33 protein-coding genes, 12 pseudogenes and 1 other annotated feature are annotated in these 51,655 nt (G+C 48.3%); of the genes and pseudogenes, 38 read left to right on the plus strand and 7 right to left on the minus strand.

Translation table 11 applies throughout. From position 1 onward, the window contains the following. Positions 1-134: 134 nt before the first annotated feature. The 21 genes and pseudogenes from ACGCCZ_RS10385 to ACGCCZ_RS10485 all read left to right on the plus strand — a co-directional run bounded on the left by ACGCCZ_RS10385 (position 135) and on the right by ACGCCZ_RS10485 (position 25,480). On the plus strand, positions 135-1,064 hold the full coding sequence (locus ACGCCZ_RS10385; protein WP_411655968.1) for a hypothetical protein: 930 nt from the start codon (positions 135-137) through the stop codon (positions 1,062-1,064). A gap of 1 nt (position 1,065) precedes the next feature. Continuing rightward, on the plus strand, positions 1,066-2,784 hold the full coding sequence (locus tag ACGCCZ_RS10390; RefSeq protein ID WP_411655969.1) for a hypothetical protein: 1,719 nt from the start codon (positions 1,066-1,068) through the stop codon (positions 2,782-2,784). Between the two features lie 535 nt (positions 2,785-3,319). Next, positions 3,320-4,946, plus strand: a pseudogene (gene ptsP / locus ACGCCZ_RS10395) (phosphoenolpyruvate--protein phosphotransferase). Positions 4,947-5,006: 60 nt separating this feature from the next. Next, positions 5,007-6,458: an N-acetylglucosamine-specific PTS transporter subunit IIBC gene (gene nagE, locus ACGCCZ_RS10400; protein ID WP_411655970.1), complete on the plus strand. Its 1,452-nt coding sequence runs from the start codon at positions 5,007-5,009 to the stop codon at positions 6,456-6,458. 247 nt (positions 6,459-6,705) lie between these two features. Next, positions 6,706-7,182 (plus strand): PTS sugar transporter subunit IIA, encoded by a 477-nt coding sequence (locus ACGCCZ_RS10405; protein ID WP_054323533.1) that lies wholly within the window; start codon positions 6,706-6,708, stop codon positions 7,180-7,182. 219 nt (positions 7,183-7,401) lie between these two features. Beyond that, positions 7,402-7,917, plus strand: coding sequence for an RNA polymerase sigma factor (locus tag ACGCCZ_RS10410; RefSeq protein ID WP_082402116.1), 516 nt, complete (start codon positions 7,402-7,404; stop codon positions 7,915-7,917). Positions 7,918-8,730: 813 nt separating this feature from the next. Beyond that, positions 8,731-9,648, plus strand: a complete 918-nt coding sequence (locus tag ACGCCZ_RS10415; RefSeq protein ID WP_054323535.1) for an ABC transporter permease — start codon at positions 8,731-8,733, stop codon at positions 9,646-9,648. Positions 9,649-9,666: 18 nt separating this feature from the next. Continuing rightward, positions 9,667-10,724: pseudogene (locus ACGCCZ_RS10420) on the plus strand (ABC transporter permease). A gap of 11 nt (positions 10,725-10,735) precedes the next feature. Beyond that, on the plus strand, positions 10,736-11,758 hold the full coding sequence (locus tag ACGCCZ_RS10425) for an ABC transporter ATP-binding protein (RefSeq protein ID WP_411655971.1): 1,023 nt from the start codon (positions 10,736-10,738) through the stop codon (positions 11,756-11,758). After that, positions 11,751-12,719 carry an ABC transporter ATP-binding protein gene (locus ACGCCZ_RS10430; protein ID WP_054323537.1) on the plus strand — a complete coding sequence of 323 codons (969 nt, stop codon included), beginning with the start codon at positions 11,751-11,753 and terminating at the stop codon, positions 12,717-12,719. The genes ACGCCZ_RS10425 and ACGCCZ_RS10430 overlap by 8 nt, the downstream gene beginning before the upstream one ends. A gap of 110 nt (positions 12,720-12,829) precedes the next feature. Beyond that, on the plus strand, positions 12,830-13,126 hold the full coding sequence (locus ACGCCZ_RS10435) for a hypothetical protein (RefSeq protein WP_411655972.1): 297 nt from the start codon (positions 12,830-12,832) through the stop codon (positions 13,124-13,126). After that, the gene (locus tag ACGCCZ_RS10440; protein WP_411655973.1) at positions 13,071-13,553 is read left to right on the plus strand and encodes an ABC transporter substrate-binding protein; all 483 of its coding nucleotides are present in this window, start codon (positions 13,071-13,073) and stop codon (positions 13,551-13,553) included. Before ACGCCZ_RS10435 ends, ACGCCZ_RS10440 begins: the two co-directional genes overlap by 56 nt. Then, positions 13,435-14,484, plus strand: coding sequence for a peptide ABC transporter substrate-binding protein (locus ACGCCZ_RS10445; RefSeq protein WP_411655974.1), 1,050 nt, complete (start codon positions 13,435-13,437; stop codon positions 14,482-14,484). The genes ACGCCZ_RS10440 and ACGCCZ_RS10445 overlap by 119 nt, the downstream gene beginning before the upstream one ends. 953 nt (positions 14,485-15,437) lie before the next feature. Then, entirely contained in the window at positions 15,438-16,616 is a 1,179-nt protein-coding gene (locus ACGCCZ_RS10450; protein ID WP_085534458.1) for an ABC transporter substrate-binding protein, read from the plus strand. A gap of 123 nt (positions 16,617-16,739) precedes the next feature. Beyond that, a pseudogene (locus ACGCCZ_RS10455) lies at positions 16,740-17,620 on the plus strand (branched-chain amino acid ABC transporter permease). A 12-nt stretch (positions 17,621-17,632) separates the two neighbouring features. Continuing rightward, positions 17,633-18,609, plus strand: a pseudogene (locus ACGCCZ_RS10460) (branched-chain amino acid ABC transporter permease). Positions 18,610-18,612: 3 nt separating this feature from the next. Further along, positions 18,613-19,375: pseudogene (locus tag ACGCCZ_RS10465) on the plus strand (ABC transporter ATP-binding protein). 2 nt (positions 19,376-19,377) lie between these two features. Further along, positions 19,378-20,089: pseudogene (locus tag ACGCCZ_RS10470) on the plus strand (ABC transporter ATP-binding protein). Positions 20,090-20,507: 418 nt separating this feature from the next. Further along, positions 20,508-21,977 carry a polysaccharide deacetylase family protein gene (locus tag ACGCCZ_RS10475; protein WP_054323542.1) on the plus strand — a complete coding sequence of 490 codons (1,470 nt, stop codon included), beginning with the start codon at positions 20,508-20,510 and terminating at the stop codon, positions 21,975-21,977. A 293-nt stretch (positions 21,978-22,270) separates the two neighbouring features. After that, positions 22,271-24,888 (plus strand): annotated as a pseudogene (locus ACGCCZ_RS10480) (cation-translocating P-type ATPase). A gap of 106 nt (positions 24,889-24,994) precedes the next feature. Beyond that, the gene (locus ACGCCZ_RS10485; protein ID WP_085531624.1) at positions 24,995-25,480 is read left to right on the plus strand and encodes a hypothetical protein; all 486 of its coding nucleotides are present in this window, start codon (positions 24,995-24,997) and stop codon (positions 25,478-25,480) included. A gap of 195 nt (positions 25,481-25,675) precedes the next feature. Here ACGCCZ_RS10485 and spoIID read toward each other — a convergent pair whose 3' ends face one another. Beyond that, positions 25,676-26,656: a stage II sporulation protein D gene (gene spoIID, locus ACGCCZ_RS10490; RefSeq protein ID WP_054323544.1), complete on the minus strand. Its 981-nt coding sequence runs from the start codon at positions 26,654-26,656 to the stop codon at positions 25,676-25,678. Between the two features lie 322 nt (positions 26,657-26,978). Here spoIID and ACGCCZ_RS10495 point away from each other — a divergent pair, with 322 nt between their 5' ends. The 10 genes and pseudogenes from ACGCCZ_RS10495 to ACGCCZ_RS10540 all read left to right on the plus strand — a co-directional run bounded on the left by ACGCCZ_RS10495 (position 26,979) and on the right by ACGCCZ_RS10540 (position 38,892). Next, positions 26,979-28,316: a citrate/2-methylcitrate synthase gene (locus ACGCCZ_RS10495; protein WP_411655975.1), complete on the plus strand. Its 1,338-nt coding sequence runs from the start codon at positions 26,979-26,981 to the stop codon at positions 28,314-28,316. Between the two features lie 160 nt (positions 28,317-28,476). Continuing rightward, complete coding sequence (locus ACGCCZ_RS10500) at positions 28,477-29,346, plus strand: hypothetical protein (protein WP_411655976.1); 870 nt, start codon at positions 28,477-28,479, stop codon at positions 29,344-29,346. A gap of 126 nt (positions 29,347-29,472) precedes the next feature. After that, positions 29,473-30,492, plus strand: a complete 1,020-nt coding sequence (gene gap / locus ACGCCZ_RS10505) for a type I glyceraldehyde-3-phosphate dehydrogenase (protein WP_054323548.1) — start codon at positions 29,473-29,475, stop codon at positions 30,490-30,492. A 620-nt stretch (positions 30,493-31,112) separates the two neighbouring features. Next, positions 31,113-33,166: pseudogene (glgB, locus tag ACGCCZ_RS10510) on the plus strand (1,4-alpha-glucan branching protein GlgB). A 72-nt stretch (positions 33,167-33,238) separates the two neighbouring features. Continuing rightward, positions 33,239-34,462: a glucose-1-phosphate adenylyltransferase gene (locus tag ACGCCZ_RS10515; protein ID WP_411655977.1), complete on the plus strand. Its 1,224-nt coding sequence runs from the start codon at positions 33,239-33,241 to the stop codon at positions 34,460-34,462. Then, positions 34,459-34,770, plus strand: coding sequence for a sugar phosphate nucleotidyltransferase (locus ACGCCZ_RS10520; protein ID WP_411655978.1), 312 nt, complete (start codon positions 34,459-34,461; stop codon positions 34,768-34,770). The genes ACGCCZ_RS10515 and ACGCCZ_RS10520 overlap by 4 nt, the downstream gene beginning before the upstream one ends. Next, on the plus strand, positions 34,721-35,578 hold the full coding sequence (glgD, locus tag ACGCCZ_RS10525) for a glucose-1-phosphate adenylyltransferase subunit GlgD (protein ID WP_411655979.1): 858 nt from the start codon (positions 34,721-34,723) through the stop codon (positions 35,576-35,578). Before ACGCCZ_RS10520 ends, glgD begins: the two co-directional genes overlap by 50 nt. 49 nt (positions 35,579-35,627) lie before the next feature. After that, positions 35,628-37,052, plus strand: coding sequence for a glycogen synthase GlgA (glgA, locus tag ACGCCZ_RS10530; protein ID WP_054323551.1), 1,425 nt, complete (start codon positions 35,628-35,630; stop codon positions 37,050-37,052). 414 nt (positions 37,053-37,466) lie between these two features. Further along, positions 37,467-38,455, plus strand: a pseudogene (locus ACGCCZ_RS10535) (glycoside hydrolase family 3 protein). Positions 38,456-38,514: 59 nt separating this feature from the next. Next, a complete protein-coding gene (locus ACGCCZ_RS10540) occupies positions 38,515-38,892 on the plus strand; it encodes a hypothetical protein (protein WP_411655980.1) in 378 nt (125 codons plus the stop codon). A 302-nt stretch (positions 38,893-39,194) separates the two neighbouring features. Here the strand turns inward: ACGCCZ_RS10540 and ACGCCZ_RS10545 are convergent. Next, positions 39,195-39,925 (minus strand): annotated as a pseudogene (locus tag ACGCCZ_RS10545) (helix-turn-helix domain-containing protein). Positions 39,926-40,258: 333 nt separating this feature from the next. On the opposite strand from ACGCCZ_RS10545, the gene ACGCCZ_RS10550 reads away from it, so the two are divergent. The 5 genes and pseudogenes from ACGCCZ_RS10550 to ACGCCZ_RS10570 all read left to right on the plus strand — a co-directional run bounded on the left by ACGCCZ_RS10550 (position 40,259) and on the right by ACGCCZ_RS10570 (position 45,543). Further along, positions 40,259-41,020, plus strand: coding sequence for a histidine phosphatase family protein (locus tag ACGCCZ_RS10550; protein WP_411655981.1), 762 nt, complete (start codon positions 40,259-40,261; stop codon positions 41,018-41,020). A gap of 37 nt (positions 41,021-41,057) precedes the next feature. Beyond that, positions 41,058-41,287: a binding site (T-box leader), on the plus strand. Between the two features lie 49 nt (positions 41,288-41,336). After that, a complete protein-coding gene (gene leuA / locus ACGCCZ_RS10555; RefSeq protein WP_054323556.1) occupies positions 41,337-43,046 on the plus strand; it encodes a 2-isopropylmalate synthase in 1,710 nt (569 codons plus the stop codon). Positions 43,047-43,358: 312 nt separating this feature from the next. Then, a pseudogene (gene leuB / locus ACGCCZ_RS10560) lies at positions 43,359-44,431 on the plus strand (3-isopropylmalate dehydrogenase). Between the two features lie 79 nt (positions 44,432-44,510). Then, positions 44,511-45,200 carry an AzlC family ABC transporter permease gene (locus ACGCCZ_RS10565; protein ID WP_085534466.1) on the plus strand — a complete coding sequence of 230 codons (690 nt, stop codon included), beginning with the start codon at positions 44,511-44,513 and terminating at the stop codon, positions 45,198-45,200. Between the two features lie 121 nt (positions 45,201-45,321). Continuing rightward, positions 45,322-45,543 carry an AzlD domain-containing protein gene (locus ACGCCZ_RS10570; RefSeq protein WP_411655982.1) on the plus strand — a complete coding sequence of 74 codons (222 nt, stop codon included), beginning with the start codon at positions 45,322-45,324 and terminating at the stop codon, positions 45,541-45,543. 56 nt (positions 45,544-45,599) lie between these two features. Here ACGCCZ_RS10570 and ACGCCZ_RS10575 read toward each other — a convergent pair whose 3' ends face one another. Beyond that, positions 45,600-46,088, minus strand: a complete 489-nt coding sequence (locus ACGCCZ_RS10575) for a deoxycytidylate deaminase (RefSeq protein WP_054323558.1) — start codon at positions 46,086-46,088, stop codon at positions 45,600-45,602. A gap of 299 nt (positions 46,089-46,387) precedes the next feature. Here ACGCCZ_RS10575 and rsmA point away from each other — a divergent pair. Together rsmA and ACGCCZ_RS10585 are read left to right on the plus strand one after the other, a co-directional pair. Then, positions 46,388-47,246 (plus strand): annotated as a pseudogene (rsmA, locus tag ACGCCZ_RS10580) (16S rRNA (adenine(1518)-N(6)/adenine(1519)-N(6))-dimethyltransferase RsmA). Positions 47,247-47,260: 14 nt separating this feature from the next. Continuing rightward, a complete protein-coding gene (locus tag ACGCCZ_RS10585) occupies positions 47,261-47,614 on the plus strand; it encodes a hypothetical protein (protein ID WP_085531638.1) in 354 nt (117 codons plus the stop codon). Positions 47,615-47,980: 366 nt separating this feature from the next. Here ACGCCZ_RS10585 and ACGCCZ_RS10590 read toward each other — a convergent pair whose 3' ends face one another. Genes ACGCCZ_RS10590 through ACGCCZ_RS10605 form a run of 4 tightly spaced genes read right to left on the minus strand, consistent with a single transcriptional unit; the run spans position 47,981 to position 51,531 of the window. Then, complete coding sequence (locus tag ACGCCZ_RS10590; protein ID WP_054323560.1) at positions 47,981-49,207, minus strand: homocysteine S-methyltransferase family protein; 1,227 nt, start codon at positions 49,205-49,207, stop codon at positions 47,981-47,983. A 38-nt stretch (positions 49,208-49,245) separates the two neighbouring features. Further along, the gene (argS, locus tag ACGCCZ_RS10595; protein WP_411655983.1) at positions 49,246-50,940 is read right to left on the minus strand and encodes an arginine--tRNA ligase; all 1,695 of its coding nucleotides are present in this window, start codon (positions 50,938-50,940) and stop codon (positions 49,246-49,248) included. Then, on the minus strand, positions 50,909-51,370 hold the full coding sequence (locus ACGCCZ_RS10600; protein ID WP_085531644.1) for a DUF1934 domain-containing protein: 462 nt from the start codon (positions 51,368-51,370) through the stop codon (positions 50,909-50,911). Before ACGCCZ_RS10600 ends, argS begins: the two co-directional genes overlap by 32 nt. 23 nt (positions 51,371-51,393) lie before the next feature. After that, complete coding sequence (locus tag ACGCCZ_RS10605; RefSeq protein ID WP_411655984.1) at positions 51,394-51,531, minus strand: hypothetical protein; 138 nt, start codon at positions 51,529-51,531, stop codon at positions 51,394-51,396. Positions 51,532-51,655: the final 124 nt, after the last annotated feature.

Consider the following 51,655-nt stretch of genomic DNA (forward strand, 5'->3'; position numbering starts at 1 on the left):
CTTATCCTGTTATTTACCCTGTTCATTATGTTCATTTCTCTTAAGGCATGCGCAAATACGCAAACCACGATTTTTAAGGAGGACAAAAAGGATGAGAAAAATTACAGGAAAAAGCTCTCGCAACAGTGCTCGCAATGGCATTGATTACGTCTAGCTTTTCGGGAACTTTTGCTTTCGCAGCATCCAAGACTGAGAAGGCTGGCAGCGTGTCGCTGGTGAACTCTGATAATGATGAGATCACTTTGGTAAAAGATACCGATGACGCAAACAATTATAAGTTTGATCTTATTAATTTTATCGGCGGCGTAGAGTTGACGACTGCGGATAAAGAAGAGTCTATTACAGTAACCGATGAAGACGATCTTTCTTTCCGTCATGCAAAGGGCGATAGCCTGATTTCTGTTAAAGATGGTAAGGCTAGAGTTAAGACCGATAAGACTGGTACTGAAACCATTATGGTTTATGCAGAAGGCGAGATTACCCGCGACGATAAAGATGTCACATTGAAGGGCCAGATCGAAATTACTGTTAATGTAGTGAAGAATGGTACTCTGTTTGTTGGCATTGTTGGCGAACCAGAAGGTGAGACCGGTAATGAAATTCCAAATTTGGAAGTTTCTTACAATGATCTCAATACCAAAGAGGTAGGTGTGTATAGGGCAACTTCGGAAGCTCAGGCAAAGGATAGCAAGACGGACGGTTTGAGAGCTACCTATGAGCTGGTAACGACTGTTGATGGCTATGATGAGAAAGGTGAGCCGACAGGTGATCCGGTTCGCATTGAGGGCAGCACCAACAATAGATTTGAGTTGGAGAAGGCTGAAGATGGCGAGTCCGTTACTACTATGACAAACAAGGGCAAGGGCCCTGGCACCTTGAAGTTTACCATTAAGAGCGGCGGTAGTAAGAACTCTGATGGTGAATGGAAATTCAATGAAACAGAGGATACAACTACTGCAACCGTTCTGAAGAGAATTGATGTTACTGCGAATACGACTATCGATAAAGATGGTAGCAGCACAGATATTACTCCTATTCCTGATGGAATGAATGCTGTACAGTAATGTGTCTGGCTATGACATTAGAGTGCTGGAAAACGGAGGCAAGTATGCAAATGTTTCCGTTACTGGCAGTGCAAGTGTTGGCGAAATCAAAAATGCTAACGAAGTAAACATCGAAGATAAGGCCAAGGTTGGTGACATTACCGACGCAAGTGGAAAGGTTGCTATTTCTGGCGGTACTGTTGGTGTCGTAGATGTTAAACAGGATGTTTCGGTAAGCGATGGCCGTGTAACTTCTATTGAAGCTGATGGCGACATTGATCTTACTGGCGGCACAGTAAGCGGAGATGTTACGACTGATAAGAGTGTAACTATTGATGCGGAAGATGATGACATCAATACAGTTGTTTCTGGCACAATTGAGGCTCAGAACATTACTGTTGATTCCAGCAGTGAAGATGGTCAGGTTCAGTTGGCAAATGTTTTGCTGAAGGATGATGGCGAAATTACTCTGAAGGGTGACAATGTCAGTATTGCAAAGTTGGATTGTGCTTATAAGGGTAATGTTACCTTTGAAGGCTTCGAAGGTAAGCTGCCGAGCCTTTTGAACGCTCAGGATGTTACAGTCGACGAAGATACAAATGTTGTAGTTGAAGGCCCGGTTGTCATTGATTCCTTGGATATTGCCGATGGCGGTTCCATTGAATTCAGAGATACTGTCGAGGTTGCAAGCATTTCTGGCGATGGTAAATTGGTTGTTGCCGCTGATAAGCTGTATGTAACTGATAGCATTTCCGGTGATGTAAAGCTCAGACTTGCTGGTTCCAATGTTAATGTTGGTGATGTAGCTTATAGAGCAGCTAAGGATGTTGGCTCTGTCGATGCTTTCGATGGTGTTGGATTTACACTCGAAAGAAAGTCTGTTGATACGAAGTCTGATTCCTTCCTCGTAAAGAGCGTTTCCTTCGCAGGTGTTGCTCTGGACAAGAGCGAAGTTACCATTGCTAAGGGCTTCTCTGACACTGTAACTGTTTCTAACTATCCGGCAAGCACTTCTCTGCCGGCGGGCGCTTCCGTTGTTTGGGATTACAGCGACGCTGACAAGGACGTGTTCGAGATTACTGCAGACGGCGCAACTCTGACCATTAAGGTTAAGGAGTATGACGACGTTTATGCAACTTCCAACAGCTTTGATCTGTATGCAACAGTTGTTGATTCCGACGGCGATGCACTCGAGGATTATGATTCCGCAGTTTGCACCGTAACTGCAATTCCGGAAGTTGTTGTTTCCAGCGACCTGTCCGGTATTGTTGAGGTTCCGCAGGGCTCCACGAAGGACTTCGTTGTGAACTCTCAGGTTGAGGCTCCTGTTACCATTGGTACTGGCAACGTTGCTGTTCACGCTCTGAAGACTCCGTTCGCGAACGGCCAGGCTACCTATACCATCAAGGCTACTGGCGAAGTTGGCACCACCGCTGGCGTTTATGCTACGGTTCCTGGCCAGAACGCTGTGAAGCTCTTCATCATCAAGGTTACTGCTCCGGTTGTGACCTCTGATACGACTGTTGACTTTGATCTGACTGCTGGCAGCCGCTATGTCTTCAAGATCACTGCTCCGTCCGCTCCGGCATTCACGGTTGGCAACGGCGCTGTTCTGAAGACCCAGGCTGGCAAGATCGTTGGCAATGACTACTATTTCGCAGTCTATGCTATCGGTTCTGCAGGCCAGAGCACTGGCGTGTATGTCAATGGCGTGAAGGTCTGCACGGTTACCGTGAAATAAGATCTTTCGAGATTGACGATTTAAGTTTATAAGTATAGCTATTTGAATCTTTCGATAGTTGTATTTGCGCGGCAGCGGTTCGGGTATTTACCCGGGCCGCTGCTTTTTTATGTAATCGTTTCAGATAGAGGTATTATCTATCAAGATGGCTTTGACGAAATTATTCCGAGAAGGCTTTATAGAGTGTTACGTTATGATATACGTTTTGTTGATGTAGCCGCATAGTTTTGTGAATTCTAACAACAATAAGTAGGATGTAATCATTCATAGAAGATGAATTTATTGTCGAACGGTAGATTTCAGTCAATCTTATTTATTTGTCCAATACTTTTTTTGGTATTTATTCTTTGATATAGAATAATTAGTCACCGGTTTTGCACAGAAGTGGACAAGATTTACAATCTTGTATGGATTTTTTTTAAATATATTGACAACTTGTTGAAAAAGCTATAATATAAATACTACATTAACAGAATGTTCACAGTTACAGTTTGTTACTATAACAAAAGAGATGGCCGAAGAAAGTGGTGATGAAATGCAGATTATAAAGGGAATCGCGGCCTCCAATGGCATTGCGATCGGTAATCTGAAGCTCTGTGTGAAGTTAGATGATAAAATCGTAAAACAGCCGATCACTGACGTGGATGCAGAGCTAAAGCGTGTTGAATCCGCGAAGGAGGAAGCAGAAGCAGCGCTAAACCAGATTTATCTCGACGCTCTAAAACGTGTGGGCGAAGAGAACTCAATGATCTTTCAGATCCACATTATGATGTTGCAAGACGATGATTTCTTTGATGCGATTCAAGATTGTATTAAAGATGAAAAAGTGAATGCGGAGTATGCTGTATGGCAAGCTGCGCAACAGTTCTCTACAATGTTTGCCCAAATGGATGACGAATATATGCGTGCACGGAGTGCAGATGTCATTGATATTTCCAAGCGGCTGCTCGGTTGTCTTAACCCGGCGCTGGAGAGCGGCTTGGACAGTTTAAAAGAGGAAGCGATTGTAGCTGCTTCAGATTTGATGCCTAGCGAAACTGTTCAGATGGACAAAACTAAGGTACTTGCATTTGTTACAGAGCAGGGTTCCAAAAGTTCACATTCTGCAATTCTTGCCCGCACGATGGGAATTCCTGCGGTGGTGGGGTTGTGTGATGCATTTACCCATCTGAAGGACGGAGTGACAACCATTGTAGATGGAACTTCTGGCGATGTGATTGTGGAACCGGATGAAAATACCCTGAAAGAGTATAAGGAAAAACGAAATGCTTTCCTACAACATCAGAAAGACTTACAACTATTAAAAGGTACAAAAGCTGTAACGAAGAGTGGAGTAGAGATAGAAATTAATGCAAACATCGGCCACCCAAGTGATGTAGAGATGGTCATCGAGAATGATGCGGATGGTATCGGCCTGTTTCGTAGTGAATTTCTATATATGGAAAGCGATGATTTTCCGACTGAGGAACAGCAGTTTGAGGCCTATAAAAGTGTGTTAGAAGGCATGGGCGGCAAGCGTGTGATTATTCGGACTTTAGATTTGGGTGCGGATAAACAGGTCCCTTATTTAAACATCCCCAAAGAGGAAAACCCTGCGATGGGTTACCGTGCAATACAGAATCAGTCTGGATCGAAAGGAACTCTTCATTACACAGCTACGGGCTTTGGTTCGGGCTTCTGCTTTTGGAAAGCTTGCAATTATGTTCCCTATGATTACTTCTGTCGAGCAGGTTCAGGAGATCAAGGATTTACTGGAAAAGGTAAAAGCCGACTTAAAGGCAGAAGGGATTGCCTTTGCGCCAGATTTTGAAATTGGCATTATGATTGAGACACCGGCTTCTGTTATTTTGAGCGATTTATTGGCGAAAGAGGTGGACTTCTTCAGCGTCGGTACAAATGATTTGACGCAGTATACCCTTGCAGTGGATCGTATGAATCCACAGATTTCTTCCATGTATGATCCACGCCATCCGGCTGTTCTTCGCATGATTCAAATTGCAGCAGAAAATGCGCAAAAGGCTGGTATTTGGATTGGTATTTGTGGTGAGTCTGCGGGAGATACCGAACTGACGAAATTCTATATGGATATTGGGATCAATGAGCTTTCTGTGACCCCAGGCATGGTCTTGGAGCTGCGCCGAACAGTGCAGCAGCTTGATTAAGGTAGAAACCGGGAAAGGGACCCGGTTTGTATGAATTAATTTTTTCGAGGAGGTAAAATTATGCAAAAGGTCCTTGCAAAGCTTCAAAAGCTTGGAAAAGCTTTGATGCTTCCAGTTGCCTGCTTGCCTGTAGCAGGTATCTTGATGGGAATCGGTTACATGATCGATTCCAATGTTATGTCCGGGCTGGGAGACCCGAATGTCATTGCTTTCTTCTTGGTTAAAGCTGGTGGAGCAATTATCGACAACATGCCCATTCTGTTTGCAATCGGTGTTGCAATCGGTTTGAGCGACGACCATGAAGGTACATCTGCACTTGCTGGCCTGGTATCTTGGTTGATGGTCCAGCAGATTTTGAACCCCAGCATCGTAGCAGTTCTGACCGGGGCGGAAGCTGACGCAGCTTTCTCCAAGGCAAACAACCAGTTTATCGGTATCATCTGCGGCGTTGTTGGCGCACTTTGCTACAATCGTTTTAAGAATACGAAGTTGCCGGAGGCGTTGTCCTTCTTTAGTGGCAAACGTTCGGTTGCAATTGTTACTGCGCTTGTCAGCGTTGTAGTCGGCTTGATCTTCTTCTTTGTCTGGCCGGTGGTTTACAATGCTCTGGTTTCTTTCGGCGAGGCTATCATCAGCTTGGGCGCAATCGGCGCTGGTATCTACGGCTTCTTCAACAGATTGTTGATTCCGGTCGGCCTGCACCACGCTCTGAACTCTGTGTTCTGGTTTGATGTTGCTGGTATCAACGATATTGCAAACTTCTGGGGCGGCACAGGTACTCCTGGTGTCACCGGTATGTACATGTCCGGTTTCTTCCCGGTAATGATGTTCGGTCTGCCTGGCGCAGCCTTGGCAATGTATCATACTTCAAAGCCCGGCAAGAAGAAGATTGCTGGTGGTATCCTGTTCTCTGCTGCACTGTGCGCATTTATCAGTGGCGTAACGGAGCCTCTGGAGTTCTCCTTCATGTTCCTTGCTCCTGCTCTTTATGTGATTCATGCAGTGTTGACTGGTATCTCCATGGCGGTTATCGCAGCACTTCCGATCCGTGCAGGCTTTAACTTCAGTGCAGGTTTTGTGGATCTGTTCTTCAGTTCTTGGGTTCCGCTCGCACAGAATCCGTGGCTGTTGATCCCAATTGGCATTGTAGTTGGCGTAATTTACTACATCGTTTTCCGTTTTGTCATTGTGAAATTCAACCTCAAGACCCCGGGCCGTGAGGATGATGATGATGATGAATCCGAAGGCTTCTCGAAGCTGGTAAAGGACCAGGGCTATGATGGCCTTGCTAAGAAATATGTTGATGTCCTGGGCGGCAAAGAGAACATTAAGGAAATCGAGTCCTGCATCACCCGCATTCGTCTGGTACTGAAGAGCAATAAAGACCTTGATGAAAAGGCAATCAAGGCTTTGGGCGCATCCGGTGTCATGAAGGCTGGCGATCAGGTCACACAGGTTATCGTCGGCACAAAGGCAGAAGCTCTTGTTGAAGCGATGAAGAAATATCTGTAATCAGGCTTTTTCGTTTCAATGACTATGTAAAAGGCAGCAGTCTCCCTCCTGGTCGTCAGGGAGACTGCTGTTTTCAGATGGATTTAAGACGATTTTTCAGGGACACTAAAGAAATAGAGCCATACTTGGAAGTGTGTGGTATCGGTCGTTTTCTTCAGAGCCACTTATAGAAATGATCGAAAGAGATCCATTTGCTTTATAAAAGCGCTATCTGAATATCCACGTTAGAATTGGAGGTATATATTCCATGGGATTGTTTGGTAAAAAGGAAAGCAAAATTGTAGCACAACAGACGGGAAAAGCCGTGCCGATTACAGAGGTGCCCGATCCAGTGTTTTCTGACAAGGTTTTGGGCGACGGCATTGCGATTATCCCGACCAGCAATACGGTGTTGGCGCCGATTTCCGGCACAATTGCCCAGGTAGCACATACTTTCCATGCGGTTGGAATTGAAGCGGACGATGGTACGGAGGTGCTGGTACACCTGGGGATCGACACCGTGAAACTCAATGGGGAAGGTTTTACCTGCCATGTAAAGGTGGGAGATCACGTAAATGCCGGTGATAAATTGATGGATATGGATATTGAGGCCATCGCAGCAAAAGGGTTTAAGACCATTTCTCCCTGTATTATTACAACAACTGATGATCTAAAAAGTATGGATTGTATTACGGGAGACGTGACGGCAGGAGAGACAACCGTTATAACGTACAAGAAAAAGTGAAAAAATTTCACTAGCCCCCGAAAACTAATTGTTTTTGGGGGCTTATTTATTATCATTTTGTGCTATAATATTTGAGGAATTTTGAACAGAACAATTTGGGCAATAATATGTTTAAGCGATATAAAAATCAAGATTATATGGCTTATGATATTGCGTATAGAAATTCCTGGTTAGGTTTGATGTTTTGTAAAAGCGAATTAGGACACTAGATTTAGGGTGATGCATAAAGTCATGGCGGCAAAGCAGGAAAAAGATCGATCAAGTTCTTCTGAAATTGTAGCGATATTGGATTTTTATCAATCCGACCTACACAAAGAGGCAAAAAGAATTTTAGAAGATCAAATTCGTACAGAGGAGGCCGTGCTCTGCGCGGAACAGCGAATCTGGCATGCAGCAGATTGGCTGCGATTACAACCTATAGAAAATTTAAAAGCATTGATTTTAATTGTAGCGCGTAATGCTGCAAAATCTTTGCAAAAGACTGGGGACTATAATTTCAATCCGTTGGGAGAAAATCAAGATGTGATCTTGCGCGAATTGGAAAAGAAGACCTTTCCCCATTTACCGAAATTGCGGTCCAATTATCAGGATGTTATTGTTTTGAAGTATTATTATGAGTTGCCAAATCAGGCGATTAGCGAACTTTTAGGGATCTCAGAAAAGAATGTTCAGATTCGAATCTTCCGGGCAAAACAACGGATTCGTGAGTTTATTGAGCATGAAGCGTATTTATAATTAATCCTTAAAGTATTTTTTTGTTTTTATATACAGTTGGTTTATAATTTGCAATTTACTCACTCTTTTCCATGATAATGCATCAATATAATAGATTTTATATAGAATTTCATATGTCTTTTCCTAAAATAACAATATGGAAAGAAAGACCAGACAAATATAATTTTTTCTTGTTATTTTTAATACATATCGTATATATTATGTAGAAATATGCAAATTGGAAAGAGATGTTTTTCTAAAAAAACTGAAAAGACATGGTTATTTGTAGGAGTTAGAACAAACGATATAGATGGGAATAATTGCTATTATGCATTTTTATGACGAAGAACTTGCAAGAGTAGAATCAACTATGAGATAAAATAGAGAGAAATATGCATACAGATTGGCATTCTTTCTGTGATTATTCCCGTATTTTCTGTTAAGGACGTTGGAGAAAAAGAGGAAAAATGAAAAAAAAAGATTGGAACTTGCATTATGTATATAAATTTGTTATAATAAATAACATTGATAGGGCACGTCCATGGGTGGAGGTGTCCTATTCATCGTTATATAGCAACAAATCCTATTGAATTATGGAAATTTGTGTGCTACAATAATAAAATATTAATATTTTATTCCATTTTTCGACAGATTTTCTGTAGAAAATGTGGAGCGCGACCGGTTGTTTTGGTGTAGAGTACTGAATCGTCGGTTTTGTTTGGGAGAGCAGACGGAAATTGGACGATTTCCGCAAAATGTGTTTTTTACATTTTGCACATCGGACGAAATGCAAAACGAAGGCAGCAAAACTTTTAGACTAAGGAGTGGCAGGCATTGGCAAAGTACGTATGTAAGCGTCTCGGTTACGCAATTTTGACTATCTTTTTAATCTCTGTCATCACATTTACACTGATGAACCTGATCCCCGGTGGACCATTTTTGAGTGAAAAAGCGGTAACCCCCGCGACCCAGGCCGCTTTGGAAGAGAAATATGGCCTGAATGTCTCGAAGCCCGAACAGTATATCAATTATATGAGCGGGCTTTTGCAGGGCGATCTCGGCGTATCTCTGAAACAAAAGGGAAGAACGGCAAACGACATTATCTTCTCAACCTTCCCAGTCTCTGCCCGTCTGGGTGGCATTTCCATTTTGGTGGCACTAGTAGTCGGCGTGAGCCTCGGCTCCGTTGCTGCGATGTGCAGAGGAAAGTGGGGTGATCAGCTGATTATGGTCGTTTCCACGCTGGGGATTGCGGTGCCAAGCTTTGTTGTAGCGACCACGCTTATGAAAGTTTTTGGTGTAGAACTAAAATGGCTGCCTACCATGGGGTTATCAACCCCCATCCACTATATTCTCCCGGTATTTACTCTTGCCTTCTATCCAATGGCTTATATTACGCGTCTGATGCGCTCCAGTATGTTGGATGCCTTGAATCAGGATTATATTCGTACAGCCCGTGCGAAAGGCGTAAGCAAGTTCAAAATGCTTTTTAAACACGCACTGCGTAATGCAATTATTCCGATTATCACTTATGCCGGCCCATTGTTGGCGTTTACGGTTTCCGGAAGCTTTGTTGTAGAAAAGATTTACAACATTCCTGGTCTCGGCCGTGAGTTTATCAACTGTATCACCGGGCGTGACTATCCCATGGTGATGAGCACCACCATTTTCTTGGCGACATTGCTTGTTTTGATGAATGTGGTTGTGGATATCCTCTATAAGATAGTGGACCCACGAATCAAACTGAAATAAGAAGGGAGAGACGTTCCAATGGAGGATATTAAGCTGAAAAAGAACCCGTTAAGTCTCCAGCTTGACCCGGACGATTTTCTCCCGGCGAGCGACGAAGAAAAGAGACAATTGGATGTTATGCGCGAGAGCACAACCTTTTGGAGGGATGCGCTGAAGCGTTTTAGCAAAAATAAAGTGGCAATGGTGGCGGCCGTGGTCATTCTATTGGTCGTTATCTGTGCGTTTATTGTGCCAAACTTTTATCCATATGAATACGATCAGCAAATCCGTGGCAGCGAAAACCTGTGGCCCATGGAGTATTCCGAAGAGGAACAGGCGTTGATCGCCTCTGGTGAAAGCGTATTCCCCACATCTTTGGCACAGACAAGCTTGGCCGCGACTTGGGGATTCGCGTATTGACAGGCGCCAGAGTTTCGCTTTTGGTCGGCTTGGTGGCAAGCGCTCTGGTCTTGCTGATCGGCTCCATCTATGGCTCGGTTGCAGGCTATTTCGGTGGAAAAGTGGACTTGATTATGATGCGTATCGTTGACATCATCTACTCGGTCCCAGATATTTTGATTATCATTCTATTGCAGGTTACTTTAAAAGCCCCACTACAGACATTGTTCGACAGCAGTCCCGTTTTTGATGGACTTAACCGTGTGGGCGTCGGTTTAATTAGTATTTTTATCACGTTTAGTTTGCTGTACTGGGTAAGTATGGCCCGTATCGTTCGTGGCCAGGTGATGACCTTAAAGGAGCAGGAGTTCGTCACGGCGGCAAAAGCGCTGGGGGCTTCGAATGGCAGAATCATCCGTAAACATCTGCTCCCGAACTGCATTGGTACCTTGATTGTAACGGCTACACTGCAAATTCCTTCTGCGATTTTTACAGAAGCCTTCTTGAGCTTCCTGGGACTCGGCGTTGCGGCTCCTATGGCAAGTCTTGGTTCCCTTGCATCGGATGCGATCAACAGTATCAATTCGTATCCATACCGATTGTTTATTCCGGCCGCTGCCATCAGTATTATTATTTTGGCATTTAACCTGTTTGGTGATGGCCTGCGCGACGCATTCGACCCGAAGCTGAAGAAATAGGAGATTTTAAGATGAATACAGATACCTTACTCAATATAGAAGATCTCCATGTTTCCTTTTTCACCCCCGCTGGCGAGGTAAAAGCCGTTACAAGCGTAACCTATAGCATGAAGCACGGCGAGGTGCTTGGAATCGTTGGAGAATCCGGAAGCGGAAAAAGCGTTTCTGCCTATTCCTTGATGGGAATTATCGCGGAACCGGGCAAGATCGTGGGGGGAACCATTGCATTCAATGGTCACGACCATGTGGAAAAAATGACGGAAAAGGAATTCCGTAAGATGCGCGGAAGCGAAATCAGCATCATTTTCCAGGACCCGATGACCTCGTTGAACCCTGTGTATACCATTGGAAACCAGCTGATGGAGATGCTTCGTCTTCATACAACAAAAACCAAAAAGGAATGCTGGGACCGCGCGGTGGAATTGCTGGGCTTAGTCGGTATGAACGAACCGGAAAAGCGTATGAGGCAGTATCCACATGAGTTTTCCGGCGGCATGCGTCAGAGGGTGATGATCGCAATGGCGCTTGCCTGCGAGCCAAAGTTATTGATTGCGGACGAGCCGACAACTGCTTTGGATGTGACCATTCAGGCGCAGATTTTGGACCTAATGGTTGAACTTAAGAAGAAAATCAATATGTCCGTCATTATCATTACCCACGATTTGGGCGTCGTTTCAGATGTCTGTGACCGCATTGCGGTCATGTATGCCGGTAAAATTGTTGAGATCGGATCAACGGACGATATTTTTTATCATCCGAAGCATTGTTACACGCTTGGCCTGCTCAAGTCCATTCCAAAGATCAATGAGGACGAACATGAGCGTTTGGTGCCAATTGAAGGCACACCGGTTGACTTGCTCAATCCTCCGGCGGGATGTCCCTTTGCATCGCGCTGTGATAAGTGCATGAAGATCTGTCTGCGAGAGATGCCCCCTTATACAGAGATTTCGGAGGGCCATGTCAGTGCCTGCTGGTTGATTCAGAAGGAGCAGATGGAAAAAGCAAAAGCCGAAGGGGGAAAGAGCAATGAGTGAAAAGCTATTGGAGGTACAGCACCTCCAGCAGTATTTTCCCGTTAAGGGCAAGTTGTTCCACAAAACCTACGTGCAGGCGGTGGACGATGTCAATTTCCACATCAATAAAGGGGAAACCTTTGGCTTGGTAGGAGAATCCGGCTGTGGGAAAACGACGACGGGCCGCACCATTTTACGCTTGTATGAGCCAACGGATGGAAAAATCATTTATAAAGGTGAAGACATCACTCACGTGGATTTTGCCCCATACCGCAAGAAGATGCAGATTGTTTTTCAGGACCCGTATGCTTCCTTGGATGCGCGTATGACGGTTGGCGATATTGTCGGCGAACCGATCGATATTCACAAGCTCGCCAATAGCAAACAGGAACGCCATGATATGATTTTGGCGTTGCTAGAGCGGGTTGGCCTCAACTCTGAGCATGCCAACCGCTATCCACATGAATTTTCCGGTGGACAGAGGCAGCGAATCGGCATTGCGCGCGCACTGGCTGTCAACCCGGAGTTTATTGTCTGCGACGAGCCGATTTCTGCACTGGACGTTTCTATTCAGGCGCAGGTTGTCAATATGTTTGAGGATTTGCAGCAGGAATTGGGATTAACTTATCTGTTTATCGCCCATGACCTTGCAATTGTCAAGCATATCAGCAATCGCATTGGTGTGATGTATCTTGGAAAGCTGGTCGAGCTTGCGGAGAGTGCAGAGCTTTATAAGAATCCGATTCATCCCTATACGCGCTCGCTGCTTTCTGCAATTCCGATTCCGGACCCAAAGGCCAGCCGTGCAAAGAAGCGCATTGTTTTGGAGGGCGATGTTCCCAGTCCGGTCAATCCGCCGTCCGGCTGCCGTTTCCGCACCCGCTGTCCTTATGCGACAGAGCGTTGTGCAGCAGAAGTTCCTGAATTTAAAGATTACGGCGGCGGACATTATGCAGCGTGTCATAGAATTGGTGAGGTTTGATAAAATACCGATCGGTTTTTTAAAGAATTCCAGTAGTTCTTGGTCTTTTAATTCGCATTTTAGCGGATTAAAATAGATTTATCCAATTTTAAAACTGGAGGGATTTATTAATGAAGAAGATACTTGCAACCATCCTGGCAGTAGCCATGCTGGCTACAACCTTCGTTGGCTGCGGCAGCGGGGGGGACACGGGGTCTACTCCGGATGCAAACCAGCCCGAAGGCAGTACAAGCGCTCCTGAAATTTCGGTCTGTATCGGTCCAGAACCGGAGACCTTGGACCCGGCGCTCAACAAGTCGGTGGACGGCGCTTGCTATGCAATCCATGCATTCGAAGGCATCTATAAGTTTGATGAAAACGGCAATACCATCCCCGGACAGGCGGAGAAGGTCGAAGTCCAGCGATGACGGCCTGACTTGGGACATCACTCTGCGCGACGACATCAAGTGGTCCGACGGCGAACCTGTCACGGTTGATGACTTTATTTATTCCTGGCAGCGCGCAGCTTCTCCGGAAACTGCTTCCGACTATGCAAACCTGTTTGACGTGATCGAAGGCGGTGCCGATGTTTATCAGGGCAATGCCAATCCGTCCACATTGGGCGTCACAAAGGTTGACGACACACACATGACGGTCAAACTGGCTGCTCCTTGCCCGTATTTTGACAAGCTCCTGGCGTTCCCGGTTTACTATCCGGTTCGCAAGGATGTGGTCGATGGCAACGATGGTTGCGACCCAGGATGCTTCCACATTCATTGGCAATGGCCCGATGATGCTGACCAATTGGAGCCACAAAGAAAGCATCACATATGTAAAGAACCCGTATTACTATGATGCGGATAAAGTCACCGATAGCACCCTGAAGTTCGTTCTGTTGGAGGACGACAATGCAAAGATGGCTGCTTATGACAATGGCGAGCTTGACTATGTGTTCCAGCTGCCGATCGACGAGCTCGATGCTCTGAAGGAGCGCGAGGACTTTGGTACCATCAATGAAATTGGTACTTATTATCTCGCATTCCAGACCGAGAAAGAACCCTTCAACAATCCGAGAGTCAGAAAGGCTTTGACCTTGGCGATCGACCGTAACTACATTGTCGAGACCGTTTCGAAGCAGGGCGAAGTTCCGGCAGGCGCGATCGTTGCTGCAAAGGTTACCGAAGGAGATTCCACTTTCCGTGAGGTTGGCGGCGATTATTTCTCCGTGAAGCCTGAAGACTATGAGAAGAATGTTGAGGAAGCAAAGCAGTTGCTGGCAGAGGCAGGTTATCCGAATGGCGAAGGCTTCCCGACCTTTGAGTATACCACCAACACAGCAACCCTGCACTTGGGTGTTGCAGAGGCCCTTCAGAACATGTGGAAAGAAGAGCTTGGCATCGAGTGCAAGATTGCACAGCAGGAATGGAACGTATTCCTTGCAACCCGTCCGGCAGGCACCTTTGAGGTCGCTCGCGATGGCTGGATTGCAGACTACGACGATCCGCTGACCTTCCTTGAGATCTTCAAGAGCGATAATGGCAACAACGACTGCCATTGGAAGAACGCTGAGTTCGATGCTTTGATCGATCAGGCAAAGGCTGAGTCCGATTCTGAGAAGCGCTTCGAAATCCTGCATCAGGCAGAGGATCTCTGGGCAGAAGAGATGCCCGGTGCACCGCTCTACTACTATGCAGACACCTACATGAAGAAGCCGAACCTGGAAGGCTATTGGGATTCCCCGTTGGGCTACAAGTTCTTTATGTATTGCACCAAGACTGCGGAATAAGGCTATTTTCCGCCTGAAAAGACCAACAAAAGAGCGTCTCGCGTAGCGGGGCGCTCTTTTACTTGGCGCCGAATAGGCATGATAAAAGGCGGCGTCCCAAAACCACGAATTTTTCGATTCATAGGGATAAGATGGAATAAGTTTCGCAAATTGAATAGAGGATAAAAAGAGACATCGTTTGCAGATTTCTGGAAGGATGAAGTCGCGACTCACCCTTCCGAAAGGTGACAGAAAGGGGAGGCCTCTTTCTGTCTGGAAAAAACCTGAGGTTCTAAAAAAACGAAGAGAGTTTTCAGTCGTTTCATGCCTTTTGGGACACCTCCATGAAAGAATATTTGAGTAAAAAAATAGGTTCCAGCGTTAGCTGAAACCTAAAGAAAAGCAGCGCGTTTTAGAGTAATAAAAGATATAGCCCCTGATAAGGAGCTTGCAGTGAAAAAATGGGATTGAATAATGGTTTAATGCCCTCTTCAGAGGACTACCACAAGAGATAAACTTTATAGATCCTGTTCAAGCTATCCATTCAACGGGTGGTTTTGATTTATCCTTTGATGGATTCTGCGCGTGCCAACATTGGAAGAAAAATCTAAAAGGCTTTCTTGCAAGAAAATACAGAAATGTTGCAATTTTACCCGCAATATTTTATAAGAGAGCTGGACGAATTGGGTAAATGGCCAATTCTCGTACAAAAGCACGAATCCTATCCATTTTGATATTGCAAAAGGCAGACCTGCGTAGTATAATCACAATAATGAACTGTATGTGAACGGATCGAACACAGCGCCGCGTGACCTCTTTCACGCCGAATAGGGTTGATCACCCGCAGCCAAGTCCTGCGCGGTACGCAATCGCGTACGCTGAAATCCTTTTCGGTAAGGCCACCCGGCTGTTTTCATATTCGCGGGTTTTGATGCGAGGGGTTTGATCCAAATTTGAAATGGGGGTTCAGAATGATGAAAAAGCGTTTTTTGGCAATGGTTTTGGCGGCAGCCATGTTGATGACTGCAATGGTCGGTTGCGGCGGAGATAATGCGGCGCAGAACGATGGAAACACCGGCAACGGTGCAACAGGAGATACGATTAAGATCGGTGGTTTGGCACCTCTGACAGGCGATGTTTCTGTCTATGGTGTGGCAGTTGACAATGGAATTAAGTTGGCAGTTGAGGAGATCAATGCAGACGGCGGTGTGCTTGGTAAACAGATCGACTACATTGTATACGATGAAAAGGGCGATGCAACAGAGGCGGTCAATGCCTACAATAAGTTGGTACAGAGCGACAAGGTTGTGGCGGTGATCGGCGACGTTACTTCTAAGCCGACTTTGGCGGTTGCACAGCAGGCTGCAAAGGATAAGATTCCGATGATTACAGCCACCGGTACAGCAGAAAATATCACCGAGACTGGCGATAACATTTTCCGCGCTTGTTTTATTGACCCGTTCCAGGGGGAATTGATGGCTTCTTATGCTTCCAAGAAGCTTGAAAAGAAGACTGCGGCAATCATTTATAACATTTCTGACGACTATTCTAAGGGCCTGTATGAGGCGTTTGAAGCAGCTTCGAAGGATCTCGGCATCGAAGTGGTTCAGGTTGAAGGCTATGGCAAGGGAACAGTCGACTTTAAGGCACAGTTAACCAACATCAAAAGCAAGAATCCGGATGTTATTTTCCTGCCGGTCTATTATCAGGATGTGGCATTGATTGCGGTTCAGGCCAAGGAGTTGGGGATTGAAGCTCAGTTCTTGGGTGCTGACGGCTGGGATGGTGTAACTGGCCAGGTGGACGCCAGCAATATGGATGCGGTGAATGGCGCATATTTCTGTAGCCAGTATTCGGCTCAGAGCGACGACCCGAATATGCAGGCCTTCTTGGAGAAGTACAAAGAAACTTATGGGATGGATGCAAGCCAGTTTTCGGTCTTGGGATATGATGCGATGAAGATGCTCGCTCAGGCGATCACTGAGGCAGGATCTACGGATTCTGCAGCAGTTACAGAAGCATTGGCAGGAATCGATTTTACCGGTCTGACCGGCCATATGACCTTTGACGAAAACCGCAATCCGGTCAAGAGTGCGGCGATTACGCAGATCGAAAATGGCGAATACCAGTTTATCGAATTCTACGAGAAATAATTATTCGACGAGTTTATACAATTTGTAAAACAGAATGTCATGAAATGGGAAAGAGGGCGATTGCGGTCACCCTCTTTCCGGTTATTCCAAATAAACCAGAAATAAATTGAGGGAGGGGCAGCCATGGATATTTTGGCACAGGTGCTCAATGGTTTGGGTATCGGCAGCATTTATGCCCTAGTCGCACTAGGATACAGTATGGTATATGGCATTGTCCAGCTTATCAACTTTGCACACGGCGACATCATCATGGTGGGCGCATATGTTACATATGTCGGCCTGGTGATGGCAGGGGTACCGCTTTGGGCCGCGGTTTTAATTTCCATTTTATTCTGCGGGCTGGCTGGCGTGCTGATTGAAAAATTGGCATATAGCCGGTTGTTGAAGATGGGGGCCCCGCGAATTTCTCTGTTGATTACGGCGATTGGCGTCAGCATCTTCTTGCAGAATCTTTCGCAATTGCTGTTTTCTTCCAGTGCGAAGTCTATGCCAGCAATGTTCCCAAACACGATGTTGGAACTGGGAACCTTACAAATCAGCTCGAATACCCTACTGAATATCGGTACTTCTGTAGTGATGATGATTGCCCTGCAACTTTTGGTGAATAAGACCAAGATGGGCAAGGCGATGCGCGCGACCAGCGAAGATGCAGGCGCGGCAAAATTGATGGGAATTAACACGAATTCCACCATTGCAATTACGTTTGGGGTGGGGTCTGCGTTGGCAGCAGTAGGTGCTGTGCTTTACTGCAATACATTTCATCAGATTACACCGTATATGGGCGGCATGTTAGGCTTGAAGGCGTTTGTTGCCGCTGTTCTAGGGGGAATTGGCAGCATTCCGGGCGCGATGCTTGGCGGCTATATCCTCGGTGTTGCAGAGAGCTTGACAACGGCTGCGGCGGCTGACAGATTACAGATGCCGTCGTATTCGGTATTTTGATTTTGGTCCTGCTGATTAAGCCAGCGGGCCTTCTCGGAAAAAATGTCCGAGAAAAAGTGTAAGGAGGCGGCATCATGAAACAGAAAAAATGGCTTTCCAATGTCATCATCTTGATCTTGGTGCTGGCGCTTTACGTGATACTGTCTGTGTTGATTCAAGCCAACATCATCAATCCGTATTACTCTGGTATTTTGACGATGGTGTGTATCAATGTCATTTTGGCCGTCAGCTTGAACCTTGCGACCGGTTTTTTGGGCCAGCTGGTTTTGGGACATGCAGGCTTTATGAGTGTGGGGGCGTATGCAGCCGCGCTGTTCACCATGATTCTGGACTGCCGACGATGGCAAGCTTTCCGTTGGCGCTGTTGATCGGCGGCATTGTGGCAGCGGCGTTTGGGGTCATCATTGGTGTGCCTGCGTTGCGCTTAAAGGGGGACTACCTGGCTATTTTGACGCTGGGTTTTGGTGAGATCATTCGTGTATTGATCCTAGCCACGCCATTTACAGGCGGCGCGGCGGGCTTGTCCGGGATTCCTCTTTTGACGACCTTTACTTATGTGTTCATCGTTGCAATTTTGACCGTGGCGGTTATTTTCGCATTTATTCATTCGCGCCATGGACGCGCTGTGATCGCTATCCGCGAGGATGAGATTGCAGCGGAAGCCGCGGGGATTCACACCACCTACTATAAGTTGCTCGCCTTTGTTTTGGCGGCGTTTTTTGCTGGAATTGCCGGTGGACTTTATGCGCATCACATCGGCGTTTTGGACCCCAGTAAGTTTGACTTTAACTATTCGGTGGAAATTCTGATTATGGTTGTTTTGGGCGGCATGGGGTCAATCACCGGTTCCGTGGTGGCTGCAATTGTTCTGACTTTGCTGCCGGAACTCCTGCGTGGGTTCTCTGAGTATCGAATGTTGATCTATTCCATTATTTTAATCTGCGTCATGTTGTTCAAGCCTTCTGGCCTGCTGGGACAGCACGAATTTTCTTTAACCAAAATTTTGAATAAGTTCCGCGGGAAAAAGGCGGAATCAAAGAAGGAGGCGTAAGCGATGGCCGTATTGGAAGTAAAGAATCTGGGAATCGCCTTTGGTGGCCTTCGTGCGCTTCAGGATGTTCAGTTTACCATTGGGGAAAAGGAGATTATCGGCCTGATTGGTCCCAATGGCGCAGGAAAAACAACGGTGTTCAATCTGTTGAACAGATGTTTATGTGCCCACAGAGGGAACGATCACGCTGGAAAATCAAAATATTGTTGGTAAGAAAACGTACCAGATCACCCAAGGCGGTATTTCTCGTACATTCCAAAACATTCGGTTGTTTAAGGACATTTCGGTCATCGATAATGTCAAGATTGCGATGAATTTCCAGATGAAATACTCTGTCTTATCGGGAATCTTCCGCACGCCGGGATACCGCCGGGAAGAGCAGCAGATCGATCAGAGGGCACATGAGCTGTTGCAGGTATTCCACTTGGACGAAAAAGCAGAGGATTTGGCAAAAAATCTGCCCTATGGACAGCAGCGAAAATTGGAGATTGCCCGTGCGTTGGCAACCAACCCGAAGATTTTGCTACTCGACGAACCCGCTGCGGGGATGAATCCAACAGAGACCAAGGAACTCATGGAGACCATCCGCCTGATTCGCGACCGCTTTGAGATCGCAATATTGTTGATCGAACATGACATGAACTTCGTGATGGGCATCTGCGAGCGCATCTATGTGCTGGATTATGGCAAGGTGATTGCAGAGGGAAATGCAGAGGAAATCCGGAATAACCCGCGCGTCATTACGGCCTATCTGGGAGGGGAATAAACATGGCTATGCTTTCTGTGAAGGATTTGCAGGTTTACTATGGTTCGATTCACGCGATCAAGGGCATTTCGTTTGAAGTGAACGAGGGGGAGATTGTCACATTGATCGGCGCAAATGGCGCCGGAAAGACAACAACGCTACACGCCATCTGCGGCTTGGTAAAAGCGAAGTCGGGAGAGATCACCTTCTGCGATCATAATCTGCGCACCACAGACCCACATAAAATTATTCGCCTTGGACTGGCACAGGTACCGGAGGGCCGCCGGATTTTTGCGAAGATGACGGTTCAAGAGAATCTGGAGATGGGGGCATATATTCGCAACGACAAAAGTGGGATTGATGCGGACTATGAATCGGTATTCCAGCGCCTGCCGCGTTTAAAGGAGCGCCGTAAGCAGCTTGCGGGTACGTTATCCGGAGGAGAGCAGCAGATGTTGGCAATCGGCCGCGCTTTGATGGCAAAGCCGAAGATGTTGCTGCTGGACGAACCTTCGATGGGACTATCCCCCCTTCTGGTAAATGAGATTTTTGAAATCATTCAGGATGTCAACCGCTCGGGTGTAACGGTATTGTTGGTGGAACAAAATGCAAAAAAAGCGCTGGCAATTGCGAACCGAGCCTATGTACTGGAAACCGGCAACATCTCCATGTCCGGGGATGACAGATACACTCAGCCGCGACGAAAAGGTGCGTAAGGCATATTTGGGTGGCTGAGAATTTCCTTGATAAAAATAACCCTGTGGTACGATCCACAGGGTTATTTTTTATTTGATAGCGTTCCTGTTTTTAATGGTCCGTTTTTTTAGAACAGGAAAAGCGGAACGTTGGAAACAAGCTACCTGCTGTTGCTGTACAAGCGTATCGCTTTGCTGTAACGAATCTTTGAGAATTATAGGATTTGTCAAATCATAACGAAATGAATGCAAAAAAGAGTCTGGCGAAGAATACTTTCTGGTCGTAGAAAATAGGGGATTGTATGCGATACCTCTTTCCTTTACCTTCCTACTGCGGCCTCTTTACCAAGACAATACGCCATTATCAGAAGATAAAAGTAGTTTTTTTCTTAGGGCATTCATTTACCCGCATGGAGCGCCCAATTTTTGGGATACTATCCAGATGGGAGGGTGATACGATGCGAAGAATCGAAGAATTCCGAAGTGCAAGGGCCGCTGTATTTATCGGCGCAATCTTGACCGTGCTGGCTGCTGCCGCTATCTTTTTTCTCATGCATATGGGGGATCAAAAAGAACTCTCTGCCCAGGAACGGCAGGCGCTGGCCCAAAATGTATATTTTCCAACCCCATCGGAAAAGCAACAGATCGGCGAGACCGAATCCATATTGAACAACGACCCGGACCACGCAGTGAGCATCCACTATCCGGTGTTTGGTATTCAAACGATCGACTTACAACTTTTGTCCATAGTGGAAGAAATTCAAAAAGAACATCGTGAGCAACTGGGACAGGAGAGACAAGCTGCATCAAACGATGTACAGTCCGATTTGCTGGTAGATTATCAGTCCTACCTGGTCGGAGACCGGACTGCTTCTGTGGTACTCACAGTTCAACAGCGTTTTGCTACATGGGACGGACCACAGGCTCGCTCAACCGCGTTGGTTTTCGACCTGGTAGAAGGCGATTTATTGGAAATGGAAGATATTTTTCAGGGCAATTATTTGGAACGCCTCTCCGAAGAAGTACGCTCATATTTTGAAGCATCCACCTCCTACTCCGACGGGACGGACAAAGATTCGTTTTTAGCGGGGACAACACCGGACGCCGCTAATTTTAGCAATTTTGCTTTGACGACCGATGCCGTTCAAATCTACTTTGAGGAAGGCACGCTGTTTTCCGATCGAACCGGAGTGCCGGTAGCGGAAATTCCTTATGATCGGTTGACTGGCGTTTTGCGAATCCGTACAGATGGGCCTCTGCTCTCGGTTGATGCCGCCCCAGCAGTGGAGCTTACGGCGCCGGCTCCAATGGCCATCGACAAAGACCGCCCGATGATTGCGTTGACGTTTGATGATGGGCCGCATCCAATCGTAACGCCTCGCATTCTCGACTTATTAAAACAGTATCAGGCCCGAGCAACCTTTTTTGTATTGGGAAATCGGGTGGATAGCTATGCTGACGTATTGCAAAGGGAATATACGGAGGGGCACGAGATCGGAAATCATTCCTACAACCATCCATCCCTATCAAAGCTTCGCCCGGAGGAAATCGCTTATCAGGTGCAGGAAACAGATGAACGCATAGCGCACTTGATTCCGACCTCTCCCGTTCTGTTGCGGCCTCCCTACGGCTCTGTCAACGATACGGTCAAAGCATCCATCCAAAAACCGTTTGTCCTCTGGTCCATTGATACCCAGGATTGGAAAAATCGCAGCCGAGATGCCATTGTAAAAGAGGTTTTGGACCATGTGCAAGACGGGGATATCATTCTGATGCATGACCTGTATGCTACCACAGCGGATGCGTGCGAAATCATTCTGCCGGCATTGGCTAAACAGGGTTATCAATTTGTTACCGTTTCGGAATTGCTGGCGGAGAGAGAAATTATCCCAGCGGCAGGTCATGTTTATGCGCGAGCAGCTGCGTAAAATCGGAAGAAATTGTAAACTTTTTGCAGGGCGGTTGACAGCAATACGGATTGACGGTATACTAAACCTACAAGAAAACCCAAATCTGTTGTTCATCCATCAAGAGGGAGTAGTTTCATAGACATGCCGTCAACATACCCGATTTGAAAAAAATCTGGCGGTGTGTGCCGTTTTTCGGTTAACAAGACTTTTGGATGGCTGTCCTGTACATCTGTGCGGGCGGCTGGCCGGAAGTCTTTTTTTGTTATATACGGCCGGCAACAGGAAGAACTGTATGGAAGGAGAAAAATATCATGGCAAACACGTTTTTTAACCGCTCTGTGGATGAGGTCCTAAAACAACAAGAGAGTTCGCCAGGAGGACTGTCGCACGCACAGGCTGCCGATCGGTTGGAAAGATTCGGTCCCAATGCTTTGGTGGAGGGAAAAAGAAAGGAATTGTTCAAGTTTTTCTGGAACAATTTAAAGATCTGCTGGTGGTCATTTTGATTTTGGCAGCGGTGATCTCCATGCTTTCCGGGCAGGGAGAGAGCACGATCGTAATTTTTGCAGTCTTGATTTTGAATGCGATTCTTGGCACAGTCCAGTATTTTAAGGCAGAAAAATCCTTAGAAAGTCTCAAAGCAATGTCTTCGCCAGCGGCAAAAGTTTTGCGCGACGGCGCGAAGGTGGAGGTTCCCTCTAAGGAGATTGTACCGGGAGACATTGTATTTTTAGAAGCAGGGGACCTGGTGGTTGCAGATGGGCGTGTGTTGGAGAATTTTTCTTTGAAAGTGAATGAAAGTTCCCTGACCGGTGAGTCCGAAGGAGTGGAAAAATCAGCAGACATCATTCCAGGGGAAAAGGTAGCTTTGGGAGACCAAAAGAATATGGTCTTTTCCGGCTCATTGGTGACCTATGGACGTGCAACCGTGGTGGTAACGGGAACGGGTATGCACACAGAGATCGGGAAAATTGCCTCTCTGATGAATCAGACGCAACAGCGGAAAACACCCTTGCAGCAAAGCCTGGACGATTTCAGCAAAAAGCTGGCGGTTATTATCCTGGCGATTTGTGTGGTGGTGTTTGGCCTGTCCCTCTATCGGGAGATGCCCATCCTTGATTCGTTGATGTTTGCGGTGGCACTGGCAGTAGCAGCTATTCCAGAGGCACTTAGTTCGATCGTAACCATTGTCTTGGCGATGGGAACCCAAAAGATGGCTAAGGAAAATGCGATTATTAAGGACCTGAAAGCAGTGGAAAGCCTCGGCTCGGTGTCTGTAATTTGTTCGGATAAGACTGGCACGCTGACCCAAAACAAAATGTGTGTTCAAAAAATCTATGCCGATGGACAACTTCTGGATGGGAAAGACCTGCAATTGCCAAACGATCCACAGCGTTTCCTGTTAAAGATTGCCCTTTTAGCGAGCGATGCAACCTCTGTAGATGGCGCGGACATCGGAGATCCAACGGAGGTGGCGCTGGTTCAGTTGGGGGAACTCTTTGGTATAGAAGAAGTCTCCTATCGAGAACAACATCCGCGCCTGGGAGAGATCGCTTTTGATTCAGACCGAAAATTGATGAGTACGCTTCATGACATCGACGGGACACCGACCTTGTTGACCAAAGGAGCCATCGACGTATTGTTGAGCCGTGCTACAAAGATTTTTACAAGCAATGGGGTCCTGCCGTTGGATCAGGGCGGCAAACAGGAGATTCTTCGTGTGAATCAGGAACTCTCCGAACAGGGCCTGCGTGTGCTGGCTTTTGGCTATCGTCCATTGGAGGCGGTACGTCCGATCTCCCTGGACGATGAAACAGATATGACGTTTGTGGGGCTCATCTCGATGATCGATCCACCCCGTGTGGAGTCGGTACAGGCGGTTGCAGACGCAAAGCGGGCCGGAATTCGAACCGTCATGATCACCGGCGACCATAAAGTCACCGCAACAGCCATTGCCCGTAAAATCGGAATTTTTTCTGATGGCGACATGGCGCTGGAAGGCGTGGAGCTGGACGCAATGAAAGAGGAGGAGTTAGACCAAAAACTTCCGAAGATTGCGGTCTATGCGCGCGTTTCACCTGAAAATAAAATCCGCATTGTAGACGCCTGGCAGCGCAAGGGGCGGATTGTATCCATGACGGGGGATGGCGTAAATGATGCGCCAGCTTTAAAGAAGGCGGACATTGGCGTTGCGATGGGGATTACAGGAACCGAAGTCAGCAAAGACGCGGCTTCCATGATTTTGGAGGACGACAATTTTGCAACCATTGTCAAAGCGGTGTTGAATGGACGCAATGTGTATGAAAACATCAAAAATGCGATACAATTTTTGCTTTCTGGGAATATGGCAGCTATTTTGTCCGTTCTATTTGCATCCATTGTGGGATTGCCGATGCCGTTTGCACCAGTACACCTGCTGTTCATCAATCTACTGACCGATAGTTTACCAGCCATTGCCATTGGGATGGAACCCGCCCGCAAGGATCTTCTGGACCGCAGCCCCCGTGACCCAAAGGAACCTATTTTAAACCGCTCGCTCCTGGGAAAAATATTTGGACAGGGTCTTTTGATCGGTATTGCTACGATGACGGCCTTTTACCTTGGCTACGGTTCCACGCGGAATGCGGCTCTGGCGACCACGATGGCCTTTGCGACCTTGACCCTTGCCCGTTTGTTCCACGGTTTCAATTGCCGGGGACAAAAATCGATTTTCCGGTTGGGATTGAGCAGCAACCCGTATTCTCTTTTGGCGTTCGCCGCGGGGGTTGTCTTATTGGCCGCTGTGCTTCTATTGCCATTCTTGGAGACATTGTTCCAAGTGGCTCCACTGACATTGACCAATGTGGGGATGATTGTATTGCTCGCCATACTGCCGACCATATGCATCCAACTTTTTAAAGGAATCCGCGATAGGATGGACCGGAATTGAACTCCCACAGAATGTCAAGAAATTTTACTCGACGATGACTTGCCAATTCCTCTCGCTTGAACTATAGTAATTTTAAAGGATCTTACAAGCGAGAGGGGTGGAGCATATGGGCGCATTTCTACGCCGTCATGCGGGTGTCATTCAATCAGCCTTGTACGTGATAATCTTGTTGTTACTGATCGTGTTTTTTTGCGCGCCAGTCTATGAGGTTGCCTGTATTTTTACCGGGTTAGTAGTTTGTTGCTTTCGCGCTTGGCTCTCCTTTTATTCCTGCCGGGAGGAAGCGCGGGAAGAAGGGCGGACTTTTCTCGGCTGGAGAGAGCCGGTATTTTTGGACGTCCTGGAGAGTGCTTGTTTTGTATTTGTGATGCTATTATCCTCTTTGGGACGGCAATTTCCAGAATATGGATTGTTTTTATGTGTTCTGGGGATTGGCGCCTGGGGTATTACCGTTGTTCTGTCCTGGCTGGGGGCAAAAAGCCGCTGTCGGATAGAAGGAAAACCATTCATTTGGTATTATACGGCGGGTATATGGGCGTCGTTGTTTGGTCTCGCCGTGACCGGCGTGATGTTGGCCGTCTCAATCGTTTGAGCGCGGCGTATAGGCAGCGGCTCTTAGAGCATATTGAAGATTGCTTTTGCGATGGGGTGGAAGGCCACCCGGTCCGCTTTACACAGAAGGACGCCCTGAATTGCGGCATGTTTAGCCGGATGCAGGGCGTCCGATGTTTCTTTTATGAAGTTTTTCAATAACCAGACCCTTGCCCTTTTTGCTGGCTCTTTTTATTTACAAGGGCGCCAGTGTGGTATTGGGGTAATACCAGGCCAAAATCTCCTGATAGTCCGAACCTTGTTGCGCCATGAATTGGGCGCCCGTTTGGCTCATCCCTACGCCATGGCCATATCCCAGGACTGTAAAGGTAAAGATTCCATCCGCATAGGCAATGGTGAAGTCGGAAGAACGCAGTCCAAAGGCGCTTCGTATGTCGTCGCCGTCCACCTCCTGCCCACCGATGGTTACATATTTTACCGTACCGGAATTTGTCCGGTCGTATGTACCAACCCAGGAGGAAGGGTCGCTGGAAAAGTCTGCGTTGGGTGCCTTTTCCCGGACGGCATTCTGGAATTCTTCGGCGCTAAACGATGCCGTGGTCTGATAACCGCTGGCAAACAGATCTCCCGGGCTGGCCACTGGGACAAGGTAGTCCAATTTTCCTCCCCAGACGTCCTCTGAGCTCTCTGTCTTGCCGGAAGAAATAGCAAAATAGGTCGCGTCGATCAGTTCTCCATTGCTTTGTAGTGTTTGACCCGCTATGCTGTTGATGACCTCCGTGAGTTTCTCGTAATAGGCCTGATAGGAGTCGCCCCATCGTTCCTGCATCTGTTCTTTGCTGACATAAACTTTCCAATTCTGTGGATCTGCGGAAAAATCGCTGTCCGCGCCTTTTTCATGTGCCTGTGCCCGCTGCCGGCTGTAGTAGGTATAGGCGGCCACTGCCTGCGCCTTTAATGCCTCCGGTTCTGCATTTGGGGACATCTCCGTGACAATTGCACCATAGAGAAAGTCCCTGTCCCCGACCGTTAAAATCTGATTGGTGGATTCATCCCGAATGCGGAATGAGGCCTTCTCAAAATCTGCTGATGGGCCGGAATCGGTTACCCTTGGAGAATCCAACAGCGAGTCGGGCAGATTCGCTCCAACGGCCAGGAAGGGAATGCATAGCATGGCGAGAAATAACAGCAAGCATAAAATCGTAGTACCTTTCATCTTTACACCTCCGCAAACAAAGCCCCTTGTCCGCATTTATACGGCTATCCCATTTTTACATGGCAAGCGTTTCAATTATGCATGAGGATGGTGCATTTCGGGAAAATCTTTGCTATTTCGCCTATAAAATGAAATAATTGCTAATTTTTCATGCAGAGTTTTCTACAATGTCTCTATTCCAATGATTGACTTTGGCATAGCAATCTTATAAAATAAAATCGTTGCGTAAAGGGGAACGGGCGAAATAAGTCGATTTTGCCCGATGAAATAAGAGAACGGAGTGAATCGCATAATGAAAGAGATACAGCAGGATGAAAAGAAAATGGAATTTCGAGCGCTCTGTCAGGAATTTCGAGCGAACAATCAAATTCCACCGGAAAAGTTTGATTTATATCAGGTAAAACGCGGATTGCGAAATCCGGATGGAACCGGTGTTATGGCTGGTTTGACGTTGATTTGTAATGTGCATGGTTATTTGATCGACGACGCGGAGCGGATTCCGGATAAGGGAATCCTGACCTACCGTGGAATGAACGTAGAGGACATTGTGGAGGGGTGCCGCAAGGAGAATCGCTTTGGATTCGAAGAGGTCGTGTGGCTTTTGCTGTTTGGCAAACAACCGACCCGCTCGCAACTTGAAGGATTCAGCAAACTGATTAACAGCTGCCGGGAGTTGCCGGAATATTTTGCAGAGGACATGATTATCAAGGCGCCCTCCCGCAATATTATGAATAAGTTGGGACGTTCGGTCTTGGCGCTGTATTCCTACGATGAGAATCCGGATGATCCCTCTTTAGAAAACAATATGCGGCAGGCGATTCAGCTGATCGCCCGTCTTCCCACTATTATGACATATGCCTATCAGGTAAAGCGCCGCCATTTTGACCGGCAGAGCATGTTTTTCCATCCGCTTGACCCGAACCATTCCACAGCAGAGGCGATTCTCAATGCAATCCGCCCGGATCGTGTGTTCACGGACGAAGAAGCCAAGCTTCTGGATTTGTGCATGATTCTACATGCAGAACACGGCGGCGGCAACAACTCCACCTTTACCACACGTGTGCTTTCCTCGACGGGGACGGATATTTATTCCGCTATTTCCGCGGCGATTGGCTCTTTGAAGGGACCGCGACACGGCGGAGCAAATCACCGCGTTATGACGATGATGGATGATTTGATGGAGCATGTGGAAAACTGGGAGAGCGACGACGAGGTGGAGAGTTACCTGGAAAAGATTGTCCGAAAAGAGGCAGGGGACCGCTCTGGTTTGATCTATGGAATGGGCCATGCGGTGTATACACTTTCCGATCCACGTGCAGTTATTCTCAAGGAAAATGCGCGGAAGATGGCGGAAGAGCATGGACTGCTTCGCAAGTTCGAGCTGTTTGAGCGTGTTGAAAAGCTCTCCCCGGATGTATTCGCAAAGGTAAAGAACGATCAAAAAGTCATCTCGGCCAATGTGGATTTCTATTCAGGATTGGTATACGAAATGTTGGGAATCCCGAGCGACTTATATACGCCGATGTTTGCAGTCTCCCGTATTGCAGGTTGGTGCGCCCATCGAATCGAAGAGATGGAGACCTGCGGGCGGATCATGCGTCCCGCATATCGCTCTTTGACACACGAAAAAACATATATCCCAATCGACCAGCGCGATTGAGGCCTATTTTAGCTGCCAAACAGTAGAATCCTCTGTTTGGCGGCTTTTTTGCCTTTTGCAACATTTTATTCTATTTTATAAATTGGAAAATTAAGGGTGTTTTTATTGTGTAAAATAGAATACAGCGTCGGTTGATTCTATGTAAAAAGGGGAATCGCATATGTCTATGAAACATGCCTGGATTGTTTTCCTTGTCGCTTTGGTTGTGGCGCTTCCAGTGCGCCTTTATCAGCTATTGGTATTGATGGAGGAGGACACTGGCTTTTTGAATGGTGGCGCGATGTCAACAACTCTGCTTGTGATTGTACTTTTGGTTGCACTTGCCGCTATCGTGGTAATTTGTATGGGGAGTAAGCGGATGCCCGTTGGCTATACGCCTTTGCGGAGTATTCCCACAGCCGTTTTAGCAGGATTGACAGGCGCTCTGCTTCTGTTTGAATCCATTGGCAATATTTTTACGTATAGCGCGCTCTTATCACAGGTTCCGGCAAACGGCGAGAGCACGACCCCGGCCGGGGTGATCGGTCTGGCGATGGCAATCGTGGGTATTTTGGCAGCTTTGGCGATTTTTCTTGCCGCCTACGGCTTTGCAACAGGGAGCAATCCCATGGGGATGCATCCATTGATTGCGCTTTTACCCGCTGTTTGGGGTTGTATCTGTCTGGTTCTACTATTCATTTCGTATACCGCAGTGGTCAATGTTTCTGAAAATGTTTACGATATGTTCTCGGTTGTCCTTCTTCTGTTGTTTCTGTTTGCGCAGGCAAAATTGTTTGCCGGCGTTGACAGCGTGAAGAGCGGACGTATGATGGTTGCCACCGGACTGCCCGCCGCACTGATGGCGTTGTTGACCTCTGTTCCAACTTTATTGATGGCGGCAATGGGGAGAACGGTTCCGGGACTATTCCCTGCGGGGTTGCATTTGGTCAATTTAAGCATGGCGTGTTATATTTTATCCTTTTTATTTGCGGCTCGCCAATTGCCAAATAACGTTCAAGGGATGGTTCGCACGGTAAAGGGACAGAATTGAAGTGTTTTCCAGAAAAATATTTAAAAAATGTAAGTTAAATTTATGACAAACTCTTGTATTATCGTTTCGAATGCTATAAAATAATAGCAGGATAGACCACTATAAAATTCAGGAGGTACAAGTTCTATGTCTATTAAAGTTGGCATTAATGGCTTTGGCCGCATTGGCCGCTTGGTTTTCCGTGCCGCTGTTGCGCAGCCGGAGACCTTTGAGATCGTTGGCATCAACGATCCGTTCATCGACCTCGACTATATGGTTTACATGGTGAAATACGACACCATGCATGGTCATTTCGATGGCACCGTAAAGGCTGAGAACGGCAAGCTCGTTGTCAATGGCAAGGAGATCAGCGTTTTTGCTGAGAAGGATCCGTCTCAGATTCCGTGGGGCACTGTTGAGGCTGAGTACGTCGTGGAGTCCACCGGCGTGTTCTGCACCACCGAGAAGGCTTCCGCTCATATTCAGGCTGGCGCTAAGAAGGTTGTTATCTCCGCTCCTGCAAAGGATAAGGAAACCCCGACTTTTGTCTGCGGCGTGAACCTCGACACCTACACCAAGGACATGAAGGTTGTTTCCAACGCTTCCTGCACAACGAACTGCTTGGCTCCTCTGACCAAGGTTATCAACGACAAGTTCGGCATTGTAGAGGGCCTCATGACGACGGTTCACTCCACCACCGCTACCCAGAAGACCGTTGACGGCCCGTCCATGAAGGACTGGCGCGGTGGCCGTGCTGCTGCTGGCAACATCATTCCGTCTTCCACGGGTGCTGCAAAGGCTTGCGCACTGGTTATTCCGTCCGTTAAGGGCAAGTTGACCGGTATGTCCATGCGTGTTCCGACCCTGGATGTTTCCGTTGTTGACCTCACTGTAAGCCTGGCTACCAAGACCACTTACGAAGAGATCTGCAAGGCAATCAAGGAAGCTTCCGAGGGTGAGCTGAAGGGTATCCTCGGCTATACCGATGAAGCGGTTGTTTCTTCCGACTTCCTGGGCGATCCGCATACTTCCATCTTTGACGAGAAGGCTGGCATCATGCTGAACGACCATTTCGTCAAGCTGGTATCCTGGTATGATAACGAGTGGGGTTACAGCAACAAGGTGCTCGACCTCATCAAGCATATGTACAAGGTTGACCACGAATAATTTGGTCTGCGGTTAAAACCGAAAACAAGCGTTGAATCCCCGCTCCTTTGTAAAACAAAGGAGCGGGGATTTTGTATTTTATTTAAGGCTGATATGTAGTTGTATCGAGAGCAATGGTGCGAAAGTAAACGGTTGGCAGGCAATTTTGGCGGTTCACACGGTGAAAAGGGATACATTTTATTACGCCTTGGAAATCGTACAGGATAAAAGTTTGCGTTTGGGATTCTCCTATCGAAACGTTGCTGATCGGCTAAATCATAAAAAGGTGCGAATTAGAGCGTTGTTTTAAGAAAATGAGGAGGGCGGCCGCAGGCTGTCCCTAAAAAGTTTCTTATCTCACCGCTCTTCTTTTTAAAGTTTTCTGTTTTATATTTGTTAGAGCATTGTAATGCAAGCATGAGTGGGGAGAAGAAGCAAAATCTGACAAGCACCGTATGGTATACTGATTTTTGGAAATTAGAGCGTTACAGAGAAAAACTTGGGCGTTTTATAACAAAGTGACCAAAAAATTTTATATATATCCGTAGAATATCTAATCAAACGACTAAAAACACTTGCTATTTTGTCAGTTTGTGATATGATAATCCTAAAGAAAATGTTACCAGGGGGGAGCGGTTCAAATGCCAGATGTGAAAAAAACGGAAGAAAGTAATTTTCCGCTATATTTATTCCATGAGGGAACAAATGTAAAGGCCTACGAATACATGGGGCTGCATAAGGTTACCGTAAACGGAAAAGAGGGAATGGCTTGTCGGGTGTGGGCGCCCAATGCACAGGCGGTGTCGCTCGTCGGTCCGTTCAACGATTGGGACGATCAGAAAAACCCAATGAAGAAAATCAGCGACGGCGTTTGGGAATGTTATCTGTCGTTTGTCCTCCCTATGTATGAAATTTATAAATTCAGCATCACAGGTAAAGATGGAAAAAAAGTCATGAAAAGCGACCCATATGCCTTTCACTTTGAGGCTGGAATTGGACACGCTTCCCGTTATTATGACATTGAGGGGTATCAGTGGAACGACCAGGCGTGGTATCAATACAAAAAGAAAAGCCACATTACAACCAACCGGTCAACATCTATGAGGTGCATTTGGGCTCTTGGCGCCGGTATGCGGATGGCAATGTGTTTTCCTATGATAAACTTGCAGATGAGCTAATTCCTTATATAAAGGATATGGGCTACACCCATGTGGAACTCATGCCCATCACAGAGTATCCATTTGACGGGTCTTGGGGTTATCAGGTGATGGGGTATTTTGCACCGACATCCCGCTATGGAGAGCCAAAGGATTTCATGAACTTTGTGGAAAAGTTCCACCAGGCGGGAATTGGCGTCATTATGGACTGGGTCCCCGCGCATTTTCCAAAGGATGAGGCGGGATTAGCGCGTTTTGATGGGACGCCCTGCTACGAGTACGCCGATTGGCGCAAGGGCGAGCATAAGGACTGGGGCACGTTGGTGTTCGACTATGGCCGCAATGAGGTGGTCAGTTTCCTGATTTCCAGCGCGGTGTTTTGGCTGGAAAAATACCACATTGATGGTATTCGCGTGGATGCCGTGGCTTCCATGCTTTACCTCGACTACAGCCGAAAAGAGGGAGAATGGGTACCCAATAAGAACGGCGGCAAAGAAAACCTGGAAGCGGTCGCTTTTCTACAAAAGTTGAACGAATCCATCTTTGAGCTGTTCCCCGAGGTTATGATGATCGCGGAGGAATCCACCTCCTGGCCTATGGTGAGCAAGCCCACGTTCTGCGGCGGGTTGGGATTCAACTATAAATGGAATATGGGTTGGATGAACGACATGCTCCATTATATCTCCCTCGACCCAATTTATCGTAAATTTAACCATGACAATATTACATTTTCGTTCTTTTATGCATTTTCCGAGAACTTCGTACTTCCCATTTCCCACGATGAAGTGGTGCATGGAAAGTGTTCTCTGTTTAATAAAATGCCCGGCGACCGTGACCAGAAATTTGCGAGCGTTCGCACCTTCCTTTCATACATGATGGCGCATCCTGGGAAAAAATTGAATTTTATGGGGACAGAGTTTGCCCAAGAGATCGAATGGAATTATGAAAAGGAGCTCGACTGGTGTTTGCTCAGCGATGAACGGCATGCACAAATGGAGCGTTTTTCCAAAGATTTAAACCATTTCTATTTGGAGCATGCGCCTTTGTGGGAGGTTGATTTTTCTTGGGAGGGTTTCTCCTGGATCTCCAACGACGATTACACCCAAAGCGTCATCGCCTTCCGGCGCTTTGACAAGCAGGGTGAGGAACTGATCGTGGTGTGCAACTTCCTGCCGGTTCTGCGGGAAAATTACTGCATAGGGGTGCCTTATTTGGGCGTTTATGAGGAAATCTTCTCATCGGATGCGGTGATTTATGGCGGCAGCGGCCTCTCGAACGGGACGGAGATCAAAACGTTGGATGACGAGCCGATGCATGGGATGGAACAGAGTATCAGTCTGAATCTGGCGCCTCTGTCCGTTGTTTTCCTTCGCTGCAAGCAGAAGAAGGTCCGCCGTACAAAGAAGGCCCCGGCTAAAACAAAACCAAAGGCGGCATCGGCAGGAAGGGCTAAAAAGGCGGCTACCGCCAAGACCTCTTCCGAGACAGGCGCTAAAACAGCACGCCCTCGCAAGAAGAAGGCCGAACCAAAAGCGTAATCCACCTTTTTGGTGGACGTTCATAAACCGAAATCCCTTTACACTGAAATATGAAGCCAAGGAGGAATCATTATGATGCCAAAACAAGAAGTAGTCGCTATGCTCCTTGCAGGCGGCCAGGGCAGCCGGTTGGGCGTGCTCACAAAGAACCTGGCAAAACCGGCGGTGCCATACGGCGGTAAATACCGAATCATCGATTTTCCACTTTCAAACTGTGTCAATTCCGGTATTGAAAGTGTAGGTGTACTTACACAGTATCAGCCTCTTCTGCTGAATGAGTACATTGGCAGCGGTCAGCCTTGGGACCTGGACAGTATGAATGCTGGCGTACGTGTCCTGCCCCCGTATCAGCGCAGCCGCAAGTCCGATTGGTATAAAGGCACGGCAAACGCAATCTATCAGAATATCAATTTTATCGAACGGTATAATCCCGATTATGTGGTCGTTTTGTCCGGAGATCATATCTATAAGATGGACTATTCCAAAATGGTGGCGTTTCACAAAGAAAATGACGCTGCATGTACCATTGCAGTGATTGAAGTCCCAATGGAGGAGGCATCTCGTTTTGGTATCTTGAATACCAATGAAGATGGATTGATCTATCAATTTGATGAGAAGCCAAAGGTACCAAAGAGCAATAAGGCCTCGATGGGAATCTATGTATTTACGTGGAGTAAATTGCGCAAGTACCTAGAGGAGGATGAGGCCAATCCAAAGTCTTCAAATGACTTTGGAAAAGATGTTCTTCCGGCCATGTTGAACGCTGGGGAGCGCATGTTTGCCTATCCGTTCCAGGGATATTGGAAGGATGTCGGAACCATCGAGAGTTTGTGGGAATCCAATATGGACCTGCTCAATCCGAATGTGGATTTGGACTTGAGCGAAGAAAGTTGGAAGATCTATTCACGCAACCCAGTCATGCCGCCGCATTACGTAGCAAAGGACGCCAAGGTACAAAATTCCTTGGTAGCAGAGGGATGTAATGTGTATGGTGAGATCGACTTTGCAGTTTTGTTTGCAGGCGTTTACATTGCGCCAGGCGCACAGGTAAAGGATTCAATCATTATGCCAGGTGCGCGTATTGAGGAAAACGCCATTGTCCAATATGCGATTGTTGCGGAAAATGCGGTGATTGGCAAAGGCAGCGTTGTAGGCGCACGGCCGGAGGACATTGAGAATAAGGACGAATGGGGTGTTGCGGTCGTTGGAAGCGGCTGCGTCCTTGCTCCGGGCACAACCGTACCCCCCAAGGCGATGATTGATGCGGAAACACTTGCAGAGGAGGGGTCAAAATGATGCGCGGAAATAACATACTGGGAATTTTGTTTGCAAATGTCCACGAAGAAAAAATTCGGGAATTGACGGAAAAACGCACCATGGGTTCGGTGCCCTTTGGCGGCCGTTATCGTCTGATCGATTTCCCGCTATCCAATTTGGTGAATTCCGGAATCAATAAGGTCGGTGTGGTTACAAAGGGCAACTACCAATCATTGATGGATCATCTCGGCTCAGGGAAAGCGTGGGACCTGTCTCGCAGAGAGCTCCGGCCTGTTTATGCTTCCGCCGTTTGGCCACGAATCCCTGGTCAACAACAGTCGGATTGAATCGCTGGAATCCATCATGCGGTTCCTCACGAATTCCCAGGAAGAATATGTAGTTCTGAGCGATTGCGATGTGATCTGTAACATTGACTATCGCGACGTGATGGTTACTCATATGAAAAATCAAGCGGACATCACCGTGGTTTACCGCTATGGAAAGTTGCCAAAGATGATCAGCAATCCATCGGTTTATACCATTGACCCAGATGGCCGTGTGCGGGACATGGTAATCAATCCACGGCAGAGTGGTGAGTGCAACTTCGGCATGAGTATGCTCTTGATGCGCCGTGATCTGCTGATCCAGATGGTCACCGAGTGTGTGAGCCGCAATCTCTATAATTTTAAGAGAGATTTCCTGCAAAGAAATATTGAGAAATATCGCATTTATACCTATGAGTTTACGGGATTCGCGCAAAATATTTGCTCAATGAACTCCTACTTCGAGGCCAATATGGCCCTGATGCTGCCAAAGGTACGCAGCCAGCTATTTGATTCAAATCGTCCGATTTTCACCAAGGTGCGCGACAACATGCCTGCACGCTACGGCTTAGGGGCGAATGTCAGCAATTCCCTTGTGGCGGATGGGTGCGTCATCGAAGGATCGGTCGAGAATTGCGTGCTGTTCCGCGGCGTGAAAGTCGACAAGGGCAGCAAGCTGGAAAACTGCGTTATTATGCAGGACAGTGAGATTGGGCCGAATTGCAAGCTCAACTATGTCGTGATCGATAAAGATGTTGTAATTAAAAATGATCGTTCCCTCATGGGGTTCCAGTCTTATCCGGTCTTTATCAGCAAGGGTAGCGTGGTTTGATAGGACTGCTTAGATGCAACATGAAAAGCGAAGGAGGAGATCGAAAACCATGAAAGTATTATATTGTACCAGCGAGGCGCGGCCGTTTGCCGCGACAGGCGGCCTAGCGGATGTGGCGGGTTCTCTGCCACAAGCGCTCCGCGAACGGCTGATCGGGTGCCGGGTAGTGATGCCGCTCTACGAAGAGGTTCCGCAGGAGTTACGGGATGGTATGCGTTTTGTCACCAGTTTGTCGGTGCCGGTTGCTTGGCGCCGTCAGTACTGTGGCGTATTCGAAGCGCGTTCCGGCGGTGTGATCTATTACTTAATTGACAACCAGTATTATTTCAAGCGCAAGGGATTGTATGGCCATTATGACGACGCAGAACGTTTTGCGTTCCTGTCCCGTGCCGCATTGGAAATGCTGCCTTACATCGATTTTAAACCGGATATCATTCACTGCAACGATTGGCAAACCGCTCTAGTGCCGATCTATTATAGCATCTTCTATGCCAACAACGAGTGGTACCGTGGAATCAAGACCATTATCACGATCCATAATATCCAGTATCAGGGGAAGTATGGCAAGGAGCTGGTAGAAGATGTACTGGGCATTCCGAAGTCAGAAAACCATCTGTTGGAGTATGACGATTGCGTCAATCTGATGAAGGGGGCAATTGAAACGGCCCACCGCGTAACGACGGTCAGCCCGACCTATGCCCAGGAGATTCTCGATCCGTGGTATTCCCATGAGTTGGACGGTATCTTGCGGGAACGTTCTTGGAAGCTCAGTGGTATCCTGAACGGGATTGATACAGTCAGTTATGATCCGGCGACGGATAAGGACATCTATGCCAATTATACAGCGGACGATTTTGCCAACAAAGCGGAGAATAAACGCGCGTTGCAGGAGCGCCTGTGCTTGTCACAGGACCCGGATGTTCCGCTGATTGGCATGGTTACCCGCATGGTGGCCCATAAGGGCCTTGATCTTGTCAAGGAAGCGCTGGACCAGTTGATGTGGGAGACAAACGCACAGTTTGTGATTCTTGGCTCTGGTGATTTTGAATATGAGAATTTCTTCCGTGATATGCAAAATAAGTATCCGGGCCGCCTATGTGCGTGCTTCGGTTTTGTCCCGGAGCTGTCCCGCAAGATCTATGCGGGCGCAGATATTTTCCTGATGCCCAGTAAGAGCGAACCCTGTGGCTTGGCACAGATGATTTCTCTGCGCTATGGCACAATCCCGGTGGTGCGTGAGACCGGCGGTCTGAAGGATTCCATCCAGGATAGCGGCGACGGCTATGGAAATGGCTTTACGTTCCGTACATATAACAGCGGCGATATGCTGCATGCGCTGCATCGTTCGATCGACGGTTATTACAACCGTGATGGCTGGAAGATCTTGGTTGAACGCGCCATGCGTTGTGACAATAGTTGGGGCAAGTCGGCGAATGAATACATTCGTTTGTATCGTGAACTTGTCAAAGAATAGGATTTGTGATAGAGTGTGTTTGAAAATGCACTCTGGCATAAGGAACAACCTGCCAGGATTTGGCAGGTTGTTCTGTTTTTGGAAGCTTGAGGGGAACGAAGGATGAGGATAAAAAATATTGCAGTTTTTCTGGCGACGGTTTTGTTGCTGTTAGGGGTTGCGTGCACAGCTGTTCCAGCGGGGGAAACCGGACCGTCTTCGGCCTCCACCGCCCCGGCAAAATCGGAGACGGATGTATCGAGTGAGGAAAGTGCAGTCGTGGAAAGCCGTCCAGAAGGAAATCCCTCTTCAGAGACACCTTTTGAGGCGTTTTCAGATTCTTCTTCGGGACAAGCAATGCTTCCCAGCGCTCCGGAAATGGCCCAGGGACTTTTTTCGCAGGGGTATCCGCAGGCACAGGTAGAATTGGAGAAAATGACCCTTGAGGAGAAAGTGGCGCAGGTATTCCTGTTCCGCTGTCCTTCGGAGGGGGCGCTTTCCACAGTACAGACATATCAGCCAGGCGGATTTATGCTCTTCGCAAAGGATTTCGACGGAAAGACGGCGGATCAGGTTCGTATGGAGCTGGAGTCGTATCAGAACGCCAGCAAAATTCCCCTGTTTTTGGCGGTGGATGAGGAAGGGGGCACCGTTGTACGAGTCAGCCGGAATCCCAACCTAGCACCAAATAGGTTTGAATCGCCGCAACAGGTATTTGAACAAGGGGGAATGCAGGCGATTGTAGAGGATACGGTTCAAAAGACCCAACTGCTTCAGTCCTTAGGGGTGAATGTGAATTTGGCACCTGTAGCAGACGTCTCCATCAATCCGGGGGATTTCATGTATGCGAGGACCTTTGGACAGGATGCGCCGGGCACAGCGGAATATGTAAAGACCTCTGTGAAAACTTACAACCAGCAGCGAATGGCCTGTGCGTTAAAGCACTTTCCCGGCTATGGGAATAATGTGGATACCCACACCGGCATGGCGCAGGATCATCGTCCCCTTGAGACGTTTACAGATTCCGATTTTTTACCGTTTGAGGCAGGAATTGCGGAGGGCGTGCCCATGATCTTGGTATCGCATAATATTGTGACCTGTATGGACCGGACCGGCCGGCTTCCCTCTCACCGGAAGTGCATCGAATTCTTCGGGAGGATCTTGGATTTACGGGGCTGATATTGACCGACGACCTGGCAATGGAGGCGATTCCTGACTACACAGGTGGAGAAAACCCCTGCGCAGCGGCGCTCAATGCGGGTAACGATCTGCTGCTTTCCTCCAACGTACAGGAAGACTATAATGCCCTGCTGGAAGCGGTCCAAAATGGGACTGTCACCGAGGAACGTCTGAATGAGGCAGTGCTTCGGATTTTAGCGATGAAATATTGTACACAATATCAATGGGAAAGGGTGGTAGGATAAATGAATCCGAATGGAATGTACAAAAAATTCTCCTGACAATGCGGGAAGGGCGTTTCCCTGTGGCGCGTTTTGAGCTACATAACGATGCGGAAAAAGAGTTGGTGATGACGGCGTTGGACAATATATATATGATTGCTCCAGAGGATGAAATGGACCTTGTGAAAGCACGCGGAGATGTCCTTCGCAATTTGGAGGAACAAGGGCTCATTTCGATTGATTTTGATTCACCTGTCTGGGTAGCCGGGGATCATCAAATCTACTACAAAAGTAAAATCTATGAACTGCTTTGCCACACGGCGCTGGAGGCATCGCGCGCAATAGAGGGATGTCTATTCAATTTGCCAGTGTTGCGAAAGGGCTATGCAGAGCTTACTCCGAGGGGCCGGAAGGAGTCGCGCCGTCTGTTGGCTTGCCGCCGGATGAATCACGCTCGCTAAACAAAAAGAGAAAGTCCAAAGAGGTGGACGTCAGGCCCATTATTCTCTCATGCAGGCTGCTTTGGCAACCATGTGGATCAATGCATTCTAGTAAGCGTTTCAACCGTTTTGTAGAAGGGCGCTGGTGGAATGACTTTTTGGATGGGCGGCAAAGTGGCAGAGGTGCTTTGCATGTATCTGCGTGACAGAAAAGGGGAGAGGTAAAATACATAAAAAAGCCGTTCCACTCTTTGTGGAACGGCAATCAAACGATTGTTTGCATTTTTATAAGGTTCCTGTTATAATGGAACTGTTTTCAGCGATTATTTTCGGGCGGTAGGATGGGGCTTTTCCATGGGCTTCTTTCCACCGCCCATGCGTCCCTCCGCATTTTGAATCAGGTTGAACAGGGAGGACGCGAAAAGAGGATATTCCTCTGAAAGTTGTTCCGGAGAGAGGGCGGGGCCTGATCCTTTTTGAGTCCTTCCATGTCTTCTATATCTTCACCACAGGCAAGCGCCTCGGCATTGGAAATGGCAACCTCCTGTGCCGCATTAGAGCGACCGTTGCTCAACCGCTGCGGAACCGAAAACAAACCCTGCGGGTTTTTGCCATTTGCCGAATACAACAGACGGAAGGCTTTGTAGACCGCAACACTTAGAAAAGACGAAATTTCCGTCGTCAGATGCTTGTTATTACATTTTTGGAGAATGCCGTAGATCACATTTAAGGAATTGGCAATCAGCTTTTTATTCAATGTGGGGAGCAGGCTGCCTTTAAACACGTTTTCCTTGCCGGCGGCATCCGGCTCCGGAAGATCTTCTACGGTGATCATCGCACCACTGCGGTGTGGAGAACGGCCAAGAAGATAATCGGTGGAGACATTATAAAAATCTGCAACCTTTACAACAAATTCAAGGCCGCATTCCCGAATGCCTTTTTCATAGTGGGATAGCAGTGCCTGAGAGACACCCAATTGTTCTGCGGCGCTTTTTTGGCTTAAACCGCGCTCCTTGCGCAGCAGCGTGATAATCCTTGGAAAATGACTGTTCATGTTGCTGTCCTCCACCCCTATGCTGGATAGTATTTCGGAATGCGTTCCAAAGCGAACGCACCGTCAAGATCGTTTCAGAAGGCCGCGCAGAAAGCAAAGCTCCAAGTCGCCTTGCTCCAACGCGCTGGACCGCATCCATTTCACACATTTCGACCAAATGGCACAGGAAGAAATGGACGGGATACGTCGAAAAAGCGTATATTTTGCAGAATAACGTATAGTAAAGTATATACTAAATACAACATTTTGTAAACCACTAGATACAGTACTTTTTTCAGGCTTTGCCACAAGAACAAGTGCTCAGTGAAGGATATTTACGAAAGGTGGTGGCTGGTGAAATATCTGTTTCACCGTTATCTTATGAAATCCTATACCATACATCTGATCCGGCACGGGATTGCCGAGGGGAATTTACTGGGGCAGTACATCGGGAGGACCGATTCCCCTCTTGCCGACGAAGGCCGTAAAGCCCTGCAAGCGCTCAAGGAAACATATGCATATCCTTCCGCACAGGTTTTTTATTGTAGCCCTATGAGCCGGTGTGTGGAGACTTTGCGGATTCTTTACCCGGAGGCAGAACCTGTCTTGATCGATGGGTTCCGTGAATGTGATTTTGGCGACTGGGAGGGAAAGACTGCCAAGCAGCTGGCAGAAGAGGACCCGCGTTTCTTGCAATGGATGGAAAGCAGCCGCTCCGTAGCGCCGCCCCATGGGGAGAGCACCGGCGTGTTGGTCCAACGTACCTGTGCTGCCTTTGAAAAGTTGGTAGAGGAACTGATGCGTTCCGGTACAACGTCAGCAGTGGTGGTGGCGCACGGCGGCACGCTGATGTCGATTCTTTCGGCGTATGGTTTGCCGCGCGCCAGCTTTTACGACTGGATGACTGAAAATGGCTGTGGTTACTCCATGCGGATCACGCCGGGATTGTGGATGCGTTCCATGGTGGCCGAGGTGTACGACACCATTCCAGCAGGACGCAACGCAGAGGGTGGCGACGAAAAATTCATCGTCGATCTTGCGCGAGAAGCTGCAAATCGTGCATTTCGAAAGAATACCCCAGAATTGGACGGAAAAAATGCCCCGGCGGAGGGTTGACATTTTTGCAAAGAACCGTTAATATAAATATCATAAAGAAAAGGCGATGACGGGAATAAGACTTGCGTTTTTTCTTCAGAGAGCCAGCGGTTGGTGTGAGTTGGTGGGAAGGCGTTGGTGTATAGCTCATCCCTGAGCTGCCGGTTTGATTGGTTTGCGTAGAACCGGACGTATGGCTGCGTTATAAGCAAAGGCCTTGTTGGAGGCTGAAGGGCGCGTAAGCGCTGAATTTGGGTGGTACCGCGGATTTATAAGTTCGCCCCGAACTTTCTGAGGAAGGTTCGGGGATTTTTTATTTCTATAGGAGGATCTTGCTATGTACGAAAGTTTTCACAAGTATATTCCTTTCCAGCCAGTCCCACTGCCGGACCGCACTTGGCCGGAAAAAGTGATTACAAAAGCGCCTGTCTGGTGCAGCGTTGACCTGCGCGACGGAAACCAGGCGCTGATTGACCCCATGAATCTCGAAGAAAAATTGCGTTTTTTCCAGACGCTTGTGGACATCGGTTTTAAAGAGATTGAGATCGGATTCCCGTCCTCTTCGGAGACGGAATATGAGATCTGCCGGACCCTCATCGACCGAAACTTGATTCCGGACGACGTGACCATCCAAGTGTTGGTACAAGCGCGCCCTCATTTGATTAAAAAGACCTTTGAGGCGATTCAGGGCGCTAAAAATGTGATCGTACATTTCTATAATTCGACTTCGACCTTGCAGAGAAAAGTGGTATTTAAGACCGATATGCAGGGCGTCATCGACATTGCGGTCAACGGCGCAAAGCTTATCAAAGAACTCACCGATGAAGAGGTCGCCAGGACAGGGATGAACATCCGCTATGAGTATTCGCCGGAGAGTTTCTCGGGAACAGAGATGGACAATGCCGTTGCGATCTGTGAGGCGGTGATGGATGTTTTAAAACCTACACCGGACAATAAACTGATTCTAAACCTGCCGAATACGGTGGAGATGAGCACCCCGAACCACCACGCAGACCAGATCGAATATTTTTGCCGTCATATCAAAAACCGCGACAGCGTTATCATCAGTCTACATCCGCACAATGACCGCGGCACCGCAACGGCTGCTACAGAGTTGGGGCTGTTGGCAGGGGCGGAACGTGTGGAAGGCACCCTGTTTGGAAATGGAGAGCGCACCGGGAATGCAGACATCATGAATGTTGCAATGAACCTGTACTCCCAGGGGGTGGACCCAGAACTGGATTTCTCCAATATCCGCGAAATTCGCGAAATTTATGAAAAATGTACTCGCATGAAGGTACATGACCGCCATCCTTATGCGGGCAATTTGGTGTTTACCGCGTTCTCCGGTTCGCACCAAGATGCCATCAAAAAGGGTGTCGATTATATGCGTGAACACGACACCCAGTACTGGGAAGTCCCGTATCTTCCGATTGACCCAGCGGATGTCGGGCGTAAATATGAGCCGATCATCCGCATCAACAGCCAGTCTGGCAAGGGTGGAGCGGCCTTTATCATGCAGCAGAGCTTTGGCTATGAGCTTCCAAAGGCAATGCATCCGGAGTTCGGGGCTATGGTCAAGGCGGCTTGCGACGAGGCAGGGCGAGAGTTATTGCCAAACGAGATTTTCGATATTTTCCGTGCACATTATCTCGATGTCAAATATCCATACAACCTCAAAAAATATAAGCTCTATGAGGAAAACGATGTGGACGGTGAAACCGTTGTGCATTTTGAAGGCAATCTGCGTTTCCGCCATGAGGACCATCAAATCAGCGCAGCTGGCAACGGCCCGATCGATGCCTTCTTTAAGGCGTTGCGTACAGTGGGAATTCACGACTACAAATTCGTCACCTACCGCGAGCATGCAGTCTCAGAAGGTGCGGACTCTAAGGCCATTTCGTATATCCAACTGACGGCGCCGAATGGAAAGACAGTGTTTGGCGTTGGCATGGACGGAAACATCAGCTTGGCTTCCATCAAAGGCATTATCTGCGCCATTAACCGCGCATGTAGTGAAGAAGAGACCGCTTCCAAGGCGGATTGAACCATCATGGTTTGAACTACTTTTGTGGCAAGATGGAGGGCGGGGTGTTTGCAGCCTTCTGTGAAAAGATCTCTGTTTTCACCCCCAATTGGCCCGTTCTTAAAGAATGCAGGGGGCTTTTGACACATCTCTTATAGAAATAAGGGTACGCTTTCATTCTTGGAAAAGATCGTCTTAATAGTGAGCATCCTTGTTTTTTCAGCAATAGATTGCGGTGTCTAGAATTTGGCAGAGAACAGAGAAAAAGATTTTGTGCATCCCGTATGGAATTTATACGACATTTCTATGCTATATAATGAGGAGGTACATCCAATGAATACATACAAAATTGTATTGTTAAAGGGTGACGGCATTGGCCCTGAAATTGTGGACCAGGCAGTCAAAGTTCTCACCAAAGCCGGGAGAAATTCGGCTTTGGTATCGATTACGAAGAGGCCTTGCTGGGCGGAAGTGCTATTGATGCCACAGGCACTCCGCTTCCACAGGAAACAATCGACAAGTGCAAGGCGGCGGATTCAACGTTACTCGGTGCAGTAGGCGGTCCCAAATGGGATACGTTGCCGGGCGACCAGCGGCCGGAAAAGGGCTTGCTGGGAATTCGCGGCGCCCTTGAATTATTTGCAAATCTGCGTCCAGCCGTCATTTTTGATGAGTTGCGCGACGCTTCACCGCTCAAGACGGAAATCATCGGGGGAAAGCTCGACGTGATGGTGGTCCGTGAACTGACCGGCGGCATCTATTTTGGAGAGCGCGGCCGCAAAGAGGTCAACGGGGTTCCTGCTGCATACGATACCGAGATGTATACGGCGCCTGAGATTGAGCGGATTGCACGTGTCGCCTTCGAAATGGCCCGCAAGCGCAATAAGAAGCTGTGCAGCGTAGACAAGGCCAATGTATTGGAGTCCTCCCGTCTGTGGCGTGCAACCGTTGCGCGCATCGGTGCGGAAGAATTTCCAGATGTAGAACTCAGCAATATGTATGTAGACAATTGTGCGATGCAGTTGGTGCGCAATCCGCAGCAATTCGATGTGATTGTCACATCGAATATTTTCGGCGACATTCTCTCCGATGAGGCGTCCATGATTAGCGGCAGCATTGGCATGCTGGCTTCTGCAAGCCTGGGTTCCGGAAAGGCCGGATTGTATGAACCGATCCATGGATCGGCGCCGGACATTGCAGGGACGGGAAAAGCCAATCCTCTGGCAACTATTTTGTCCGCGGGAATGATGCTCAAGTATTCTTTGGAGCAGCCGCAGGCAGCTCAGGCCATTGAGGATGCCGTTTCTGCCGCCTTAAAACAGGCACGTACGCCGGATATTGCGACAGAGGGGCTTCGTACGGTTACCTGTGAAGAAATGGGCGATCTGGTTTGCAGCCTTCTGTGAGAGGGTACGTTAAAGAGTTGGGGCGATTGAGAGAGTGGAACAGAAAGCTTTGACCTTTCGGAAAGGTCTCAAGGACGGCATGCCGATCTGTTTGGGTTACCTCAGCGTATCCTTTGCCTTTGGAATCATGGCGACGCAAGGGGGACTGCCGGCGTGGGTGGCGCTTCTGATCTCCATGACGAACTTGACCTCTGCGGGACAGGTCGCAGGGACGCAGCTGATTTTGGCGGGTGGAATGTACGTTGAAATCGCGGTTACGACGTTTATTATCAATATCCGGTATATGCTGATGTCGCTGTCTCTTTCGCAGAAGGTGGAGTCCAAGATGACCAATCTGGAGCGTTGGGTGTTGGCTTTTGGTATTACGGATGAAATTTTTGCGGTTGCTATGCAACAGAGGGAGGAGATCAACGCAAAATACCTGTCCGGGTTGATTGCTACGCCCTATGTGGGATGGGCCTTAGGGACTCTGCTTGGCGCTACCGCGACAGGACTTTTGCCGGATTCTCTGCGCAATGCCCTCGGTATTGCCATCTACGGCATGTTTATTGCGATTATCATACCGCCTGCTTGTAAGGCAAAGCCCATCGCAATGGTGGTGCTTCTTTCGACGGCTTTAAGCTGTTGTTTCCAATGGCTCCCCTTCCTCAACCAGATTTCGACGGGCTGGGTTATCATCATCTGCGCAGTGGTTGTGTCCGCTTATGCGGCAGTGCGCTACCCGATGGATGAAGAGGAACCGCCGGAGAAAGCGGGTGGCGTAGGATGACATTGGATTTGCAACGAATATTGATCTCCGTGGCGATTATGGCCGGTGTGACATATGTCATTCGCGTATTGCCATTGGCAATCTTTAAAAAAAGATTCAAAACCGGTTTATCCGATCCTTTTTGGCTTACGTACCCTATGCGGTGCTGGCAGCCATGACTTTTCCAGCAATTCTGTTTTCCACTGCGGAAACAGTGACCATACAAAGCATTTTGAGCGCAGCCGCGGGGTTGGGAGTTGCCCTGGTGCTGGCTTACAAAGACAAGGGGCTGCTTACGGTAGCGGTGGGGGCGACGGCGGCAGCGTTCTTGGTGGATCAGATTACAAGGATTTTTTTGGTATAAAAGGAAAAGTGGACGATGCGCGCGGCTCGTCCACTTTTCTTATTCTTATAAATATTTTAGTAGCCAAAGGTTCCGCTGAGTGACTCGTCCTGTTCGATCCAATCGGATACAGCAACCGAGATGAACGCATTTTTATTTAAACGGATCACTACGCGGGCAATACCAGCGTTGATGATCTGCCGCTTGCACATGGAGCAACTGGAGGCATTTTCTACATATTCCCCGGTTTTGGCGTCCTTTCCCACGAGATATAGAGTGGAACCAATCATATCCCGGCGGGCAGCGCTGATGATTGCGTTTGCCTCTGCATGAACAGAACGGCAGATCTCATAGCGCTCTCCACGGGGAATGCCCAGCTTCTCCCGAATACAAACGCCCATGTCGATACAGTTCTTGCGCCCACGCGGTGCGCCGTTGTAGCCGGTGGAGACGATCTCGTCGTTATGTACAATAATTGCGCCAAAATTGCGGCGCAGACAAGTTCCGCGCTCTGCGACGGTCTCCGCAATATCCAGATAGTAATTTTCTTTGTCAGTCCGGATCATACTTTCCCTCTTTCCTTGTGCGTTTTTATCCATCTCTATGATAGGGGATTTTCGCGCGAGAATCAATGGCATTCCAAGAATTTCTGTGATATAATAGGCAAAAACCACAATCGAGCAAGAGGATCATGCCGGATGTGTTCGGTTTGCTATAGAATAGAATTTTGACTTGTATTTCAGAAGAACTCTGGCTGCGGAATGCCGCCGGTGTGCGGTTTTCCTGTTGCAGCCCGTTTTTATTGTGGGAAACTATGAAGAAATTTGCCCTTTTGGGGCGTTCGGAGGGAATCATTTTGCAGGAAATCCAACGGCTGTCCGACCCATCGGCAGTAAAAGCACTGTTAGCAAGGCACGGATTTACATTTTCCAAATCTTTAGGACAGAACTTTCTCGTCAATCCTTCCGTATGCCCTCGGATGGCAGAAGAATGCGGCGTGGGTCCGGGCATCGGAGTATTGGAAGTTGGCCCTGGGATCGGCGTGCTGACAGTGGAACTGGCGAAACGTGCGGAGAAGGTAGTTTCCATAGAACTGGATAAACGTCTCTTGCCCGTTTTGGGGGAGACGCTCGAAGGGTATCCAAACACCAAAGTAGTAAATGACGACATTCTGAAGGTTGACCTGCAGCCGCTTTTGCAGAGGGAATTCGCCGGCATGGAGGTGGTTGTATGCGCCAATCTGCCATATTATATCACATCGCCGGTGATTATGCGGCTGCTAGAGGAGCGCTTGCCGATCCGGGCCTTGACCGTGATGGTACAGAAGGAAGCAGCACAGCGCCTATGCGCTTTACCAGGGACACGGGCATGTGGCGCGGTGAGCATAGCGGTACAGTATTATGCGGTGCCGCGTGTTCTTTTCCAAGTATCCCGTGGGAGCTTTTTACCGCCGCCCAACGTGGATTCCACCGTGATTCGGATGGACGTGCGTCGAGCATCCACCGGTTACGGTGTCAAATGAAACGCACTTTTTTGCACTGGTGAAGGCGGCGTTTGGACAGCGGCGTAAGACCATTCTGAATGCAGTTTCTGCGGGCCTTTCGCTTCCCAAAGAGCGGGTAGCACAAGCCTGCGTTCAGGCAGGAATCTTACAAACTGCCCGCGCGGAACAGCTCACCATGGAACAGATGGCTGCTTTGTGCAGTGCCTTAGATTTGAAATGAGAGGGGGTCTCCAGATGTCCGACCATAAGCTTGCCTTTATCTTTTTTGAAATTGGGATGATCTTATGTGTGGTAGCCATGATTTTAGGTCCCATTGGGATAGAAGTCTGGTCTGTAGCCTGTTCAGCGGTTGCCATCTTTTTGGCGTGTGCTGGTATTTATCTTGCTTTTTGCAGTTGGGATTCGGCGCCTGAGCAGCAGAAAAGAATCCTACGGGGAGATGATGGAACAGAAGCAAAATCCGTCGCTGCTATGGAGGAATCTGGGATACCGGAAGAGGAATTTTCTGAAGAAAAATCGAATCTTGTGCCGGGGGAGACCTTCTCATTTAGGCCTTCTGGTGTAGAGGGTCAGGAGAAAGAGTCGTAGGATTTGCCCACACAGACAAAGGAGTCCCTCTGTGGACGGGAAATGATCGAAAGAAAAATCAAAGAATGAATATTTTTAATAGGGACAGCCTCCGCAAAAAGCAGGGCATCCCTATCGCTATTAAACGAATCTTTGTTTGTATCGATGCCAACAAAGGGGTATCCCAAAAGTCCTGAAAGGACGGAAGGATACCCTTGTTTTTTAAAAACTCAAATATTTTACCAAAAAGAAAAGAGGATGCCCCTCCTATGAATCGAACAATTCGTAGTTTGGGGCATCCTCTTACTGGTTCCTATGCGTATCATACAAAAATAGTGAGTTCATTTTTAGAGTGCCTGAATCTCAATCGTGTCCTCTAAAAGACGCTCAGTAAAGAATCGCACCATATTTGGATGAGAGAGGTTCCAATATCTCGTCCTCAATCTGGCATTCACTGTCAACGATCAAACGCCCTTGGAAGTACCGTAGAGCCGCTTCCAAAATCGGTGCACTGTCGCAATGTACGGCAATCGGAAGACGGGTCATGCTGCTGTTTTCTGCGAGTACATAGGCGTCATCGATGCTTTCAATTTCCACCAGGGCTGTATTGCAACGGTCGTCGTCCAAGTCGATTAGGTCGTCGTCCAGATGCCCGGTGCAGGCCAAGGGTTCGCTGAATACAAGGTCGTCCCCTAAGAAAAAGGCCTCCGTTTCGATCGTGGCCGCATAATTGTCAGGCTCTTTTGCAATTTCGGGAGGGCCGAATTCCTGCGCCACCTTTTTCAGCGCAGAAATATGCGCAGGAGTAGAATCGTCGTATCCGCCTACGATGCGGGCGCCCGCCTGCATCAGCAGGCGCATTTTCTCGGCAAAGGCCGCGGGGGAGAGGAGCGTACCATCGGAGTTTCGGGCATTTGGCTTTGCGATGATGGGAACCGCTGTGTGGAGGCGAACTTCCTCGATCAAAGAAAGCATAGGGTCGAGCAAGCAGTTCAGGCCGATGGCATCCACTCCCATGGCCTGTAGCGTGATGACCACCGGAAGCAAAGAACTGCCGGTAACCGTATGACCACTTTCGTCCACTGCGATGGTGACGAATACAGGCAGATCGGTTGTACGCGCGGCAAGAACCGCTGCGCGCATATCGGCCAAAGAGGTCTGCGATTCAATTGCAAGAAAATCGACGCCTGCTTGATCGAGTGCTCGGATCTGCTGGCGGTACAAGTCGTATATGTCGTCAAAGTCGGCCTCACCAAAAGGGGGGACGAACAGGCCGCTGGGACTGACATTACCGCCCACCAGTACCCCGCGTGGTTTTGCAATGCTCTGTGCCAGGCGCACCAGCTCGGTGTTCAATTCCACTACACGCCCTTCCAGACCATAGGCGGAGAGCAGAGCCGCATTCGCCCCAAAGGTTGGAGCAAACACTGCCTGGGAACCTGCATCGATGTATGCATTCAATAAAGTTTGCAGCATTTGTGGGTGCTGCAAAACCCACTGCTCCATACCGAGCCCACCAGGCCGGCAGACATCTGCCGGCATACCAGCAGACAGAAGCGCTGTACCGGTGGCTCCGTCCAATAACATGGGTAACGGATATGGGAAATCTTCCATGATTTTGTTCTCCTGTAAGGTTTCGTTTCAAGGCGGAATCACATGGATTCGGGCGCTGAAATTTTTAGCAGGGACAACACATTGCGGATAACGGTTGCTGTTGCTTTGCACAAACAGATGCGTGCGGCGCGCAGACGGTCCTCTTCATCCTTCACACGGCAAGTATTGTAAAATTTATGGAACAGGTTGGCCAGTGTGATCACATAGCGCGTGATACGGGCGGGATCGTAATCCTTTGCCGCTGCGACGATTTCGTCCGTGTAGGCAGAAAGGTGACGGATGAGGTCGATCTCCTCCTGTGTATTTAAGAGAGAAAGTTCTTCGTCGGAACAGGCTCTCGGTTCAATTCCTTCCGCTTTAAGAGCCTTCAGGATACTGCAAATGCGCGCATGTGCGTACTGTACGTAATAGACCGGGTTCTGAGCGTCCTGCTGAACTGCAAGGTCAAGGTCAAAGTCCATCTGAGAGGTGGTTTCACGCATGTTGAACAAGAAACGTGCAGCGTCTACGGGAACCTCATCTAGAAGGTCGGCCAGCTGGATCGCCTTGCCGGTACGCTTGCTCATACGGACCACTTCGCCATTGCGGACCAGGCGGACCAGCTGAATCAAAACGATGTCCAGTTTGCTGCCGTCGAGTCCGACTGCATCCATAGCGGCCTTCATACGGGCTACATGGCCGTGATGATCGGCCCCCCAAACGTCGATACAGCGGTCAAAACCGCGCTTAGCAAATTTGTTGCGATGATAGGCGATGTCCGCCGCAAAATAAGTGGGGTTGCCATTCTGGCGGACCAGAACTTCATCCTTTTCCGCGCCGAAGGTGGTAGCGCGATACCAGAGGGCGCCTTCCTTGTCATAGGTCAGGCCCTTGTCCTTTAGAATCTGGATGGTCTCGTTCAACTCGCCATCGTTGTGCAATTTACTTTCCAAGAACCATTCATCGTATTGAATGCCATATTTGGCGAGGTCTGCCTGCATTTTGGCAATGTTGCGCGGCAGCGCAAAGTCCACCAAGGCCTTTTGACGCACAGAAGATTCCACATTTACATAGCGGTCGCCGAATTCCTTCGAGAACTGTGCGGCGCGCTCTTTAATGTCGTCGCCATGGTAGCCGTCCTCTGGAAATTCCACCGCATCCTCGCCCTTATAAATCTGCAAATAACGCGCTTCCAAAGAATTGCCAAACTTTTCAATCTGGTTGCCCGCGTCGTTGACGTAAAATTCGCGCCACACGGAATATCCCGCCGCGTCCAATACCGCTGCCAAACAATCGCCCAGGGCGCCGCCGCGTGCATTTCCCATGTGCATAGGACCCGTTGGATTGGCGGAAACAAACTCCACCATGATCTTTTTCCCTTGGCCGTATTCACTGCGGCCATACGCGTCTCCCAGCGCTTCAATGTCTTTCAGCACATCCACATAGAACTGTTTGCTCAGAAAGAAATTGATAAAGCCAGGGCCGGCGATTTCAAAACGGTCAAAATAGGTGCCGTCCAAGGCCAGATTGTTTGTGATCGCCTCCGCGATTTTGCGGGGGGCTGCGTGGAAGGCGCGCGCGCTTACCATTGCAGCGTTGGTGGCCCAATCGCCGTGTGCCCGGTCTGCGGGTACCTCGATGGAAAATTCAGGAATGTCCGCCTGCGGCAGTTCGCCGTTGGCACAGGCTTTTTCCATGGCGGTACGGATAATATTCCTCAGTTCAGTGGTCGCCTGCTGCACGAGTTTTGACATCTTTGTTTTCTGCCTCCTTGATGGTAATCAAAATTTCATTCGAACTGGACAGGTTGGAATTGATGTCCAGCGTATAGCGAACCTCCAGCTTGCCACCTTCGTCGGTCAAACTGGAGTGTAACTGGCTGGTGAAGATCCCGATCATCATGTTGCCGTAGCCGGTGTCGTACTGACAGAGGTGACGTTTGCCATTCTCCAAAACCAAACGGGTACTTCCCGCACCGCGCATCAGGGTCACTTTGTCATTTCCTTCGACCTTCAGCACAGAGGTCACCGGCTTTCCGTTCTCTTCGCTGTCATATTCTTTATAGGTAATATAACGATTTTTTCCTTTTTTTACATAGGAACCGAGCGTGGTGACCTGAACCTCGCCGGTTTCACCGTCCACCTGCTGGCGTCCCAAAATGGAAATTAAATAATTTTCCTGCATTTTTACATTCCCCCTACCTTGGGTCAATAGCGGTTGATGTCGATTTGGTGGACCTCCTGGCCGATGTCCCTGCCAAGAAAGATGCCCGCAATGCGGGAGAAATCGTCTACCCGGTCGCTTACATAGAAGGAACAGTCCCCCTTGGCGGGACAGTCATACATGAAGCGGCGCAACGAAAAACGCGCAAAAGCGTTTCACGATAAATGCGAAAACTCACACGAGGTAAACCGCAGTTGTTTCGTTAATCGGCGGCTATACACAATACCCAACGAAGCAGATGTACAG

Source organism: Anaeromassilibacillus sp. SJQ-1, assembly GCF_046693725.1.
GTDB lineage: Bacteria > Bacillota > Clostridia > Oscillospirales > Acutalibacteraceae > Anaeromassilibacillus.

Excerpts from the sequence above, each read along its gene's own strand:
- ACGCCZ_RS10385 (WP_411655968.1), top strand. The coding sequence starts at position 135 with ATGGCATTGATTACGTCTAGCTTTTCGGGAACTTTTGCTTTCGCAGCA.
- argS (WP_411655983.1), bottom strand. The coding sequence starts at position 50,940 with ATGTCAAAACTCGTGCAGCAGGCGACCACTGAACTGAGGAATATTATC.
- ACGCCZ_RS10495 (WP_411655975.1), top strand. The coding sequence starts at position 26,979 with ATGGAATTTCGAGCGCTCTGTCAGGAATTTCGAGCGAACAATCAAATT.
- ACGCCZ_RS10430 (WP_054323537.1), top strand. The coding sequence starts at position 11,751 with ATGAGTGAAAAGCTATTGGAGGTACAGCACCTCCAGCAGTATTTTCCC.
- ACGCCZ_RS10440 (WP_411655973.1), top strand. The coding sequence starts at position 13,071 with ATGAAAACGGCAATACCATCCCCGGACAGGCGGAGAAGGTCGAAGTCC.
- nagE (WP_411655970.1), top strand. The coding sequence starts at position 5,007 with ATGCAAAAGGTCCTTGCAAAGCTTCAAAAGCTTGGAAAAGCTTTGATG.
- ACGCCZ_RS10590 (WP_054323560.1), bottom strand. The coding sequence starts at position 49,207 with ATGGAAGATTTCCCATATCCGTTACCCATGTTATTGGACGGAGCCACC.
- glgA (WP_054323551.1), top strand. The coding sequence starts at position 35,628 with ATGAAAGTATTATATTGTACCAGCGAGGCGCGGCCGTTTGCCGCGACA.
- ACGCCZ_RS10435 (WP_411655972.1), top strand. The coding sequence starts at position 12,830 with ATGAAGAAGATACTTGCAACCATCCTGGCAGTAGCCATGCTGGCTACA.
- ACGCCZ_RS10475 (WP_054323542.1), top strand. The coding sequence starts at position 20,508 with ATGCGAAGAATCGAAGAATTCCGAAGTGCAAGGGCCGCTGTATTTATC.
- ACGCCZ_RS10520 (WP_411655978.1), top strand. The coding sequence starts at position 34,459 with ATGATGCGCGGAAATAACATACTGGGAATTTTGTTTGCAAATGTCCAC.
- ACGCCZ_RS10425 (WP_411655971.1), top strand. The coding sequence starts at position 10,736 with ATGAATACAGATACCTTACTCAATATAGAAGATCTCCATGTTTCCTTT.
- ACGCCZ_RS10565 (WP_085534466.1), top strand. The coding sequence starts at position 44,511 with ATGCCGATCTGTTTGGGTTACCTCAGCGTATCCTTTGCCTTTGGAATC.
- ACGCCZ_RS10410 (WP_082402116.1), top strand. The coding sequence starts at position 7,402 with ATGCATAAAGTCATGGCGGCAAAGCAGGAAAAAGATCGATCAAGTTCT.
- ACGCCZ_RS10600 (WP_085531644.1), bottom strand. The coding sequence starts at position 51,370 with ATGCAGGAAAATTATTTAATTTCCATTTTGGGACGCCAGCAGGTGGAC.
- leuA (WP_054323556.1), top strand. The coding sequence starts at position 41,337 with ATGTACGAAAGTTTTCACAAGTATATTCCTTTCCAGCCAGTCCCACTG.
- ACGCCZ_RS10445 (WP_411655974.1), top strand. The coding sequence starts at position 13,435 with ATGGCAACGATGGTTGCGACCCAGGATGCTTCCACATTCATTGGCAAT.
- ACGCCZ_RS10585 (WP_085531638.1), top strand. The coding sequence starts at position 47,261 with ATGTCCGACCATAAGCTTGCCTTTATCTTTTTTGAAATTGGGATGATC.
- ACGCCZ_RS10605 (WP_411655984.1), bottom strand. The coding sequence starts at position 51,531 with ATGTATGACTGTCCCGCCAAGGGGGACTGTTCCTTCTATGTAAGCGAC.
- spoIID (WP_054323544.1), bottom strand. The coding sequence starts at position 26,656 with ATGAAAGGTACTACGATTTTATGCTTGCTGTTATTTCTCGCCATGCTA.
- gap (WP_054323548.1), top strand. The coding sequence starts at position 29,473 with ATGTCTATTAAAGTTGGCATTAATGGCTTTGGCCGCATTGGCCGCTTG.
- ACGCCZ_RS10485 (WP_085531624.1), top strand. The coding sequence starts at position 24,995 with ATGGGCGCATTTCTACGCCGTCATGCGGGTGTCATTCAATCAGCCTTG.
- ACGCCZ_RS10515 (WP_411655977.1), top strand. The coding sequence starts at position 33,239 with ATGATGCCAAAACAAGAAGTAGTCGCTATGCTCCTTGCAGGCGGCCAG.
- ACGCCZ_RS10500 (WP_411655976.1), top strand. The coding sequence starts at position 28,477 with ATGTCTATGAAACATGCCTGGATTGTTTTCCTTGTCGCTTTGGTTGTG.
- ACGCCZ_RS10575 (WP_054323558.1), bottom strand. The coding sequence starts at position 46,088 with ATGATCCGGACTGACAAAGAAAATTACTATCTGGATATTGCGGAGACC.
- ACGCCZ_RS10450 (WP_085534458.1), top strand. The coding sequence starts at position 15,438 with ATGAAAAAGCGTTTTTTGGCAATGGTTTTGGCGGCAGCCATGTTGATG.
- ACGCCZ_RS10405 (WP_054323533.1), top strand. The coding sequence starts at position 6,706 with ATGGGATTGTTTGGTAAAAAGGAAAGCAAAATTGTAGCACAACAGACG.
- glgD (WP_411655979.1), top strand. The coding sequence starts at position 34,721 with ATGCTTCCGCCGTTTGGCCACGAATCCCTGGTCAACAACAGTCGGATT.